At 41.0% G+C, this 57671-nt stretch carries 50 protein-coding genes (2 of these 50 only partly in view); 21 read left to right on the top strand and 29 right to left on the bottom strand.

Features of this window, described 5'->3' with window-relative positions:
- Together FZF08_RS18240 and FZF08_RS18245 are read left to right on the top strand one after the other, a co-directional pair.
- Nucleotides 1-2446, top strand: partial view of an efflux RND transporter permease subunit gene (locus FZF08_RS18240; protein ID WP_159471342.1) — the 3' portion only. It extends 791 nt beyond the left edge of the window; only the last 2446 of its 3237 coding nucleotides appear in the window; its start codon lies off the left edge, out of view; the stop codon is at nucleotides 2444-2446.
- A gap of 16 nt (nucleotides 2447-2462) precedes the next feature.
- Nucleotides 2463-3602 carry an efflux RND transporter periplasmic adaptor subunit gene (locus tag FZF08_RS18245; RefSeq protein ID WP_200837125.1) on the top strand — a complete coding sequence of 380 codons (1140 nt, stop codon included), beginning with the start codon at nucleotides 2463-2465 and terminating at the stop codon, nucleotides 3600-3602.
- Between the two features lie 65 nt (nucleotides 3603-3667).
- Here the strand turns inward: FZF08_RS18245 and FZF08_RS18250 are convergent, their stop codons facing one another.
- Nucleotides 3668-4240, bottom strand: coding sequence for a DUF1543 domain-containing protein (locus tag FZF08_RS18250; RefSeq protein ID WP_159471344.1), 573 nt, complete (start codon nucleotides 4238-4240; stop codon nucleotides 3668-3670).
- Between the two features lie 189 nt (nucleotides 4241-4429).
- Between FZF08_RS18250 and FZF08_RS18255 the strand changes: the two genes are divergently transcribed.
- Complete coding sequence (locus tag FZF08_RS18255) at nucleotides 4430-5743, top strand: voltage-gated chloride channel family protein (RefSeq protein WP_159471346.1); 1314 nt, start codon at nucleotides 4430-4432, stop codon at nucleotides 5741-5743.
- A gap of 9 nt (nucleotides 5744-5752) precedes the next feature.
- Here FZF08_RS18255 and FZF08_RS18260 read toward each other — a convergent pair whose 3' ends face one another.
- Nucleotides 5753-6049 (bottom strand): GNAT family N-acetyltransferase, encoded by a 297-nt coding sequence (locus FZF08_RS18260; protein ID WP_159471348.1) that lies wholly within the window; start codon nucleotides 6047-6049, stop codon nucleotides 5753-5755.
- Between the two features lie 290 nt (nucleotides 6050-6339).
- Between FZF08_RS18260 and FZF08_RS18265 the strand changes: the two genes are divergently transcribed.
- The 4 genes from FZF08_RS18265 (at nucleotide 6340) to FZF08_RS18275 (ending at nucleotide 7872) form a co-directional block, all read left to right on the top strand.
- Entirely contained in the window at nucleotides 6340-6504 is a 165-nt protein-coding gene (locus FZF08_RS18265; protein ID WP_159471350.1) for a lmo0937 family membrane protein, read from the top strand.
- Between the two features lie 163 nt (nucleotides 6505-6667).
- The gene (locus FZF08_RS18270) at nucleotides 6668-7216 is read left to right on the top strand and encodes a hypothetical protein (RefSeq protein WP_159471352.1); all 549 of its coding nucleotides are present in this window, start codon (nucleotides 6668-6670) and stop codon (nucleotides 7214-7216) included.
- A gap of 48 nt (nucleotides 7217-7264) precedes the next feature.
- Nucleotides 7265-7390: a hypothetical protein gene (locus tag FZF08_RS32065; protein WP_255463646.1), complete on the top strand. Its 126-nt coding sequence runs from the start codon at nucleotides 7265-7267 to the stop codon at nucleotides 7388-7390.
- A 197-nt stretch (nucleotides 7391-7587) separates the two neighbouring features.
- Nucleotides 7588-7872, top strand: a complete 285-nt coding sequence (locus tag FZF08_RS18275) for a hypothetical protein (RefSeq protein WP_159471354.1) — start codon at nucleotides 7588-7590, stop codon at nucleotides 7870-7872.
- A 13-nt stretch (nucleotides 7873-7885) separates the two neighbouring features.
- Here the strand turns inward: FZF08_RS18275 and FZF08_RS18280 are convergent, their stop codons facing one another.
- Nucleotides 7886-8566 carry an arylesterase gene (locus FZF08_RS18280; RefSeq protein ID WP_159471356.1) on the bottom strand — a complete coding sequence of 227 codons (681 nt, stop codon included), beginning with the start codon at nucleotides 8564-8566 and terminating at the stop codon, nucleotides 7886-7888.
- A 201-nt stretch (nucleotides 8567-8767) separates the two neighbouring features.
- Here FZF08_RS18280 and FZF08_RS18285 point away from each other — a divergent pair, with 201 nt between their 5' ends.
- Nucleotides 8768-9457: an ABC transporter ATP-binding protein gene (locus FZF08_RS18285; protein ID WP_159471369.1), complete on the top strand. Its 690-nt coding sequence runs from the start codon at nucleotides 8768-8770 to the stop codon at nucleotides 9455-9457.
- Between the two features lie 43 nt (nucleotides 9458-9500).
- Nucleotides 9501-12071, top strand: coding sequence for an ABC transporter permease (locus tag FZF08_RS18290; RefSeq protein WP_229216591.1), 2571 nt, complete (start codon nucleotides 9501-9503; stop codon nucleotides 12069-12071).
- An 82-nt stretch (nucleotides 12072-12153) separates the two neighbouring features.
- Here FZF08_RS18290 and FZF08_RS18295 read toward each other — a convergent pair whose 3' ends face one another.
- Nucleotides 12154-12720 (bottom strand): Crp/Fnr family transcriptional regulator, encoded by a 567-nt coding sequence (locus FZF08_RS18295; RefSeq protein ID WP_159471371.1) that lies wholly within the window; start codon nucleotides 12718-12720, stop codon nucleotides 12154-12156.
- Nucleotides 12721-13340: 620 nt separating this feature from the next.
- On the opposite strand from FZF08_RS18295, the gene FZF08_RS18300 reads away from it, so the two are divergent.
- Together FZF08_RS18300 and FZF08_RS18305 are read left to right on the top strand one after the other, a co-directional pair.
- Nucleotides 13341-14246 carry an alpha/beta fold hydrolase gene (locus FZF08_RS18300; RefSeq protein ID WP_159471373.1) on the top strand — a complete coding sequence of 302 codons (906 nt, stop codon included), beginning with the start codon at nucleotides 13341-13343 and terminating at the stop codon, nucleotides 14244-14246.
- 236 nt (nucleotides 14247-14482) lie between these two features.
- Nucleotides 14483-16297, top strand: a complete 1815-nt coding sequence (locus FZF08_RS18305; protein WP_159471375.1) for a glycogen/starch synthase — start codon at nucleotides 14483-14485, stop codon at nucleotides 16295-16297.
- Nucleotides 16298-16376: 79 nt separating this feature from the next.
- On the opposite strand, the gene FZF08_RS18310 is transcribed toward FZF08_RS18305, so the two are convergent.
- From FZF08_RS18310 to FZF08_RS18420, 22 genes are all read right to left on the bottom strand, one after another.
- Nucleotides 16377-17561 carry a PP2C family protein-serine/threonine phosphatase gene (locus tag FZF08_RS18310; protein WP_159471377.1) on the bottom strand — a complete coding sequence of 395 codons (1185 nt, stop codon included), beginning with the start codon at nucleotides 17559-17561 and terminating at the stop codon, nucleotides 16377-16379.
- A 45-nt stretch (nucleotides 17562-17606) separates the two neighbouring features.
- Complete coding sequence (locus FZF08_RS18315) at nucleotides 17607-18494, bottom strand: sensor histidine kinase (RefSeq protein WP_159471379.1); 888 nt, start codon at nucleotides 18492-18494, stop codon at nucleotides 17607-17609.
- A gap of 40 nt (nucleotides 18495-18534) precedes the next feature.
- Nucleotides 18535-22242, bottom strand: coding sequence for a sensor histidine kinase (locus FZF08_RS18320; protein ID WP_159471381.1), 3708 nt, complete (start codon nucleotides 22240-22242; stop codon nucleotides 18535-18537).
- Nucleotides 22239-24851 (bottom strand): hypothetical protein, encoded by a 2613-nt coding sequence (locus tag FZF08_RS18325; protein ID WP_159471383.1) that lies wholly within the window; start codon nucleotides 24849-24851, stop codon nucleotides 22239-22241. Before FZF08_RS18325 ends, FZF08_RS18320 begins: the two co-directional genes overlap by 4 nt.
- An 11-nt stretch (nucleotides 24852-24862) precedes the next feature.
- Nucleotides 24863-25684 (bottom strand): class I SAM-dependent methyltransferase, encoded by an 822-nt coding sequence (locus FZF08_RS18330; RefSeq protein WP_159471384.1) that lies wholly within the window; start codon nucleotides 25682-25684, stop codon nucleotides 24863-24865.
- Between the two features lie 19 nt (nucleotides 25685-25703).
- Complete coding sequence (locus tag FZF08_RS18335; RefSeq protein WP_159471385.1) at nucleotides 25704-28382, bottom strand: TonB-dependent siderophore receptor; 2679 nt, start codon at nucleotides 28380-28382, stop codon at nucleotides 25704-25706.
- Between the two features lie 18 nt (nucleotides 28383-28400).
- Nucleotides 28401-31547: a hypothetical protein gene (locus FZF08_RS18340; protein ID WP_159471386.1), complete on the bottom strand. Its 3147-nt coding sequence runs from the start codon at nucleotides 31545-31547 to the stop codon at nucleotides 28401-28403.
- Nucleotides 31548-31561: 14 nt separating this feature from the next.
- Nucleotides 31562-31981, bottom strand: coding sequence for an ATP-binding protein (locus tag FZF08_RS18345; protein WP_159471387.1), 420 nt, complete (start codon nucleotides 31979-31981; stop codon nucleotides 31562-31564).
- Nucleotides 31982-31992: 11 nt separating this feature from the next.
- Nucleotides 31993-32313 carry an anti-sigma factor antagonist gene (locus FZF08_RS18350; RefSeq protein ID WP_159471388.1) on the bottom strand — a complete coding sequence of 107 codons (321 nt, stop codon included), beginning with the start codon at nucleotides 32311-32313 and terminating at the stop codon, nucleotides 31993-31995.
- Nucleotides 32314-32417: 104 nt separating this feature from the next.
- Nucleotides 32418-34538, bottom strand: coding sequence for a glycogen debranching protein GlgX (gene glgX / locus FZF08_RS18355; RefSeq protein ID WP_159471389.1), 2121 nt, complete (start codon nucleotides 34536-34538; stop codon nucleotides 32418-32420).
- Nucleotides 34539-34541: 3 nt separating this feature from the next.
- A complete protein-coding gene (locus FZF08_RS18360) occupies nucleotides 34542-34880 on the bottom strand; it encodes an STAS domain-containing protein (protein ID WP_159471390.1) in 339 nt (112 codons plus the stop codon).
- Between the two features lie 27 nt (nucleotides 34881-34907).
- Nucleotides 34908-36731, bottom strand: a complete 1824-nt coding sequence (locus FZF08_RS18365) for an AGE family epimerase/isomerase (protein WP_159471391.1) — start codon at nucleotides 36729-36731, stop codon at nucleotides 34908-34910.
- Between the two features lie 64 nt (nucleotides 36732-36795).
- Nucleotides 36796-37218 (bottom strand): VOC family protein, encoded by a 423-nt coding sequence (locus FZF08_RS18370; RefSeq protein WP_159471393.1) that lies wholly within the window; start codon nucleotides 37216-37218, stop codon nucleotides 36796-36798.
- 4 nt (nucleotides 37219-37222) lie between these two features.
- Complete coding sequence (locus FZF08_RS18375; RefSeq protein ID WP_159471395.1) at nucleotides 37223-37801, bottom strand: DJ-1/PfpI family protein; 579 nt, start codon at nucleotides 37799-37801, stop codon at nucleotides 37223-37225.
- A gap of 26 nt (nucleotides 37802-37827) precedes the next feature.
- Nucleotides 37828-38220, bottom strand: a complete 393-nt coding sequence (locus FZF08_RS18380) for a nuclear transport factor 2 family protein (protein ID WP_159471397.1) — start codon at nucleotides 38218-38220, stop codon at nucleotides 37828-37830.
- 98 nt (nucleotides 38221-38318) lie between these two features.
- A complete protein-coding gene (locus FZF08_RS18390) occupies nucleotides 38319-38741 on the bottom strand; it encodes a hypothetical protein (RefSeq protein WP_137339918.1) in 423 nt (140 codons plus the stop codon).
- 33 nt (nucleotides 38742-38774) lie between these two features.
- The gene (locus FZF08_RS18395) at nucleotides 38775-40307 is read right to left on the bottom strand and encodes a GMC family oxidoreductase (protein WP_159471399.1); all 1533 of its coding nucleotides are present in this window, start codon (nucleotides 40305-40307) and stop codon (nucleotides 38775-38777) included.
- A gap of 30 nt (nucleotides 40308-40337) precedes the next feature.
- Nucleotides 40338-42044 (bottom strand): thiamine pyrophosphate-binding protein, encoded by a 1707-nt coding sequence (locus FZF08_RS18400; RefSeq protein WP_159471401.1) that lies wholly within the window; start codon nucleotides 42042-42044, stop codon nucleotides 40338-40340.
- On the bottom strand, nucleotides 42034-42861 hold the full coding sequence (locus tag FZF08_RS18405) for a type 1 glutamine amidotransferase domain-containing protein (RefSeq protein WP_159471403.1): 828 nt from the start codon (nucleotides 42859-42861) through the stop codon (nucleotides 42034-42036). The genes FZF08_RS18400 and FZF08_RS18405 overlap by 11 nt, the downstream gene beginning before the upstream one ends.
- Before the next feature lie 116 nt (nucleotides 42862-42977).
- Nucleotides 42978-43418 (bottom strand): ester cyclase, encoded by a 441-nt coding sequence (locus FZF08_RS18410; protein ID WP_159471406.1) that lies wholly within the window; start codon nucleotides 43416-43418, stop codon nucleotides 42978-42980.
- Between the two features lie 70 nt (nucleotides 43419-43488).
- Nucleotides 43489-43902 (bottom strand): ester cyclase, encoded by a 414-nt coding sequence (locus tag FZF08_RS18415; protein ID WP_159471408.1) that lies wholly within the window; start codon nucleotides 43900-43902, stop codon nucleotides 43489-43491.
- Between the two features lie 35 nt (nucleotides 43903-43937).
- Entirely contained in the window at nucleotides 43938-44801 is an 864-nt protein-coding gene (locus FZF08_RS18420; RefSeq protein WP_159471410.1) for an ester cyclase, read from the bottom strand.
- A 588-nt stretch (nucleotides 44802-45389) separates the two neighbouring features.
- Between FZF08_RS18420 and FZF08_RS18425 the strand changes: the two genes are divergently transcribed.
- From FZF08_RS18425 to FZF08_RS18450, 6 genes are all read left to right on the top strand, one after another.
- Nucleotides 45390-46391: a bestrophin family protein gene (locus FZF08_RS18425; protein ID WP_159471412.1), complete on the top strand. Its 1002-nt coding sequence runs from the start codon at nucleotides 45390-45392 to the stop codon at nucleotides 46389-46391.
- A 318-nt stretch (nucleotides 46392-46709) separates the two neighbouring features.
- Nucleotides 46710-47615, top strand: coding sequence for a GAF domain-containing protein (locus tag FZF08_RS18430; protein WP_159471414.1), 906 nt, complete (start codon nucleotides 46710-46712; stop codon nucleotides 47613-47615).
- An 84-nt stretch (nucleotides 47616-47699) separates the two neighbouring features.
- On the top strand, nucleotides 47700-48680 hold the full coding sequence (locus tag FZF08_RS18435; protein WP_159471416.1) for a hypothetical protein: 981 nt from the start codon (nucleotides 47700-47702) through the stop codon (nucleotides 48678-48680).
- A 1-nt stretch (nucleotide 48681) separates the two neighbouring features.
- Entirely contained in the window at nucleotides 48682-49722 is a 1041-nt protein-coding gene (locus FZF08_RS18440) for a sensor histidine kinase (RefSeq protein ID WP_159471418.1), read from the top strand.
- Nucleotides 49719-50492: a LytTR family DNA-binding domain-containing protein gene (locus FZF08_RS18445; protein WP_159471420.1), complete on the top strand. Its 774-nt coding sequence runs from the start codon at nucleotides 49719-49721 to the stop codon at nucleotides 50490-50492. Before FZF08_RS18440 ends, FZF08_RS18445 begins: the two co-directional genes overlap by 4 nt.
- 425 nt (nucleotides 50493-50917) lie before the next feature.
- Nucleotides 50918-51133 carry a hypothetical protein gene (locus tag FZF08_RS18450; protein ID WP_159471422.1) on the top strand — a complete coding sequence of 72 codons (216 nt, stop codon included), beginning with the start codon at nucleotides 50918-50920 and terminating at the stop codon, nucleotides 51131-51133.
- A gap of 36 nt (nucleotides 51134-51169) precedes the next feature.
- Here the strand turns inward: FZF08_RS18450 and FZF08_RS18455 are convergent, their stop codons facing one another.
- Nucleotides 51170-51451 (bottom strand): hypothetical protein, encoded by a 282-nt coding sequence (locus FZF08_RS18455; protein ID WP_159471424.1) that lies wholly within the window; start codon nucleotides 51449-51451, stop codon nucleotides 51170-51172.
- Nucleotides 51452-51525: 74 nt separating this feature from the next.
- Between FZF08_RS18455 and FZF08_RS18460 the strand changes: the two genes are divergently transcribed.
- From FZF08_RS18460 to FZF08_RS18475, 4 genes are all read left to right on the top strand, one after another.
- Nucleotides 51526-51753 (top strand): hypothetical protein, encoded by a 228-nt coding sequence (locus FZF08_RS18460; protein WP_159471426.1) that lies wholly within the window; start codon nucleotides 51526-51528, stop codon nucleotides 51751-51753.
- A gap of 270 nt (nucleotides 51754-52023) precedes the next feature.
- Nucleotides 52024-52743, top strand: a complete 720-nt coding sequence (locus FZF08_RS18465) for a hypothetical protein (protein ID WP_159471428.1) — start codon at nucleotides 52024-52026, stop codon at nucleotides 52741-52743.
- A 33-nt stretch (nucleotides 52744-52776) separates the two neighbouring features.
- Entirely contained in the window at nucleotides 52777-53376 is a 600-nt protein-coding gene (locus tag FZF08_RS18470) for an NAD(P)H-dependent oxidoreductase (protein WP_159471431.1), read from the top strand.
- Entirely contained in the window at nucleotides 53373-55268 is a 1896-nt protein-coding gene (locus FZF08_RS18475) for a monovalent cation:proton antiporter-2 (CPA2) family protein (protein ID WP_159471433.1), read from the top strand. Before FZF08_RS18470 ends, FZF08_RS18475 begins: the two co-directional genes overlap by 4 nt.
- 121 nt (nucleotides 55269-55389) lie before the next feature.
- On the opposite strand, the gene FZF08_RS18480 is transcribed toward FZF08_RS18475, so the two are convergent.
- Both FZF08_RS18480 and FZF08_RS18485 read right to left on the bottom strand, forming a co-directional pair.
- The gene (locus tag FZF08_RS18480; protein WP_159471435.1) at nucleotides 55390-56901 is read right to left on the bottom strand and encodes a DUF1501 domain-containing protein; all 1512 of its coding nucleotides are present in this window, start codon (nucleotides 56899-56901) and stop codon (nucleotides 55390-55392) included.
- A 2-nt stretch (nucleotides 56902-56903) separates the two neighbouring features.
- Nucleotides 56904-57671, bottom strand: partial view of a DUF1553 domain-containing protein gene (locus FZF08_RS18485; RefSeq protein WP_229216592.1) — the final stretch only. Its footprint extends 2409 nt past the window's final position; the window shows 768 of its 3177 coding nt (coding positions 2410-3177); its start codon lies beyond the right edge, outside the window; its stop codon occupies nucleotides 56904-56906.

Genomic DNA, 57671 nt, shown 5'->3' on the forward strand with positions numbered 1-57671 from the left:
CGCCGACCTTACAGCGGGTTATGCCCTAGTCAACGGAAAAAGATCCGTTTATCTACCCATTACAAAATCTGCGGATGCTTCTACCTGGGAAGTGGTGCAGAATTTAAAAAAGGCTATTCCTCGTTTCCAGAGTATTTTACCGGAAGATGTAAAAATATCATATGAATTCGACCAGTCTGCCTATGTAATTAATGCGGTTGAAAGTTTAATTACGGAAGGAGCCATCGGAGCAATTTTAACGGGAATTATGGTACTGATCTTTCTGGGTGACCCGCGCGGCGCCTTGATCGTGATCATGACGATTCCTACCTCTATTATAGCGGGTGTATTATTTTTGAAATTATTTGGTCAGACCATCAATATCATGACGCTGAGCGGACTTTCCCTGGCCATTGGTATCCTGGTGGATGAATCGACTGTGACCATAGAAAATATTCACCAGCATCTCGATCTCGGAAAACCCAAGGCGCTCGCAATTTGGGATGCTTGCAAAGAAATAGCTTTCCCGAAACTCCTTATCCTTCTTTGTATTCTGGCAGTTTTTGCGCCGGCTTTTACAATGACCGGTATTCCGGGAGCTCTTTTCCTTCCATTAGCCCTTGCAATTGGATTTTCTATGCTTGTGTCATTTCTTCTTTCCCAGACCTTTGTTCCAATAATGGCCAACTGGCTGATGAAAGATCATTTACATAAAAAACCATCTACTAATTCAAGCATTAACGGCACTGAAACCGATACCTGGGATGAGAAAAAACAACTGGCAAACACTGAATATTTGAAGAGCAACAAAAAAATCAGCGGATTTGAAAAGTTCAAAAATGGATTTGTCCGCATGCTGGACAAATTATTCCCAAACAAAAAACTAGTTGTTCTTGCCTATATTGTGCTGATTACCGGTGCAGCCGGACTTCTGCTTTTCGATATCGGACGTGATGTTTTGCCCAAAGTGAATGGACGTCAGTTTCAGCTTCACATTCGCGTTGCAGATGGCACACGAATTGAACGTACAGAAGAAAAACTAATCAAAACGATCAGTGCTCTCGAATCGATTGTAGGAAAAGAGAATATTTCGATCACATCAGCATTTGTTGGAATGCACCCGGCGCAGTTTTCCGTGAACCCGATTTATTTGTTTACAAGCGGGCCTCATGATGCAATTCTTCAGGTGAGTTTGAAAGAGGATTATAAAGTAAATCTTGACGATTTAAAAGAAAATCTTAGAAACAAAATGAAGCAGGATTTGCCGGATGTTAAACTTTCTTTCGAGCCAATTGAACTAACGGATAAAATTCTTAGTCAGGGTTCGCCTACACCGGTGGAAGTGCGCATTATGAGTAAAAACAAAAAACAGAATGAAGAATATGCCAATAAAATCGTCGCTAAACTGCAACAGGTAAGTTTCCTTCGTGATGTACAGATTGCCCAGCCATTGCATTATCCTGCTGTAAAAATTGACATAGACAGAAAACGTGCGGCCCAATTAGGCGTAGATATGTCTGATGTTTCACGGTCGCTGACAGCGTCTACTTCATCTTCCCGGTATACTGAGAAAAACGTTTGGCTGGATGAAAAAATTGGTCTTAGTTATGCGGTTCAGGTTCAGGTCCCAGAAAATCAGATGAACAGTATTAACAGCATTGGCGAAATACCCATCCTGAAAAATTCTGCCCGTCCTGTACTAAGCGATGTAGCGACTATAAAACTGGATACAACCTATGGTGAAAATGATAATTTGGGCGCGATGCCGGTTATGTCTGTAACGGCCAATTTACATAAAACGGATCTTGGAACGGCATCAAAAGCTGTCAATGAAGCCATTGCTTCTCTGGGCGAACTTCCCCGCGGTTTGACGATTGAACCAATTGGCCTAAGCACTGTTCTTACAGAAACGCTTGACAGCCTTCAATCTGGACTTGGGGTTGCTATTGTGGTGATTTTCTTGATGCTGGCTGCCAATTTCCAGTCATTCAAAGTCTCGCTTGTGGTACTTACTACCGTCCCGGCCGTACTATTAGGAGCACTAGCCATGTTGACAATTACCGGATCTACCTTAAACTTGCAGTCTTATATGGGTATCATTATGTCGGTCGGGGTATCAATTTCCAATGCTGTACTTTTGGTAACCAATGCCGAGCAGCTCAGAAAACATAATGGCAATGCTTTACTTTCAGCAAAAGAAGCAGTAGAACTTCGTCTGCGTCCAATTTTAATGACCAGTGTCGCCATGATCGTGGGTATGATTCCGATGGCTGCGGGACTGGGCGAAGGCGGAGACCAGGCATCTCCTCTGGCAAGGGCAGTTATAGGAGGTTTGATTGCTTCCACCGTTGCTGCACTTGTTATTTTACCATTGGTTTTTGCCTGGGTACAGGAAAAAACATCAACTGCTTCGGTTTCCCTTGATCCGGAAGATAAGGAAAGTAAATTTTATGTGCCTGCTCATTAATCTAAAATATAACCTGATGCAACCAACAAATAAATATTCGATCATTAACGGACTGGTTTTCAGTATTATGATTACCACTGTTATTGGATGCAATTCCAAGGCAGAGGAAAAAGAGAAAGCTGAGAAAGCGGGGAAAGTTGCTGCCGCTCCAACCGCCACGGTAACTTTTCCTCTTGAAAAAGAAGATCTGTCAACGGCTTTTCATACGCCGGGTGAACTCATTTCCTATCACGAAGTGGACCTGTATGCAAGGGAAACAAGTTTTGTAAAAAAACTCTATGCAGATGTTGGTTCGGAAGTAAAAGCGGGTCAATTACTGGTTTCAATGGAAGCGCCAGAATTGAATTCGCGCCTGGCCGGAGCTGAATCAAGAGCAAAAGCACAAGAAGCTGCATACATTGCCAGTAAAGCTAATTATTCACGTTTAGTGGAAACCAGCAAAACGCCGGGAACAATTTCCCAAAATGATCTGGATCAGGCTCTGGCACGTATGGATGCGGATTATGCACAGCTTCAATCAGCGAAAGCAAGTCAGAAAGAAGTGGGTGCCAGCAAAAATTACCTGGAAATAAGAGCGCCTTTCGCGGGTATCATCACGGCAAAAAATGTGAGTCCGGGTGCCTACGTCGGCCCAGCCGGAAAAGGATCTGAATTCCCCTTGTTCACTTTGCAGGAACAAAGGAAAATGCGTCTGGTGGTATCTATTCCGGAAGCCTATGTCGGTTATGTTACCAACAAGACTGAAATCAGTTTTTCTGTAAAAGCATATCCAAACCAGAAATTCAAAGCCAAAGTAAAACGCCTTGCCGGTGCACTTGACAGCAGACTTCGTTCGGAAAGAATTGAAATGGATGTTTTCAATGATGACAAAAAATTATTCCCAGGCATGGTTGCAGAAGTGGAAATTCCACTTTCATCCGACATACCTTCTTTTGTAGTTCCAAAAACTGCCCTTGTCAATTCTATGGAAAGAGTGTTTGTTGTAAAAGTTGTAGACAACAAAGCATTATGGGTTGATGTTAAAAAAGGAAGAGAGATGGATAGTACCGTAGAAATTTTCAGTGGAGATCTTCAGATAAAAGATCAGCTGGTAAAAAAAGCAAGTGAAGAGGTAAGAAATGGTTCTGTACTGCATACCAAACTTGCATCTTTGTAAAAGACCTACTTCAAAGAAATCCCCTGAAAGCAACTATTTTCAGGGGATTTCTTTTTTTTACTGTTTCAAAATTCATGTTGTATCTTTTCAAAAGGAAAAAATCCAAGATTAATTTCGTCTTCCGGTCCTTCCTCTTTTGAAATAGTCAGGTGAAATTTTTCTTTGAAAGCAGGTGCCAATATTTCCTGAACCTGAAAAATATCATCTACATCAACACCATATTTATCGTCCACATGTGAAGGTGCGCCTTCGAATCCGGTATGCTTGAAAAACGCAGTTTGCTTTGACAGCGCGATGGCCTCCATTTGATTTTCTGCCACAACGAGCGTTTTGTAATGAAATTCATCAAATTCGCCTCGCTTGTAACCTCCAAGATTGATGAAAAACAATTTCAGATCTTCCTCTTGACTGGAAAATAACTCCCGTTCAGTAATTTCAACTTTATAACCATTTATATAATTAACTTCCCGGAAAGCGTCCAGATGGATTTTACCTTTTGCTTCCCGCCAGCTTTTTTTTATTTCCGGAATTAAATCTTTCACTGATCTTCCTATCCCAAAAAATATATCATGCTGTTCGGTAAAGCGGCCTGGTGGGCGACAACCCAGCAAAATCATGTAAAGTTTTAATTTGCTCATTTGTTTATATTTTCAATTGATCAGCAGAAAATCAAATGACGACATCTAACCGATTTTTAATTCATAAAATAAAAACAAATTAGCCGGATTTTTTATCTTTGTTGTGTTAAGGAAATGGTGTCTTCCTATTTGAACCGCCCTAAAAAAGCTGATGGCGCCTGGTTACGTTTATTTTAAGCCAGGATAATTATGCCTTTTTCAGATCAAAAATCACAATTCAGAGCTTCAAAAAGTTACCTTTATTTTTCCAAAGTCAATCAAAAATTCCCTTCTTCCGGATATGTTATCAGGTGGATGTTTATCTGTTCCATTCTTGGAATCTGCGTGGGATCCGTATCTGCCTTTTTTCTTGTCTCTCTCCAATGGGCGACTGAAGTTCGCGAATCGCACCTTTGGCTGATTGCCTTACTTCCTGTCGCCGGATTTTCCATCGGGTTGTTATATCATTATTTTGGCAAAGAAGTTGAAGGCGGGAATAATTTACTGATTGATACCATTCATAATCCAAAAGACTGGATTCCTTTCAAAATGGCTCCATTTGTACTCATTGGAACCATCACAACTCATATTTTCGGAGGTTCAGCAGGCCGTGAGGGCACAGCTTTACAAATGTCCGGGGCTATCGGAGAGCAGTTGAGCCGGATTTTTAAATTTAATCCCGAGGACAGAAAAGTACTTTTAATCGCAGCTGTAAGTGCTGGTTTTGGCTCCGTTTTTGGTACACCACTGGCAGGAGCAATATTTGGTATGGAAGTATTTCTAATCGGGAGATTACGGTATGATGCTATTTTTCCGGCATTTCTTTCGGCCATTCTCGCAAGCATGGTAACGGATGCCTGGCAGGTTTCCCATACACATTATCACATCGATTTTATTCCAAAAATTACTGCCGTCAACATTCTTTTCAGCATTCTCGCCGGATTATTTTTCGGGATAGTTTCTGCCTTTTTTAGTAAAACAATTCATATAACCGGCAAATTATTTAAAACGCACATTGCATATCCTCCGCTCCGGCCATTAGTCGGAGGGATTATTGTGGCTATTGGCGTTTGGACGCTTGGCACTACAAAATACATTGGACTGGGAATTCCGACGATCCTGGAATCCTTTGAACAAAGTCTCCCGGCTTATGATTTTTTACTAAAAATCGTTTTTACAATTATTACTTTGGCCGCCGGATTTAAAGGCGGAGAAGTCACACCCTTATTTTTTATAGGAGCCACACTGGGCAATGCACTCTCCTATTTCATTCCATTGCCTATCGGTTTATTGGCAGGAATGGGCTTTGTTGCCGTTTTTGCCGGTGCCACCAATACACCGCTCGCCTGCATTTTTATGGCAATAGAATTATTCGGTGCCGAATGCGGAGTATATGTCGCCATCGCCTGCGTGGTATCCTACCTTTTTTCAGGCAATACCAGCATTTATAATGCACAAGTTATTGGAGAACCAAAAAATTCACGTTTTAGTCAAAATGAAGGAAAGAAAATTAGTGAGCTTTAATAAGCTCACTTAATAATTGGCAACGAGTCTTTTCCATTCGGGATGCCTTTCAAGATAATCAAGGACATAAGAACATCTTGGAACAATCTTCCTGTTTTCAGATTCAATATATTCCAAAGTTTTTGTAACCATGGCTGAGGCCACACCTCTTCCTTCCAGCTCCGGAGCAACTTCGGTATGAATCAGATACACATGGTCGTATTTAATTACGTAATCAATGAAAGATCTGTGATTATCTACTATAAATTCAAAATTGTGTTTCTCCCTATTATCTACCAAACGGACATCGTCATATTTTCCACGCATGTTTTATACTTTAAAATTTAATTCAGGGCAATTTAATTGATCAGTGCACTTTATACAAAGGTTTGCTTCTTTCAGTTTTAATTATTTTGTTTCCTTGCTACCGAGACTAATCTCGTATCACGGCTAGTTTTGAGTGTTTTTTTCTACAACTAACATAAAAACAAATATTCCTGGATGGAATAAAATATAAATACGGGGAATAATTACGCTTAATATATCTAAAACTCTACTGGCATCTATTTTTAACAAACCTTACTAAACATTTTAACATAAACTAATTTACTACCACCATGGGAAATCTTCTTTATACAATAGCCGTCATTCTGGTTATTTTATGGTTAATCGGTTATTTTGGCTTTGCCAGTTTTGGAATGGGAGGCATCATTCATATTCTTTTGGTAATTGCCGTTGTTGCCGTGATTTTAAGATTGATACGTGGAGACAGGGTTGTGTGAAATTAATACTTCATCAATGATATTTTACTCAGGATTTCTAATCGGAATCCTGAGTTTTTTTTGCTTTTTGTATACTATAAAAACCTATGACTGATGTGATCCCTTGGCACAATTGTTATGAAAAAGGAATTACCGGTTCAAATAAGTTAACCTATCTATGACAATGGAAAATTCAGATTATAACCCCATCCAGGATACAGTAACCACTGTTTTCAAAACAAAAGAAGGAGCTCAAAAAGCTTATGACGAATTAACTTCTCATGGTTACAAGGCGGATGAAATTAGCGTACTTATTTCCGGAGAAACGCGAACGCTTCATTTTTCAAATGATTCGAAGGAAAAAAGCGATGAGCATACAGAACATAAAACGTTTGAAAAAGCAGGTATTGGAACTGCCATTGGTGGAACTGCCGGAGCAGTTGCGGGAGCTATTGCAGCCATTGGTACTGCTGTAATTATCCCGGGCCTGGGTATTGCCATAGCAGGACCGATTCTGGCATCGATGACCGGCGCAGGTGCAGGCGGCATTGCAGGTGGAATCATTGGTGCACTTGTTGGTTCAGGGATTCCCAAACATCACGCTGAACATTACGAAAAAAGTCTGAAAGATGGAGGGATAATCATTGGCTTCAAACCAAAAACAGTTGAAGACCGGATGGAAATTATCACCGCCTGGAATAGCTTGGGAGGAAGGCAGGTTCATGAAGATTAAAACGGAAATATTTATATTATAATCCAATAAAAAAGCGCATTCCTTTCTATGGAAAAATACATCAGGTGCCGCCTCGAAAATGGATATTTCATCTTTGATACCATAGAAAAATATCCGGAAGATATTGCAAATGATATTCTTGAAGAATTATTAATCAGGATCTTGAAGCGATAACGTACAAAATTGCAGACGACAATTGGTTTCAGGTAACCGGACGGATACGTGAACAATATGTAAAATTGATTCTGGACGACGATGGAAAGGATCAGGTTTTGGTCAAAATGAATACTATCAAAAGAATTCTGGAATACAGGATAAAGGAATTAGTATAGGAAAATCCGGGTTAAGAATATTGATCAATAGTTATTTAAATGACACACGAAAAGATATTTAAACGTAAGGACGGAAGCCGGGTAAAAGTATCAGTCTGGTTATATGTTCACCTTAATAAATCAAATTGGGGATACTCCATATTTCTTCGCGAAGCAGATTCCGACCGTTGGATCGATCCTTTCAGCGATACCGAATACATAACCCGGGTTGTAAAGCCGAAATTCAAAAACACGACAAAACACGATTCTTTTGACAACTATATTTCGAAAAAGGAAATTATGGAAGCCAAACTTGAACTTTGGGAAATCATTAAACCTGTCTGATTTCCCAAAGTTTTTACAAAATATCTTTAAGCGATTTCCAGACCGTTTCCGCCACGATTTTATGGCCTTCCACACTGGGGTGAATTCCATCCTGCTGGTTTAATTTAGCTTCTCCCCCAACACCCTGCAAAAGAAATGGTATCAGCGTAAGTTTGTTCGAAGCTGCAATATCAGTATATACATTTCTAAACTCCGTCGTATATTTTTTACCCATACTTGGTGGCATTTGCATGCCTGCCAACACAAGTTTTGCATCAGGATATTTTGCTTTTACTTTGTCAAGAATGGATTGTAAATTCTTCTTTGTCTCACTTACCGGAATCCCTCTTAATCCGTCATTTCCTCCAAGTTCAAGTATAAAAACGTCAACCGGCTGTTTTAAAATCCAGTCGACCCGGCTGTTTCCGCCCGCTGTGGTTTCCCCGCTTACTCCACCATTTACAACTTTGTAATCCAATCCCAATGAATCGATTCTTTTTTGGGTCAGACTGGCAAAACTTTTTGAAGGATCATCCAGGCCGTATCCCGCGGTAAGGCTGTTCCCAAAAAACAAAATAGTTTTTTTTCCCTTTTTAACTGTTACTTCTTTTCCGGATTTGGCAGATTCCGTTGGTTCAGTTTTTTTAGCTCCGTTACAAGCGGCCAATATTAGAATTAAAACAAATAATCGTGCTGTTAAAAATAGATTGTTCATGAGTCAGGTACTATCGGTTTAAGCTTTTTTTATTTTGGTTTAAATACAATTTAATACCGCATATCTTTACAATTGGCTGCAATCAACATGTAAAAATATACTTTTAATACTTTATATTTCCTGTCAGGTTCCAGGTTTGATTAATTGATACAAAGATCACGCCGCCAAGGTTGCAGAAAAACCCTAATAACGAAAAATTTAATGAATACGATACTGAATCTGGATCAGGTAAGTAAAATCTATCAAAGCGGCAGCAGATCACTGACAGTGCTTGATAATATCAGTTTTTCTGTTGAAGCTGGCTCAACAATGTCCATTGTAGGACCATCAGGAAGTGGCAAAACTACACTTTTAGGCTTGTGCGCCGGTCTGGATCGGTCAACTTCCGGTAAAGTGGAATTGCATGAAACACGTCTTGACGGATTAAGTGAAGACCAACTGGCGGCGGTTCGGAATAAATATGTAGGTTTTATATTCCAGAACTTTCAGCTGATGCCCACATTGACGGCTTTGGAAAATGTAATGGTACCACTTGAACTTCGCGGAGAAAAAAATATAAAACCAAGAGCGCTGGATTTGCTTGATAAAGTAGGACTCGCGGATAGAGGCCACCACTATCCTGCCCAGCTTAGCGGGGGGGAACAGCAGCGTGTTTCTCTGGCAAGGGCTTTTTCAAATAAACCACAAATTTTATTTGCGGACGAGCCAACCGGAAATCTTGATGCCGAAACAAGCGAAAAGGTGGTTAAATTACTTTTTGATTTGAACAAAGAAGCAGGAACGACGCTTGTTGTGGTAACACACGACCTGGAACTTGCCGCCAAAACACAACGAATCATAAAAATAAAAGGAGGGAAAATTATTTCAGATACACCTGCTCTGATTGTCTGAAACCTAAGTTTTTCTTTTCCTTTTATAGTGAATTTGATATAAAATGATCCCATCCGAAACATCACCTGAAGATACAAAACAAGGCTTAAACTTTCCCTGGCTGTTACAAATGGCCTGGCGCGACAGCAGACGAAATCGTTCCAGGTTGCTTTTGTTCGTATCATCGATCGTATTAGGCATTGCTGCGCTGGTTGCCATCTATTCTCTGGGCGATAATCTCAGACAAAATATTGACAGCCAGGCTGCTACACTTTTGGGTGCTGACCTTCAACTGTCAGGAAATAAACCGGTTACCGGAAAAACAAAAAAACTGATTGATTCTTTGGGTGTAAAACGTTCTCAAGAAAGAAGTTTTGCTTCGATGATTTTATTTCCAAAAAACAATGGAAATCGCTTAGCACAGGTTAAGGCACTGGAAGGTGATTTTCCTTTTTATGGTGACCTGGAAACTTCTCCGGTGAGCGCAGGAAAAACATTTAGAAATAGCAGGGAGGCATTGGTGGATCAAACGTTGATGCTGCAATATGAAGCAAAAGTGGGCGATTCCATCAAGGTCGGCGAGGTGACTTTTGCAATTGCGGGAATATTATTGAAAGCACCAGGACAAACGGGCCTGACAAGCTCGGTTGCGCCTTCGGTTTATATTCCAATGAAGTATCTGGACCAAACCGGTCTGATGCAAAAAGGGAGCAGGATCGCCTATCGTGATTACATCAAATTTGCTCCAAAAACAGATGTCGAAAAATTGGTAAAATCATTAGAATCCCGATTTGACGCCGCTGATCTTGACCATAAAACGGTTCAGAGCCAGAAAGAAGATACCGGAAGATCTTTTAAAGATCTTACCCAGTTTCTTGCTTTGGTTGGTTTTATAGCCTTGCTTCTCGGCTGTATTGGTGTTGCCAGCGCGGTTCATATTTACATCAGAGAAAAAATAAGCTCGATTGCGATTCTGCGTTGCCTGGGCGTAAAAGGGTATCAGGCATTTTTGATTTATCTTATCCAAATTGCCGGAATAGGGCTTTTTGGATCCATTTTGGGTGCTATTCTGGGAAGTGTCATTCAACAGTTCCTACCGATTGTAATCAAAGATTTTCTTCCTTTTGAACTTACAACAGGTTTATCGTGGCCCGCTATCGGACAAGGAATTGGTATTGGATTAATCATTTCAATACTTTTTGCGATGCCGCCTTTGGTATCGATCCGGAAAATTTCTCCGCTTAATGTTCTTCGTAATACAGCAGATAACGGAAAATCACAAAGAGATCCAATAACCTGGATTATCTACATTTTGATCGTCGGCTTCATTTTCGGATTCTCCTATCTTCAGACACATAACTGGATCCAGGCACTTTCCTTTACAGGTGGAATTTTAGGGTCTTTTCTTATTCTGACAGGTATGGCTTACCTGCTTATGTGGCTGGTTCGCCGGTTTTTTCCGATATCATGGAGCTATCTGTGGCGCCAGGGGCTGGCAAATCTTTTCCGTCCAAATAATCAGACTATCATTCTGATTGTTGCGATTGGACTTGGTACTTTATTTATCTGCACCCTGTTTTTCATTCAGACAATTCTTTTGAACCGTGTAAAATTATCATCGAGCGGAAATAAACCCAATATCGTTTTGTTTGATATTCAGTCGAGCCAGAAAGATGCAGTAATTGCGCTTGCCAAACAGGAAGGTCTTCCGGTTAACGAAACGGTGGCTATCGTCAATATACGTCTTGAACAAGTAAATTCGCGTACTGCTGCAACGGCTGAAAGCGATACTTCCAAAGAACAATCACGCCGTATTTTTGGAAGAGAATATCGTGTCACCTTCCGCGACTCTCTTACTGCATCTGAAAAAATCGTGCAGGGTGAATGGATTGGAAAATACAAGGATAATTCCTCATTAATTCCGGTGTCGGTGGAAGAAGGTTTTGCCAAACGAGGTAATATCGCCTTGGGAGATACGCTGGTTTTTAACGTCCAGGGTACGATCATGCAAACGTACGTAGCGAGTATGCGAGACGTAAACTGGGCGGAAGTCCAGACTAATTTCCTAGTCGTTTTTCCAACGGGCGTTCTCGAAGACGCGCCACAGTTTCATGTACTTTTAACGCATGTCCCCTCGGCTCAGGTTTCTGCCAAATTTCAGCAGGCATTAGTACAGCGCTTTCCAAATATTTCTATCATCGATCTTGCGCTGGTATTAAAAGTGATTGATGATCTTTTCAATAAAATTGGTTTTGTAATCCGGTTTATGGCCGGTTTTAGTATACTAACCGGAATTGTAGTTTTAATTTCATCTGTATTGATAAGCAAATATCAGCGGTTACAAGAAAGTGTTTTGCTGAGAACATTGGGGGCAAGCAGAAAACAAATATTTGCTATCACTGCTCTGGAATATTTTTTCCTTGGCGCTATGGCATCATTGACCGGAATTTTACTCGCGCTTATCAGCAGTTGGGCACTTGCGAAATTTACATTTGAAACAGAATTCAAACCAGAACTTTTGCATGTGCTCTTATTATTGTTACTGGTAACGTCACTTACAGTGATCATTGGATTGATTAACAGCCGTGGCATTTTGTCAAAATCGCCGTTGGAGGTTTTACGTCAGGATGTTTAATCTTACGTTTTGTAGGAGTATTTAAATTATATATTAGCCTTATGTTCGGAAGATCGCAGTAGGTCGTATATCCCGATCGGTATTATTGCGCCGCGTTGTGAATTTCAGTAAGTGTTTCCATACTTATACCGAGATAAGACGCGATATGAATCAATGGAATTCTTTCAAGAATTTGCGGCTGGATTTTGCACATATATTGGTACCGTTCTCTGGCCGTATGCAGCTTAAAAAGTTGAGCTTGCTCCTCCTGTCGTCCCAATATTTCTTCCATCAATCTTCTTCCCATCGTATCCACTTCAACGGACCGGCTGAATAACTCGTAAAGTTGCTCTTTATCAAAAACGATTACATCCATATCTTCCTCAGCCAGAATAAAATACTCCGAGCCGGTTCCGAGTTTCATACTTCTTATATTGGTAGCAAATTCTTTTTCAAAATAAAAATTTGTGTTAATCGTTTTTCCGCCGTAATTGTAGTAAGCTCTGCAATAACCATTTTCGATATAATAAAGAGCATTACTTACCTCCCCGGCATTCAATAAATATTCACCCTTTTTGACTTCACGGATTTTAAGAACCTTTTTCAAGGAACTCCATCCCTGCTCAGACAGATTGATGATGCTTTTTATATAGATGTAAAGATTTTCCAAGTATTGAAAATTTAAGTAAAAATCCAACTTATATTTTTATAAAGCACACTTCTACTATTCAAAATATAGTATTACTTAACATCTTGATTCTAATATACAATTTTTTATTATTTTATTTATTCTTTAAAGACAATCAACAGGGAACTCGTTAAAGGTTGAATTATAATGGTACTAACAATTGTAATTTACTATTCTTACATTTTATAGACTTGAAGAATAAATTAATCTAAACGACACAGACAGGAACGCTAAAACAATAAAAAAGCCATTCACTATCAGAATTTTACAATATATTCTTTAAACGAAATAACCAGTACTAAGGAATGACCCTTATCTTTTACTGAAATTTCAAAATAATGGACTACGCTATTCAAATAATTATTTCTGTCCGAAGCAATCAGCTTCGACACGCCACTACTAACGGATATCGAAAATCGGATTAAATTTTCAGATTTATAAGGCTTTTCTATTCTGTATTTTTTGATCAAAACAAAGGTGAGATTCTGCTTCTCAGGAAGTACTGGGAACGATTATTTTACAATGCGCAGGACAGACCGGATCAGAATGATCTGGTAACTGGTTGCTTCATCAAACTATCAATCTAAATAATTAAAATCGTTATGACTTTCATAGAATCAACTTCCGGAAATTCAGATAAACCCGTAAAATTATTTATCCAGGATATCGGGCAGGGAAAACCTGTCGTGTTCATTGCAGGATGGCCATTGAGCAGCGAAATGTGGGAATATCAGCTGAATGTTTTACCCAAACATTTTCTTCGTTGTATCGCTTATGACCGTCGTGGCTTTGGGAAATCAGATAAGCCATGGGAAGGTTATGATTACGACACATTGGCCGGTGATCTGAATGCGGTATTGGAAGAACTAGACCTGCATGAAGTAACACTTGTTGGTTTTTCTATGGGTGGAGGCGAGGTAGCCCGTTATATGTCAAAATATGGCGATAAACGAATTTCAAAAGTTGTTTTCATAAGTTCTGTTGTGCCGTTTATGTTGAAAACTGAAAGTAATCCTGACGGACTTCCAAAAGAAATGTTTGACGAATTTGTCGCTGCTTCCGAAGATGACCGCCCTAAATTTTTAGCAGAATTTGCCAAAGGATTTTATGGAAACTCATTTCTAAATCCTAACGTGAGTGATGAAATAATGACCTGGCATAATATATTGGCTCTGCAAGCATCCGGCCGCGCTACGAGCAAATGCATACGCGCTTTCAGCGAAACAGATTTCCGGGACGATCTTAAAGTCATCAACGTACCAACGCTGATTATCCATGGTGATGCGGATAAAACTGTCCCGATTGACGTGAGTGGAAAAAAGACTTCAGAATTGATGCCTGCCGCTGAATATATTGTTTACGAGAATGCGCCGCACGGACTTTTCATTACGGAAAAAGAACGATTGAATGATGATCTAATTCGATTTATAGCCGGGAAACCGCTCCATATTGAGGTTGCAGAACAAGCTATTAATGCGGTTCAAAATGGTGCTAATCTCATTATTTAAATCCTAAAAAACTGCTCTTTAAAAGCTTCCGGATTTGATTATCCGGAAGCTTTTTTTGTCTCAATCTCACTTTAAGACGTTTCAAACCTGATTTTTTCTGCTTAAACTTTTATATAAGAATTCCATTTCTTATTGTAATTATTTTCGTTTGAAAATCTTTTAAAGATTAACCTGTTTTTTCAATACACACATTTTGCCCTCTTTGAAAACTCAACTTTTTTCTATCCTCCATCGTTTTGAAACTTAACACTATTTTATTTGAAGTTGCATGGGAAATCTGTAATCAAGTTGGCGGAATTTATACTTTTATTAAGTCCAAAATTCCCGCTGTGATGGACGTCAGGGAAGACAATTATTATCTGATCGGCCCATATTTCCCAGATACTTCCAAGCTGGATTTTAAATCCGTTGTAGTCACCGGCGAATGTCCTGTAGGAAAAACCATATTGCTTATGCGCGACATGGGCTATGAAATCCATCTGGGTTACTGGCTTTTGGAATCATCTAGACCGCTGGTTATTTTGTTCAATCCTGATAGCCATCTGCCTAATCTCAACCAGGTAAAAGCCAAACTATGGAATGATCATCAAATTTCGTCACTGCGTGCAGATGTGCTAACAGACAAAGTGCTGGCTTTCGGAGAAATTATCAGGATTTTTTTCACGACACTTCGAAATTTTTCTAACGATGATCAGGATTTAATTGCACACTTTCATGAATGGATGTCTGCGAGCTGTCTTCCGCAGCTTCATGACGATAAAATCAAGATCGCTACTGTTTTTACTGCACACGCCACCGTATTTGGACGATATCTCGCACCGAATGAATATGATTATTATAATAAATTGTCCACTTACGATCTTGACGAAAAAGCAGCCCATTACAATATTGAAGCACAAACGGGAATAGAAAAAGCTGCTGCACAACATGCTAATGTACTCACAACAGTAAGTGCGCAATGTGCAAAGGAGTGCGAATTATTTCTTGGCCGTTACCCGGATTCCATCCTACCGAATGGATTAAATTTCAAACAGAAATTTCCCCATGAAAGCTTTTCCCAGCATCAAAAATATCGTAGTATGATTGATGAATTTGTAAAAGGATTGTTTTTCCCGAGCTATCATTTCAATACAGAAAAGACCTTGTATTTTTTTACATCCGGCAGGTACGAATACAGAAACAAAGGTTTTGATATAACGCTGAAAGCGATTGAACAATTTAAAGAAAAATTGCAGGAAATGGATTCCGACATTACAGTGATTCTTTTCATTGTGTCTCCCAGACCGCATTATTCCGTAAAAGCAAATGCAATGGAAGCAAGATCCCGTTATCAGCATATGCAGAAGTTATGCCGAAAAATCAGTTCCAAGCTCGGCCCTCGCATATATGCGTCAGTCACGCACGACGGCGGCTCAACACTACCAGATATTAACAAGCTATTGGATGATGAATTGTTGCAGGATTGGAAAAAGACAGTAGCCGGATTTAAACAAAAACAATTACCTGCTGTTGCCACGCATCATCTGATACATGAGGATGAAATCACCGATTTTTGCCGTGCAGCAGGTTTTGATAATAGTAAAAATTCTGCCGTAAAAGTGGTTTATCATAATGATTTTATTGAAAGAGCTACCTCCCTATTGGGTATCGACTATGCTGAATTTATTTCAGGCTGCCATTTAGGAATTTTTCCTGATCTCTATCAGCCCTGGGGATACGCGCCGATGGAATCCGTTGTCCTGGGAACACCCACAATTATTAGTAATCATTCCGGATTTGGTCAATTCATACAGGATAATGTCCCTGATTATGAGGATAAAGATATATATATGCTTGACCGGAAATTTCAGTCGGATGAAGCGGCTGTGTATCAGCTTTCCGAAATGCTGTATGATTTCACAATAAATTTTGTCAATAATCAATTTATTCCAAGAAGCAGCGTAAAAGATACCGCGATTGAAAACTTATGCTGGTCAGAAATTCAGCCACGTTATGAAGAAAATTATAATATGGCCATGATGCGAAGCCAGCCGGCTACTGGTTTGTATTGAAATAAAATTCCACGAATTTTCACCATTTTACATTGGTGAAAATTCGTGGAATTTTGGCAAAAATAATTAGATAACGGAATTATTCTCCATTCATAACCCTCAGCGACAACATCGTAATATCATCAAACTGAATAGCAGGACCAATAAATTGCACCAAACTGGACAGTGTAACTTCATTCATTTCTTTGGCCGATTTTTGGATTGAACCCTCACCAGTTGTGAAAAAATCCTGTAAATGGGGCAGTCCAAAACGTGCACCGCTCATGTTGTTTGCATCCGTAACACCGTCTGTATAAAGTACAAATTTATCTCCCGGATTAAGTGTCAGGAATCTGGACTCATATTCATATTCGGGATCAAAACACAAAGCCATGCCTTCCTGTTTCTTAACCAGCTCAGTCGTTCCGTCGGCACGCTGGATGATCGGTGGCTCATGGCCCGCATCAACATATTCAACCTCACCTGTTTTCGTATTTAAAATACAAATAAAGGCTGTAACGAACATAAACATTGAATTATCCTCGCATAAAAATTCATTTAAAATCTTCACCTTCTGCACCAGGCTATCACCATTTTTGTTGGAAAACTGGCTTTTGAAAATAGCTTTGGTAATGGCCATAAAAAGTGCTGCCGGAATTCCCTTGTCGGATACATCGCCTATCATAAAAAATAAGCGATCTTCATCCATCATGAAATAATCATACAAATCCCCTCCTACCACCTTGGCTGGCTGTAAAAACGCATGAAGATCAATGCCTGCTTTTCCGATATTTGCAGGAACTGTTTTTGGAAGCATGGAAAGCTGGATTTCCTTCGCCACGCTCAGGTCGTTTTGTATTGCAATCAACTGCTCCCTGCCCTTTTCAAGACTTGTCAGCATTTCAATGTGCTCCACCGTTTTGCTGATCGTTATTTCAAGATCTTCAAAATTCACTGGTTTTGTAACAAAGTCAAAAGCACCGCGGTTCATCGCAGTGCGGATGTTGTCCATATCGCCATATGCCGAAACCATGATGGATTTCAGTAGTGGATTTTGCTTCTCGTTAATCTTGGACAGAAAGGTCAAGCCGTCCATTCCGGGCATATTGATATCTGATAAAATCAGCGAAACGTCACCCACTTCCTCCAACTTTTCGAGTGCTTCTATACCATTATTGGCGAAAACAAATTCATATTTTTTGTCTCTGATCTGTTTTCTGAAAAGCTGAAGAATCAGCATTTCCATATCCTGCTCGTCGTCTACACTTAATATTCGGATTGCCATTATTGTGAAGTTTTTTTATGAGTATTTTTAAAATATCCGGGTTTATTATGCCGGAATTATGATTAGAAATTCCGTTCTCTCGTTTAATTCAGAAGCAACCTCAATAGTACCCTGATGTGTTTCCACAATGGTGCTATATGTCAGCGAAAGTCCGAGGCCTGTGCCTTTTCCATGCGGTTTTGTTGTAAAAAATGGCTGGAACAATTTTGAAACAATATCAGCCGGGATACCAATTCCATTATCCTCAAACCGGACTTCTATTCTGTCATTACGTTTTTTTGATGTGATTTTGATGAACGGATCATACTTCTCTATTTGTCTTTTAGCGCGCTCGTTCACTGCATAACAGGCATTGTTGACCAGATTTAATATCACCCGACCGAAGTCACCACGTGATAATTTCACTTCCTTAATCAAAGGATCCAGATCATATTTCAAGGTCACATTAAATTCTTTGTCTTCTGAGCGGGCACCCTGATAAGCCAGTTTGCTAAATTCTTCCAGCAACTGATTCAGATCGGTTGGTTCCAGATATGCGCCATCTGTCCGGGTCTGCAAAAGCATACCTTGAATGATCCGCTCTATCCTTTTTCCGTTTTCGTTAATTTTTACAAGATTTTTAGATAGTGCGTCTAGCAAATCCTTTTGATCCGCCTTGTCGTCTTCACTAACTTCCTCTGCCGGTTTATCTAAAAGTTCTGCAAGTTCTTCCACCAGTCCCTGAGATAATCTTGAAAAATTATTGACAAAACTAACGGGGTTTTTTATCTCATGGAGTATACCCGCACTTAACTGACCTATATCAGCCAGCTTACTCAATTCAGATATTTTCTGCTGATACGCTTCAATTTCTTTATTCAATTCCTCAATCCCGGTATGGAGACTTGTTGCCGTAGGCGGAGAGTCTGCATGATTGTCTTTTTGCTGCTCCATATTAGGTATTGTTAAGTGTAAGTAGGTTCGATAAAGTGCATTATTGAATAACCGGCAATAGAATTTCTACTATTGTATATTCTCCGTCTTTGGAATTTATTGACATTTCTCCTTTGTGGAATTGAACAATATCTTTGCTCATATACAGACCCAAACCTGTTCCTCTGGACGTGGGTTTTGTAGTAAAAAATGGACTGAAAATCTGCTCAACTTCTTTTGCCGGAATTCCTTTTCCATTATCCCGAAACTGAATCCGGATTCCATCTCTGGCTTTTATCGTTGTGATGGAAATTTCCGGAACATAGTTTTTTTCTATTTTACTCTTTTCAAAAACTGCATAACAGGCATTACTGATAAGATTTTGTAAAACTTCCGAGAACTCATATGGCAAGAGACTCACTTTTACAGGTACTTTGTAGAGATCAAAATCCAGATGAAGTTCGCAGCCTTTGTAGTCGACCAGCACTTCTGCAAGTGCTGTTTTTGCTTTTGTTTCAAGAAAAACATTAAGCTCAGTAACCAGGAACTCCGTTGATTTTCCTTTCAGAAGTTTCTGCATATCTTTTACTATACGGGTTGTACTCGCTCCATGTTCGTAAATTTTTTCGAGATTTTTTTTAAGCATTACTACTCCACTTCCAAGATCATCCTGATCATCTTCGGTAAATCCATCCTGATATTTTTCAGTAACTTCTTCAATTTCCTGCAATAAGGATTTCGATGATTGGGAAAAATTATTGATATAGTTGAGCGGATTTAAAATCCTGTCTACGATTCCTTTTGTCAACTGACCCACTGACGCGAGTTTTTCCTGTCTGATCAATTCCTGCTGCGTCGATTTAAGATTTGAAAGCGTATTTTCAAGATTTTCGAGAATACTTGTTTTGATATAAGCACCGATCAAATGCTCTTTCAGATTGCGGACCATATTGAAATCACGGGGACCAAAAGCATGGCTATGTTCCATATTCTCCATCGTGATAAAACTTTTTACTTCGGTTTCCACCCGAATAACAATGGTAATGAGAGACTTAGGAGAAAACATAGTATCGATCGAACTGTCCAGATTTTCATATACAAAATCATTTTTGACAAAAATATCTTCAAAAACTTCTGTGGCTGAATCAATGTAACGATGCGCCGCCTGTTCGTAAGAAAGAGATACATCCTCCAAGGAAGCAATGGCCACTTTCCCGGCAAGTGCTATAAACTGGTAATTTTTTGTCGATTTGTTAAAAATCAGACCCGACGCACTGTCTACATTTTGAAATAAACAAAGCCGGTCAAGCACCATTTGAAATAATTTTTCGGTATTAACTTCACTGTTTATGGACTTTACAAATTCATCGATCCTTTCAAGCTGATCATTGGTCGCCGTAAGCTCTTCGGATTGTTTTTCAAGCTCCTCTTTTTGCTGAACCACTTCTTCCGTCCGCTCGTTTATCAGCGATTCCAGATTTTGTGTTTTGTTTGCAACAAATTCAATCCGTTTTTGTCTGATAATCAAACTTCCACCAATCATGGCTGCCAGATAAATCAGCATCGCCCACCAACGCTGATAAACCGGCGAAAGAATTGTGAAATCGAAAGAAGCTTCGTTGCTCTGGTTGTTATAAATGTTTTGAGCTTTCACCCGGAATTTATAATTCCCGGCGGGTAAATTGGTATATTCTTTCAGATATTTGGATGTCCAGGGCGACCAGGTTTTATCAAAATTTTCGAGGTAATATTGGAACAAAAGATTGTCGTCCGGAATCAGGCTTGCACCTGAAAATTCAAAGCTTATATCATTAAACTTATAGTCCAGTTTTGTGCTGTTTTCCCCCGGCTTGGTCGCTTCCTTAAATCCGTTGAAAAGTACGGTATCCCCTTTTGCAGTAATTTTCCGGATAAAAGCGGAGTAAGGAAGCGAATAAGAAATGTTCTGATTCCGGTCAAAACGGATCATTCCGTCCGCCCCGCCAAACCATACAATATTGTTGGCATCAGGGTAAATCACGTTGAAAGTCCTGTCTGCCAGCGGAAGAAAAGGTACGGTTACTTCTTTGTACCGATGATTTGCCTGCTTTTCATATAATGTTATAAATTTCTCATCCCCGTTGGTCGTCCAGATATCTCCCCTCGCATCCTGGCTTATCAAACTTTTCCAAACAGCTGATTTGTCTCTATAAAAAGCGGTAAAAGGCTCAAACCGCTCCGTGGTTCTTTCATATTGAAAAACACCTTTAATATTACTCACCAGCAACCCTGACGGACCAACCGAAATCCGGTTCAACAAACGTGTTGGCAAACCTTTTCCAGTGCTATAATCGATAACCTTTTGTGTGTCCTGATTAAATTTAAAAATCCCATTGGTCTGCGATTCCAGCCACAAATTGCCATCCTGATCTTCCGCCATTTTGAAAATCTGGCCATTAATACCCGGTATATTTTTTATGCGGCCACCCTTGGAAAGATCCATTTCCGCCAGACCGTTTTCCAATCCGAAATAAAGTTTTGACTTTAATTTTTTGGATTGATAAATACAAAAAGTAAAATCATCCGAAATCGGTGTTGCTTTATTCCCTTTTGAAATGCTGTAAACGCCACGGCTGGTGGCTGCATAAAGAATTCCATTGGCGCCTGTCAACGACCAAACTGCAACTTTAATGGATGGAAATGACAGGAATTTCCCATTGTCCAGATAGTATAACCCGCTACTGGTGGCCGTGAAAAGTTTTCCATCGAAACGAAAAATATCATTGATCTGACCTCTAAGATTCTCATTTTCGGAATAATAAGAAATCGGTGAAGTGATTGCCATTTGGGCAATACCATTATTCAAAGCCATCCAAAGACCACCCATTCTGTCCTGGATCCAAAAATTGACCCGTTCTCCAACAAAACGATCGTTTTCTCTGACACGACTGTTGATTTCTCCGTTTTCAGGATGTATGGAAAGAAAATTTCCACCCGAAGCAAAGATTCCCAGCGTATTGTCATTCATGACTTTTCCGCTAAAAATTTCCTTCCCGTTCAGATATTCATTTGCCTGAGATTGAAGTCTGCTTATAGCTCCATTTACGAAAGTAAAAATTCCCTGATGACTTGTGGTAATAAATGTTTTTCCATTCAAAAACAGGACAGAATTTACGTCTTGCACATTTTCAGTATCTTTTGCTAATGGCAACCGGAAGAAATTTCCATGATCAAAACGGGTCAAACCAACGCCGGTTTTGAAAATGTAAATAATATTATTTGCCAAAAACGCCGAAGTAATCGTTTCCTTTATTTTCCAGTTTTTCAGCGTTTTTCCCTTCCATAGAAAAATTTTATTCTTTGCTATGAAATAAATACCGTCGGCGTTTTGGAAAATACTGATTATTGCTCCAAAATCTCTTTCTGAATTACTAATACTGACAAAATTAAAGGAACCCGATTTGTCAGGTGACAGATAACCAAACTCATCGTTTCCACCCACTATAACCTGCTGCGCGCTATCCAGATAAAGTGCTGAAACTTTTGTAATATTCTTCGTTGGGATGGTTTTCCAAAATACGCCATCGTATTCCAGAACGCCGGCAAAATTACCGAAATACAGAACACCTTGTTTGTTTTGCACAATGGCAAAATTTTGTCCGTGTGCTTTATAATCTTTTGGAGAATAAAGCTTTATTAACGGTGCGGGCATTTCCTGCAAATTGCTTTGAGCGGTCAAAGGCAAAGCCTGAATAACGAGAAAAGCAACAATATATAAGAAGTATTTCATAAGGCCGGATTTGAAAAAGATTTAAAAACACTGCTTTCCAACCGGTTTCCAATCTTGCAATGGAAATCATCTTTTTTCCAGATCATGGTATGACCAAGTGTCGTAAAAGCCTGAAAATCTGTTACCAGTAAAATTTCCATAGCGGTTTCAGATAATATTTCCGAGGATGAAACCGCTGTTGCACAGAGTATGAATGTGGTTTCTTCAGACGGATAGTCTTCCAGCTGTTTAACAGCCGCAATTTTTGTAGTCACATTTAATCTGGAAAAATCTTTATTGATAATGTCGTATAATCTTTCCTGTACAGACATTCTTTGCTGTGGATACAAATTCTTAAATCTGAGTATTTTTTCTGATATTGATATATCTTCAAAAAGAGGTATAACCTGTGGCTTATGCTCTGGCGGAATAGCGATGTTCAGGATTTCTAAAAGATAACTTTTCGTATTTTCGTTTCTGGAACTAATTGATTTTTGAACTTCAAAAAGCCTGTTATCTTTTGTTAGTAAAGTCAGGATATTAAGCAGTTTCAAAATAGACCGGTTGTATTCTCTGACCAGTTCCGGCCCCAAACTGCTGTCCACCGGAAGCGTGCTGAACAAATCTCGTTGTGCGGCAATAACCCAAATGATAAATCCGATATGCAAACGCACCTCTGTAACCAGATTTGACCTTTCAATCAGGTTGACTCCGTAACCCATAGCAGCCAATGATTCATACACTTTATCCTTGACACATTGCACAGGATCATTTAATTTTTGACGTAAGGAACGTATCGCCTTATCTCCGCCAATAGTGAAAATAATTTCCACGCAGCTCAATTGAACATCAACATCCTCCCTGGAAAGATCGAAATACTCATCCAGCGCCGGAATGATGCGATCTCCCGTTTTGACTATCGCCAACCGCGTTTCCCTGAAATACTTTTTGCTACACAGATTTTCAAATAAATAATTCCAAAGTTCCGGATTTCCGTTTTCTCCGGATGCGATGATGGCTGCTTTTTTAATAATTGTATTAGTACTTTGAAGATGTGGGATAAGGTATTTAAAGGACAAAAATCTTTTGGATCTGCCAAGCATCACAATCCCTTCCAACACCTCCGGGAGACTTTCGGATAAAGATTTACTAACTATTGATTCAAAAGAAATCCTGCCGTCATCTTCTAAATTCTTCTGTGTCAATTTTGAATTCTGTTCCAATGCATTTGCCTTTGTAACATTTGCCGCAGGTAATGAAAAAAGGCTTGAAAGCATATTTTGGTATTCGGTTTGCATCCGGAAAGAGGCAATTGCCCAGCCAATAAGAATGATGAGAAAGGCACACATCACGTAGATCGGCGCACCCAGATTAACACTGACAAGCAACAGTAAAATAACGCCTGCTGAAATGTACCCCAACGGTTTTGCATAAATTTCAACTTTGTTTTGCAATGCCATACTTTCCTGTTTTTCAAGCGGTTGATACAGAATTTGGAAGGATGTATCACTAAAAGATTTTTTGACCGAAATACACAAAAACCGGCTTAATAAAATGAAAAAGAAGACAGAAAGATCAAAGGAGCTGATGGTAATGGCAAATACAAAAACGAGTACCAGCGCAACAGGAAGCAGGATTATTCCGGAAATCAAACCAAAAGTTCGAATTGTGAAACGGTAAAAAAACACTTTTACCAGCAATTCAATAATGGCAGAAATAAAGAAAAATTGTCCCAGAAAAACAGTAAGCTGATCTTTGGCAGGAAACTGGTTTTTAACTTCAACTGAAAAAATAAATTCTGCAAAATAAACACCTAAAACCGGCACCATACCCAAAAGAAAAACCAGGTGTTTATAGTTCTTTTTTGTAGGAGAATCGTCCGCTGAACTTGCGAAAAAATCCGGTTTTGCAAATTTGATTTCATTTAGTGTCCATACTTTTCTTATCTCAGTTTCGCCGTCAACTTGTGTTTCTTTAACCGGTTGCACTGCACTTTCCTTAGGTTTTGTAGATAATTTAGTATCGTATTTTTTGATGATCACCATCATGATCCCAAGGGAAACCAGTAGCGCTCCCAAGCTGATATAAAGCAATTCTTCGGTGTGCAGAACTTTTGCACTAAGCAGCACATTCACAGCGAAATAGCTTACAATCGAAGCCACCACATCACCCGTTGCAATTAGGCTAAAAATACGTTTCGCCTGTTCAAGATTAAATATTTTGGATGATGAAGTCCAAAAGGTAACGTTACTGACATACACGGAAATCCGGTTCCAGATGAACATAACCAGCGTAATGCCTTTCCATGAAAAAGTTTCATAGAAGTAAAGCATCACGGCCACGGAAATAAACTGAAAAACGATCAGTGCGACGGATAACTTTGTAAAATTGATTTTGGTTTGAAAAGAAACGTTGATCTTCCCAATGAAAAAAAGCAGGATACCTCCGGCAATGTAAGCCACCGGAAGCATTGCTTTTGAATAGTTTACCAGAAAGAGTGCATTGGCTACGATATAAAATATATAAATGGATATTCCGCTGAAAAAGGAATAGGCAAGTAAAAGCAAGACAGGTTGTTCCTCGTCTTTCTTTATATTAAAAGTAGTATGCAGCGACTGCCTGGTTATCATTTGTTTACGTATTAAATAGATGCTTTTTGAGCCAGATAAACGCCTTGTTTGAAGAACAGACTAACGTTGTCATCTTCAAAGGAAATTTGGGTCTTTTGAGAAAAACCGTGGCCTTCCATTTCTACCATTTCGAGCAGATAACTGTTTAGTTCCTTTAACTTTCCCATATCTCCCTGCAACTCTGAATACAGGCGGTATTTGCTATTAAAATTGTAGGTAAAGGCTTTTGCAAGTTCATATTTCTCAAATCTTGCATTTTCAAGCAGATAGTAAAATGCTTCCTGGGTGATGAAATTTCTGTTTTCCACCAGTGAATCATAGCCGGCCAGACTGTCTTTTTTACGGAACATATTTCTGTAAAAATGCACTGTCGAATCATCCAGAATCGTCTGCCACAAGATCAATTTTCCGCCTGGTTTCAGTATTCTGAAAATTTCGCTGATCATTTTCACCTGCTCACCTGCCGGTAATTCATGCAATACCATTTTGGTAATCACTTTATCGAAAAAATTATCCGGATAATCCATCGAAGCCGCACTATTCTGCTGGTAAGAAACCGATCTTACCTGACCAATAGAATCAAGAAGTTCAGACACTTCAATCTGTGCTCTTTGAAGTTGCACGATGCTGTATTCCAGAATATAATAATCAATTTCAAGCATTGGTTCTCTGCAAATAATTGCCTGGGTTACAGGCGCATATCCTGCTCCGCAATCCAGTATTACCTCACCATCCTGCGGATCGATGATCGCCACGAGATCATCAAACATATCATCACTGAAATTGGTAACACTTTCATAACGGATCACTCTTTCATCATAGGAATTTTTCATAGAAGTCGGGTTAAATTTGTTAAAAGTTAAGAATAAAGCGGAGCATCGAATTTATGCCCTTCTGAGGAGTTCGATAAGCCTGGTCTATGCCGTTTGCGCTTCGGATTCCCGGATCGGAATACTGGGCGTTCAAGACATTATTTACAATCAATTGGGTCTGAATTGCCGTTGTAAGCTTGTAAGTGACAGCGGCGTTGATCAGGCTAAAAGCTGGAAAGAAACCATTAGGCTGCGGATTTGCCGGAACAGAAGTGCCCTGGCCTACCCTTCTTTTTGATACATAATTGAATCTGAGGTTCACATTCAGCCTGTCATTTTTTAGAAAAACGCCATTGATACCGGCATTAAAATGATTGCGGGCAATATCACCAACGATCAGTTTTTTATTGGTAATGGCGTCCTGAACTATACCTCCGGCGATAGAATCTTTTTTGGCATTTGTATAAGTGTAATTACTGAAAAGACTAAAATTCCGGGAAATTTTATAATCAAAAACCGCCTGAACACCGGTGACGTATGACTTGCCCGTATTATTTTTTTGCAAGGTGTAACCATTGTTGTACGGCACTGAAATTTCTTCGATGATATCCTTATATATGGCATGATAAACACTCACATCCAGTCTGGCATTTTTCATCGGGCTGAAATTGAACGAGACTTCATAATTATTGGCCCCTTCCGGTTTTAGATTCGGGTTCGCAATCATCCTTGTAGGCGCAGATGTCGAATACCGGTCCCGGCTCGACGCATCCTGAAAAGCTCTGGCATAAATGGCTTTGATCACAAATTTTCCAGGGGTGTAAACGACCGCAACACGTGGATTGAACTGTGCTCCATAACCGCCGCTTCTGCGGATTTGGCTATAATCAAAACGTTCGCCCAAAGTCACACGCAGTGATTTGTGCACTTCGTAAGTGCCCTGCGCATAGGCTCCGATATTAATTTGTTCAAATAAATTTCCACCCGGAACATTATCAAAATCACTTTTTCCAAAATCCTGCGCGCTGATATAATAGTCATCCCGAAGCGTTGAATCAATTGTAATTTTTTTATAATCTCCCTGGATCACACTTTGTCGAACCTCTAACCCACCAACAATATCAAGCCTGGAATTGGGGTTATAAAGTACCTTTAACTCGTTCCGGTATTGTTGTGATTGCTGATAATAAAACTGGGTACGCCAGAATGGAGCTGTGTTTTTCAATAAACTTGCACCGGTCAATGCTTTATTTGAATAATTACGGATGGTCACAATCCGGGAATGATCATTAATTTGTGTGGTGCGGTATTGCGAAGTATTGATAATTATGAGCTTGTCCTTGATAATCTCTTTTTCATAAATAGCATAATAAAGTGCCTGTCTGGGCTCCCATAAATTTCCATTGTCGGAACCTGCACGGGAATTGTCATTTGAATAATTGATTGATCCCTGAACATTCTGCCATTTTTGAAAACCAAGTGTAAAATCACTGACTTTCAAACTTCCCTTAATATAAAAATGCTCCAACTTGTTAGAATAGCCGATTGGGCTACCATTCAGATTTCCCTGCAAAGCGGCTTTATCAAAATTCCGGGCCGCACTTGCTCCCAGATCCGTAAGATTTGCCGCCGTCACATTTCCGTTAATATCTTTGGCTACGGTATAATAGGCATTCCCATCCTGAATTTTATTTGCATTAACAAAAGCGGCCGCGCCCGTGGTGACGCTCATTATTTTTTTATAATCGATCTTGTCATAATCCGCAGGATTGAAACTGTATTCATCATATTTTGACAAATTCTGCTCGTTGGAATAATACGCTCTTGACGTTATTGAAAAGACAATATTTTTAAACTTTGCGGCCGCTGTAACATCGGCATATTTGGTTTTGTAAGCACCATAACCCATGTCCGCGGCAACACCTGTCTTTTTGTCTTTTTTGATAAAATCACCTGGTTGTTTAGTTATTACATTGACCACTCCCAAAAAGGCATTGGCACCATACATTGTGGAAGCCGGACCGTAAACAATTTCTATCCTGCTAACATTTGAAATTGGAAACTGGCGGTTCCAATACACAAAATTTCCCCAGAAATCATTTTCTTCAATCCCATTGATCATAAACAACGTTCTTTCCGTATTGCTTGAACGATAACCTCTCTGGTAAATATTGGAATACGTTGATCCATAAGTTCTTGACACGTCAAAACCTGGCAAATCACTGAATAATGCTTCAAGATCAATATACCCCCGCTGCTTAATTTCCTCACTTGTCAGAACCATTACGGTGGCTGGTGCTTTGTTGATATCTTCCAGTTTTTTGGAAACCGAACTTACACGAACGACTGTTTGCTGGGCATTTTTTAGCAGATTTACGATTGCGATAAACCGAACAGAAACCGACAAATCCAGGTCTGGCTCGTAGGCAGGATTCATCGTCAGCATTAACCTGATATTTTCCGTAGCCTTTTCAGTTGAATCAATCGCCAGATAAGTCATAGAAAGAATTTTATAGGCATTGATCTTTTCTGTATCACTGAAACCTTCTTTCAGACAAGGATCGAGCAAGCCAAAAACTTCCTGAAAATTCCCGTTATTATATTTTTTCTGCGCTTCGGCTATTTTAAATTCCCCGCAAATATCCTGTCCAAATACAGGCAGAAATGGCCCGGACAAGAATAATAACAGCAGAATTAAAATGTAAATATTCAATTTCATAACCACGCTGATTAGAGATTACTCCCTGATTGTTTTCTGATAATCAATGTCTTTTCCGATATAGGTATTCCATTCGTCGGTAGTAAAATTTCGCTTTACCATGGATAGAACTTTTGCATAAAGCAGATCGGTGTTAATATCCCAAACCCGAACAGATTTGTCGGCACCACAGGAAATGAGTTTGTTGCTATCGGCTGTGAAACACAGGTCCATTACCCAATTATCATTGTCGCGGATCACAACCGGCTGCTGTTGCAACAGTATATCTTTATAATTCCAAATGTGGATGGAGCCGTCAAAACTGCAACTGGCCATCTTTTTACCATTTGGTGAAAAAATGATACTGTTCACGGCCGACGTATGTCTTCCGGTAATAGAACTTCCTCTACCGTTAATGGCATTATTTTTAAGATTCCAGGCATAAATTGAACCGTAATTATTGCTGGTAATAAGTCTTTTTCCATCCGGACTAAAAGCCAGAGAAGAAACCTGGTTACCAAATTCCAGTCCGTTGTAAACAAGCGGATCTTTTTTCAAATCACTCAAATCAAAGGCCAGGATTTTACCTCCCGTAGAACCACACATTAGAACTTCACCGTCCGGACTGATAGCTGCGCACAAAAGTGCATGTCGGGAATGGACATTTTGAATTGAATCCAGTGCGTTTCCATTCACTTTCCAGGAACGAATACCACCTTCCGAGCTAATTGAAATGAGATTTGTATTGTTGTAAAGCAAGGTATTCACCGGTGCATTTTGAGCCCTTATCACTTTTGGAGGAGCTGTTGCCAGCGCATTATTCCACCCAAAAAGACGTCCGTCACTGCTTCCGGCAAAAACATTTTTCCCATCGGCAGAAAATAATACAGACCTCAAATCTTTGTTCACGCCTTTCGGGATCGGGAAACTTTCAGGCTTTTGCGACATATTGGCCAGCGACCAGATTTTCACCGTGCCGTCTTCACTGGCGGAAGCCAATTTTGTATGATCAGCATTGATTGAGATCGACCTGACGATGTCCGTATGTCTTCTTAAAACCGTTTTAGACTCAGCCAGTTTTGAAAGTGCGTTAAAAACATCAGGAGAATCCTTCGCATCCTTATCATTAAAACGATAAGCCTGCAAAGCCAAAAGTGCTGCGATATCATCCTTACTTTCAGGCATTTGATAGGATTGTATCGCAATAGACCGCGCCACTGCAAGTAACCTGAGCTGTTTTTCTTTGTCTGTTGCGGCATCCGCCTTTTCTCGTTGTCTGTTTGCAACCAGGACCAGCGTATCCACTTTTACCTTTTGTCTTAAAACTTCCAGTTTTTCGTTCTCTACAATTCTCTTCTGCTGTTGGGTTTCTTCCAAAGCTTTTTTGGCCACCTTTTCACTCTGATTTGCAAAAAGTGTTGCTTGTACGGCTTCTTTCTCTTTTTTAACAGCAATCTCTCTTTGCTGAAATGCAATCTGCTTTTGCTCGTCCGTTAACAGCCTCTGCTGTTCAGCAATCTCCTGTTGCTGCTCGGCAATTTTACTTTGGACAACAGCTTCTTTGGATTGTTCTTCCGCACGTTTCCGCTCCGTTTGGGCCACCTGTTCTTTAATGTCTGATTCTTTTAAAGCCTGCTTTGTCTCCGCCTGTAAATAAGTTAGATATAGCACAGCAACCGTTGCAACAATTGCCAATCCGATACCCATAATCGCCAGATACCGACTTTGAGTCAGCGCTTTTCTTTGTTTATCAGCCTGGCTTTTAACGGCAAACTCATATTCTTTTCTACTGTATTCCAGATAGTTAATCGCTCTTTCGAAGTATGGGTCGTATCTTTTTGCCCATTCAGCGGTTGGTTTATTTTCTTTTTGCCATTTTAACCCAAGCTGTAATTCGGGGTTGACCCACAAACCTGCTTTTCCATCATTATAAAGAAGGGCCGTTGTGCTTAGTTGTTTGTAAAGTTTTGCCGATTCAAGTTCCTCATCAATCCAGCGACTTAGCCGTTTCCAAAGATTCAGAATTCGCTCAGCGGTAAGATCAATAATGGTATCAGGGCTCAGAAATATTCCCTGGTGCGGCGAAAGAAAAGAAACGCCTCTTTCACGAAACGCATCTATCACATCAATTAATTGATATTCAGGAACGCCTGTAATTTTAACAAGATCTTTAAGTGGTGTTGGACGTAATGTTGGCGCATCATTTGCACCGAGTACGATTAGTGTTTTGAATAATTTTTCAGCGGCATTTTTCCTTCTGTCATCCAGCTTTTGATTATAGATTTCCTCTGCATGGACTGTAATCGAATTTTTCATCGTGCCAATTGCCTCATATTCAATTACAGAAATGGGCACGGTTGTCAACTGCGTAGCACTCCATTTGTTCCACGTACGAAGCAAAGCATGTTGCAGAATCGGCAAAGAATCAGGATTATTCTCAATTTCCAAAAGAAGAATTTTTACAAGTTCCGGCGTAATTTCTGCTCCCGAAGTCTCAATCGGTTTCACGATCACTTCCCGGACTTCCCGCTGTGTCATTTTTGGAAGCAGATAGTAACCCAGATTTATCGCTTCGGTCAATCCTTTAAAATCGGTACAATGATCCAGATAATCCGAACGCATCGTAATGGCCGCATAGGCGAGCGCATGTTCCGGGTTGATCAGGGTTAGAATTATTTCGATAAAAACAGACGCTTCGGCTCTTGTTTCCCGGTCACCGCCCACAGCCATCTCATACCGGAATACTTCTTCAAACTGATCGATAACCAGTAAAAGCTTGTTTCCGCCCAAAGCGGAAACAAGCTTCAAAACCAATTCTTCAGCACTATTCAGCGACAATTCGGTTTCAGATAATTCTTCCGGCACATCGGTAATTGCCATTTTTCTAAGCTGCGCGTACAAAGCACCAACCAGGTTACGCACAGGATGTGCGCCGGGCTTGAAAACCACCACTGTCCATGCCTCTTTTTCCTCAATGGATTTTTCCAAAGAAGGAATTAACCCCGCTTTTATCAGCGAAGATTTACCGCTACCCGAAGAGCCAATCAGCGCAAGAAAGCCACTTCCAAGCAGCTTTTGACGAAGCTCTCTGATATGACTGTCCCTGCCAAAAAATAAAGCATGGTCTTCATATTCGTAGCTTCTTAGCCCGGGAAAAGGATTGGACAGCGTGGTAATATCGACCATATTATTATTTACTTTTACGCTTTTTTCATTATAAATTTATTCCGATTCTTACCTGTCGAGAAATCGTAAGAAAAATCATCTACGCCATTGATTGTCAGAAAAATACCTAACCCTCCAATTTCTCTTTCTTCCAGAGGAACCGACAGATCGAGCTCATCCGGCAGTTCATTTTCCAATGGGTTAAATGGTTTGGCATCATCTTCCAGAATGACGATCAACTCGTTTTCCGTGATTTCACTCAGCAAACGGTATGTTCCTTCAATCTTCTCACTTTCATAACCATACAAGATGATATTCGTAGCGATTTCGTCGATCGCCACTTTTAGATTGTAAGTAGATTTCTTGGATAATCCAGCCTCTTGCGCAAGCTCTCCTATGCAGTCCCGCAATGGGTCCAGAGAATCTACATTACCCGGAAAACTTCTGGTTTCCATGCCCATAGGATCTATACAGGATATTGATCGACAATTGTTACACTGTGATGAAGGCCCGTTTTTTCGAGCGTATCAATGATTAATTCCTGTGGTTTTACAATAAAAATGTTAAGCCCAACGCCTATTTTTTGTTTTGAAAAAATAAGTACACGAAGTCCGGCTGATGACATAAAATCAAGTTTTTCCATGTCCAGTACCAGTGTCGTGATAGACCTGGTAGTCAGTTTTTCAATTTCCGTTTGGAAAACTCTTGCCGACAGGGAGTCAAGCTCTCCTACCAGTGTTAACGTTGCTACCGGTTCAGCGACAACAGAATCTATTTTGAAAGCCATGAGTATTTTTTGTTTTATAGTTTTTTAAAAGTTTTTAGCGATTAGCTGTTGGCGATTAGCTGGTTGATAGTCGAAACTACTCGCTAATACCTAAAAGCTAACATCTATTTACCAACAAGAATGATCGTCGACCTTCCGCCAACCAGGAATCTTCCTTGTTCGCTCAGGATTGGTTCTTTGCCGATTTCGAAAATATCCTCGCCCGACGGCATGCTTGTATTTACGGCCAGGTACCAGTTTCTTCCCGCCGATAATACCGGAAGTTCATAATAAAGAGCATCCCAATAGGTATTCATCGCGACATAAATCATGTCATCTTGGATCGTTCCGTTTTTGGCATGGGCACCGTCCAGCATAAACGCAAGGCATTTGCTGGAATCAGAATAATCTGGCTTCCAGGCTTGTGTTCCGTGGAAACTGATATCAGGAAATCCGCTGCCAACATAATCCCTGTGCTGGAAATGCGTCGCACTTCTCAGTACCGGATGCGCTCTTCTGAACCGCAGAATGTGGCGGGCAAAATTGTAGATATCGGCATTCTTTTTCAGTAATCCCCAGTCGGTCCAGTTCAGTTCGTTATCGTGACAATAGGTATTGTTGTTACCATATTTCGTGACGCCCATTTCATCTCCTGAAAGAATCATCGGAACGCCCTGACTAACCATCAGGATTGAAAGTGCATTTTTGATCTGACGATGACGAAGCTGATTAATGCCAGCATCTTCGGTTTCTCCTTCTACGCCGTGATTCCAGGAATCGTTATCATTTCCACCATCATTATTGTTTTCACCGTTGGCGATGTTGTGTTTTTCATTGTAAGCGAAAAGATCATACAAGGTAAACCCATCATGACAAGCAATGAAGTTGATACTGGCTGTTGGTCCGCGGTAGTAATAAAGATCAGGAGAACCCTGAACGAGCTGGGCCATTTTGCCAACTAATCCATCATCACCTTTCAAAAACTTACGGATACCATCACGGTATTTTCCATTCCATTCAGCCCAGCGACCATAAGCAGGAAATGATCCAACCTGATACAATCCTCCCGCATCCCAGGCCTCAGCAACCAGTTTGCATTTTGCCAGAATCGGGTCATGTGCCAGAGATTCCAAAAGTGGCGGATTGCTAAGCGGCGCACCGTTCTGGTCACGGCCAAGAATAGCCGCAAGATCAAAACGGAAACCGTCAATATGATAATCAGCAGCCCAGTAACGAAGGCAATCCAGTACCATATTCCGCACAACGGGGTTGTTACAATTCAACGTATTTCCTGTTCCGGAAAAGTTGAAATAATAACCTTCCGGCGTCAGCATGTAATATGTTTTGTTGTCAATTCCGCGGAAAGAAATCGTATGTCCACGGTGATCACCCTCGGCAGTATGGTTAAATACTACGTCCAGCATGACTTCTATACCATTTTTATGCAATTCCTTGATCAGCGTTTTCAACTCGTCAACCTGCATTCCAAACTTCCCGGTAGCCGCATATCCCGCTTTCGGCGAGAAGAAATTAACAGTACTATATCCCCAGAAATTGACAATCAAACCGCCGGTGACCGGATTTTCCTTACTGTTTTCCCACTCATCAAATTCATAGATCGGCATGAGTTCAACGCAGTTGATACCCAGTTCTTTCAGATAAGCGATTTTACTGCGAATGGCTGCAAACGTACCGGGATTTTTGACTTCCGCAGACGGGTGTTGTGTAAATCCCCTAACGTGCATTTCGTAGATCACAAGATCTTCAATCGGCGTTTCCAGCGGATGGTCATTTTCCCAGTCGAAATCTTCAAAAACAAGACGTGAACGGTAAGGATAAATGTCGTCCCAGTTTGGTTTTGCCAACCAGGTATCGCGTCCGCCGATGGCTTTCGCATACGGATCGCTCAGGATAATACTTTTGTCAAAACGATGGCCTTTTTCAGGATTGAAAGGACCGTCCATTCGATAACCGTATTCCAGTCTTTCATAATCAAGATCAAAAACGATCATTGAATATACATTTCCTGTACGGAATTCCTCAGGAAAACGGATTTCAGCAAAGGGTGCAGATTCCCCTCTTTCAAATAAAACCAGCGTGCAATCAATCGCCTCACTGGAATAAATACTGAAATTGATACCATTTGGAACCATTGTCGCACCAAACGGAAGCACATGACCTCTTCTGAATTTAATCCCTTCCTGTTCGTGGGTCGGATAATAATCTATGCGTATGTCTGTCGCCATGGCCTAATCCTGTTTTAAAAAGGAAAGTGCTTCATCCTGTTTTTCAACGATTTTGAAAAAGTTGATAAACCCCGTCATCGACATTACATCCTGAATTTCTTCCGAAACTCCTACCAAAACCACTTTTCCTTCTTTGGCTTTTACATTTCTGTAAAGCATCAAAAGTACCCGCAGCCCGGCGCTGGACATAAATTCAACTCCGGTCAGATCGATCGCGATGATGTTTGATTTTTCCGTTGCCAGTTTCGTACTCCGTTCAAATTCGGGAGCCGTTTTACTATCAATGTTGCCTTCTACTTCGACAACAGCGATGTCGTCGAAGTCTTTAATTGTAACTTTCATAGGAATTTCGTTAGTATGTTTTTACAACTACTTGGCAGGACTGATCTGTACTTTCACACGAACAGCTTTGTCAGATTCCGGCAAGGTAACTGTCAGCGCCTGCGCATCGAAATTTGTGTATGGAACATCGTCAATAAATACTTCGCTGATGTAGATACTTCCTTGTGGCAGAATATCCGGCGAAACGCGAAGGATATTATCTTTAAACCCACCCGGATACGGTTTGAAGTAGAAATAAGTCGGCTCTTTTGTAATCAGCAAATTGATATAAACCGCTGATAAATAACACAATTCAGTACTGTGATACGCACTCATCGAGTGACTTCCTTTGAAACGTTCCGTTCCTAAAAGGTAAGGCATACCGTTTGAGAATACGTTGAAATATACACCGCCATCGTCTGTATCAAGGAAAAACGCGTTGTAGAAAGCAGCAGATTCACGAGCGTATTTTTTGTAGTCTTCATCACCCAAAACACCGTACATGATCAGGTAAGCCAAAATCGCTTGTTCCTGCTGCCACCATGCTTTGCGGTCATGCCATACAAACTGGTGTTTTCCACCGGTTTTGGCTACACGTTCCACCACATCATACCATCCGCCACGTTGCTGATCCGAACCAGCTGATGGCATTAGTTCCGCGATTTTTTTCGCAAAAGCAAGGTATTCGTCTTTTGGTGTCAGAGACTGCTGACGGATTAGATTCCATGCAATTTTCAGGTTGTGCCCTACTACCGCACGATTTTGCTGCCATCCCCAGGTCTGGTCTTTACTCCAGTCTTCATGGAATTTTTCCTGAACGAATGGACTGTTTTCATAATCAGGGAAATATTTTGTGATCGTATCAAAGGTATATTCAAGGAAATCAGCATGTTTTTTCTCGCCTGTTGCCAAATACAAATTGATCAGATAAGCCGGTGCGTGATCACCAACCGAGTTCCAGTTTTTACGGGCACGGTTATGAGCCAATGACTCTTCGTGTGCATCCATAGAAATCGGGTCAAGGTGAGAGAAATAACCTTCGCCGTCATGATCTTTGAAATATTTTTCAAAAAGATCAATTGTTTTATCAATATCAAAACGGATTTTAGGATCTCCCGTGATGCGGTATGTCTGCGTTGGTCCTGCCAGTGCGTAGATCTGCTCGTACATAGGAAGCGAATCCAGATCATCACCAAATTCAGAAGTCAAAAGTTTTGTTTCCTTCTGGCCTTCCACTTTCAAGCCATGGTACCAATACACAAGATCGTCGTCCTGGTCAAAGAAGCGCATGTGGTCACGAAGGTATTCCGTTCCCAGTTCTGCACCTTCCAGAAATTCTTCTTTTCCTGTCAACAAATAAGCCGAAGCAAATCCGTAAACCATACGGGAAATTGTGTCTGTTTCCTGAAGATAATCTCCTTTTTTAGCACCACCCAGATGCAGCATCGTGCGGTAGTTCTTGTAATTAATTTCGTCTTGTGGATAGTTAAACTGCCATTTCAAATAACTCGTAGCGATAGAACTAATTTGCTCAATCCACCAGTTTTGTTCTTCATGACGATAAGCGGACGGCTCATTTCCCGGAAACACAAGCTGCTGCGCTTCAAAAGTTGCTGAATCCTGACCTGCATTTGGATAAAACGTACCGTAAGCAAAAACGTACTGTCCGCTGGTAGATAAGAAAGTATCGATTTCGCCCGGGTTCTGCCATCCTTCTGTAAGGTTACGCGTTCCGCGTGCATATGTCGAAGGAATCAGGTTTACCTTGAATTTCCTCTGGTCCGAAGTTTCTAAAAGAAACCAGCGTTCCTGTGGATTGAAGCCATACACATAGCCCGCGATGGTGTCTGAAAAGGTGAAGTCTATATTCATTTGAGTAGATAAAAAGGGTTATTGATTTAAATTTTCAGATGAGAATAATTCAATTCTATGTGGGTCAGAGAAGATCTTCCTGATCTTTATAACCTTGCGTAATTTCTATGATATTGCCTTCGGGATCTTTCAGCCAAACCGTTTTCCAACCGGGAATCACATCATCAAAATGAAGCGGCCCAAGTGTCACTACAGCGTCTGATCCCATTTCTTCCAGTTTTGCTTCCACATCTTCCACGCTGAAAGCAAAATGACGAAGACCTGGATAATGCGGACCGTCGGCTTCTGCCATAGGGCATGGACGGGTTTCTTCGGGAGGAAAAACTTCGAAGTAAAATCCATGATCGTTTTTAAGAAAAACAAGCTCGGCATCGTCTCCCAGACTGATCACCCTGGCTCTTCTAAAACCGAAATGTTTTGCGTAAAAAGCTTCGAATTTTGCGAGATTTTTTACCGTCACCGCCAAATGAAAAAAGGATGCTTCCATGGTTTCAGTATTTAGTCGATTCTGATAAAATCTCAATTATTTTCTTGGCAAATAAATGTGCGTGTCCTCCCGAACGACCCGTTACCAGATCTCCGTCCACCACCACATCTTCATTGGTATAAATTGCTCCATATGCTTTTGCATCACCGATCAGGTTGTTGTGACAAACCAGCTTTTTGCCTCTTACCAGTTCCGTTGCAGGCGCTGTCAGCCACAAACCGTGACAAATTATTCCTTTCAGGATGGTTTCTTCTGCAAAAGCACGTTTAAGAAATTCGGTTGCCGGCGGAATTTTTTCTACGTCTTCGGTATAGCGAAGTCGGTCTGAAACCATACCGGAAGGAACGATGATCGCGCTGTAACTGCGCAATTCTTCATCGCTCATATTTTCAAAGGATTCGTAACAATCCATCGGCACTTTGTACTCGTGACCGGTGAAGGTTATTTTGTCATTTCCCCAAAGCCGGGACAGAAAATGGATCTCGGCGCCTTCTTCCGGAAAGCGGTATTTGTAATAGAAAATTTCGTTTTCGAAGTAATCGGCTTCAAAGAGAATTCCGATTTTTTTTCCGGCAAGTTTCATGTCTTGTATGTTGAGGAGTGATAGAATTAGGCTAGAGTCCCGTCCGGGTGCTGCACCATGCCGGCAAAGTGAATAGCGATTTTTCCGTCTTTTAAAACCCAGCTATCTGCAAAACGCATTTCACTTTTGGCTCCGCCAGCCGTCATCGTAATCTGTTCTGTGATCATAAGCGTTTCCGGATTTTCTGTTTCAGCCCAAAAAACGATATCCGTTTCAAGACCGTCGATGCCCAAAATTCCCTGCATATGTTCTTTCACCTGCTCTCTTCCCTGATAAATTACCGGAGATTTCGAGAAGCTACTGATCAGCGTGGCGTCGTCTGTATATTGGTCCAAAAGCGCTTCGATATTCTTGTCAAGAATATGCTGGATATGCTCTTTGTACATTTTCCCCAATTTGGTATCCGGTACGTTTTTCATCGTTTCAATATTTTAAAAAAGTGGTTATTTCAGGATGAACATGGACCTGCCTTTTGTTGACAGATCCTGCTCTAACGTTGAGTAATGCGATGTTCTAATTACAGTGTTGCCGAACCTTCATGGTATTCCAGGCCGTCAACGATATATTTTGTGATGATCGCTTTGCCGTCCAGTCCCTTCACTTCCCAGGTTTGAAACGCATCACATTTGATTCTTTTGCTATAAGCTTCCGGCGCATTCCATACGCTGGCTTCCCATTGCACCACCACTTTTACAGTCGCAGTATTTCCGGTAATGACAGGTTCAACAACTTTTACCGTATGAACTTCGTCAAAGAAAATACGGATCACCCGTTGAAACCAGCCTTCAAATCCGGCATATCCATACACCGTAGCTTCCGGAAAAACCATTTCCAATTCTTTGTCGGCCAGGTGTGGTAAAACCTCAACCATTGGTACGTGCACGTCCAGTTTTTTATACCATTCGGTAGCTAATTCCTTTATCGATTCCTCAGTAAGCATTGCTTCTAAATTTTATGTTTGAATACTAGATTTCTAATCATTTAAATGATCTTCGAGGATCATATCCGCCGCTTTGGCACCGATAACGAAACTGGAAGCGACCGTATTTCCGCTGGTTACCGTTGGCATAACAGAAGCATCCGCTACGCGCAAACCATTCACTCCGTGCACTTTAAGCCTAGGATCAACCACTGCCAGTGGATCTTTTCCAATGCGGCAAGTTCCGGCAGGATGCCATAAGGTGGAGCTTTGTGACCGGATATAATCCGTAATATCAGCTTCTCCCGGAGCTACTTCTCCTCCACTCAGTTCCTGGAATGCAGTAGTTGCAGCCAGATTCCGAACAAGTTCTACTGCGTTTTTCAACACTTCAACATCAGCCTCTTTTTCAAGATAATGTGGATTGATAACAGCCGGTTCCAGCGGATCTTTTGATGACAAAGTCACTTCACCCCTACTTTCCGGCTGCACCAGAATGGGAAGAAAAATACAGATCGGCCCGCCAAAATCCGGTAATAACGGAGCCAACGGTCCTGGCAAACTTGGTGTAAAATTCAGCTGTAAATCCACCAGGCCACCGTCATTTTTTGTATTAACAAAAAGTACATTTCCTGTCAAAAGTGTCGTTTGCGGCATTTCAATTTTGGAACGAAAAATCATAGGAAGCTGCAAATGATCCTGAAGGTTTTTCCCAACGCCAGGCAGATCCGTTTCCACTTTAATATCCAAAGCTTCCAGTTCAGCAGCTGGCCCGATTCCTGATAATAAAAGTAATTTTGGTGAAGCCAACGCGCCAGCAGAAATGATAACTTCTTTCTTTGCAAAAGCCTGGCTCACCGCACCATTACTTATAAATTCAATCCCGGTTGCTGTCTTATTTTCGATGATTATTTTGGTAGTCTGGCAGCCTGTCAATACCATTAAATTTTCACGGGAAATGATGGGATCAAGAAAAGCAGAGGCTCCACTATCACGCTTATCATTTCCTGTAATATGGAATTGTAGCAATCCAGCACCATTTTCCTGACGGGAACCGTTGTAATCCCAGTTTGGCCCGTCGTAACCAAGTTCCATCGCCCCTTTCAAAAAATGTTCAGAGCGCATTACGTCATCCGGACAATCTCGAATTGATAATTCTCCGCCGGTCCCATGTAATTCCGAAGCCCCGTTTTCAAAATTTTCCAGTTTGATAAAGTAGGGCAAAAGATCCTCATAACTCCAGCCATCTGCACCTTGTGCTTTCCAAGCTTCGAAGTTTCCCGGATTTCCACGCACATACATCATGGCATTGATCGAAGAACTTCCACCCAACACTTTTCCCTGGTTAATCACAATCGAACGATCGGCTAATCCAGGCTGATTTGTCGTTTTCAGTGCCCAATCCAGATCAGAAAACCATAGACTTACAAAGCCGCCGGGGTCTTTGATGGCCAGATTTTGATCCGCGCCACCAGCTTCGACAAGCAAAACTTTGATGGCCGAATCAGCGCTCAGACGATTTGCCAGAACACTTCCTGCGGCACCTGCGCCCACGATAATGTAATCGTACTTCGAATCAGAATCCATAACTTTATGTAGAGGAGGGATTTAAGATTTTTATTGCGCACAGTTGGTTACTACCCAATCTGTCTTATAATTTCCTTCTAGAACCAAGTCGATCAAAAATGGCTTATCGTCAGCCAGCATTCGGTCAATCGCAGCAGGAATATCTTCTTCCTTTTCAACCCGAACTGAATCAACACCGAGTGATTGAGCCAATAAATCGAAGCGAATAGCCGGGTAAGAAAGATCAAAAGGCAGAGGCTGATTATGGCCCTGAATTTCTCTTTCTTTCCAGTAAACATCAATATTTAGTTGAAGCAGTTTGTAAGAACCGTTGTTACAGACAACAAACTTAGCACCGGTATTGTGACGTACCGCAGACCACAAGGCCTGAATGGTATACATGCTGCCACCATCTCCGGAAAATCCAATTACTGTTTTATCAGGATTCGCCATTTTCGCACCAATTGCACCCGGAAAACCCACGCCCAAAGAACCTCCGCGTGTTGCGAAATAATGTCCCGGAATTGTTGGTGGAATGTAGCGGGTTATCGGAGGAGAATTGGTTAAGGCTTCATCAAAAATGATTGCATCCGCCGGTAATTTCTCAGCTAGCACAGAAGCAAACTGCGACATATGAAGCGGCGATTTTCCAATCTGATCCAAATCTACCTGCTTTTCTTTCGCCAGTTTTTCAGACTTCAAATTTCCGATTTCTTCTACTCTTGCGGCGACAGCTGATTTCTGTTCGTCGGTAATTAGCTCTTCAATAGCATCCGCCAATTGTTTCAGGGAAAGTTTAGGATCGCTTACAATTCCAAGGTCAACACGATGATTTTTAGCGATTTCGTAAGCGTTTAAATCAATATGGATGACCTGCGCATCAGGAGCGTAAATATCATCCAATCCCGGAAAAACCTCCGGCATCATGTAGGTTCCAACAATCAGGTTCGCGTCCCCTTTTTGGGTAATCGGCAGACTAAATTCTCCAAACATATGGCCCGTAGATCCCTGATAAAGCGGATGTGTATTGTCCATTACCAAATCTCCAAATTCTACACCATATACCTCAGCACCAAGCAATTCTGCAACTTTTGTAAGTTCCGGCACAGCTCCTGAATAAGCTACTCCGTCGCCTACAAAAATCATAGGTTTTTTAGCAGCAAGCAATATTTCGGCTGTCTGTATAATGAGCTCATCAGCAGGTGCTACGCGGGTTGAAGGAATCGATGTCGGAAACACCGGCTCATCATTTATTTCATCCAGAATGTCCATCGGAAGGCAAACATAGACCGGTCCCATCGGTGGTGTAGAAGCAATTTTAATCGCTCTTCTCAACGTCCGCAAAACAGATTTTGAAGACGTTACCATCGTTGAAAATTTCGTCACCGGTGCCATCATACCTACCAGATCATTGGCCATTTGCGCGTCCATGTTCAGGTATTTCACACCTGCATCCGAACCGATCACCACCAATGGAGCATGTCCGCGTTTGGCCTGGTAAATTGCGCCCACCGCATTTCCGATTCCGGGCGAGCTGTGCAACTGAACCAAAGTTGGCTTCTGCGTTGCACGCGCATATCCGTCACCAGCCATGACCGCGATGGTTTCCTGAAGCGTCAGAATATATTTCATTTCCGGATATTCGGCCAGTGCATCTAGGAAACCTTGCTCCACTGTACCGGGATTTCCGAACATATGATCCATGCCGTCAGCCAGGAATTGTTCAATTATTTTCTGATTTCCGGTTTTACCAGCCATAACGAGTCAGACCTTTATCCAGTACGTTTACAAACTGATCGCCAAACTCAAATGAACATTGCAATGAGCGGGCTGTAATGAATGGATAATCAACAATTACAGATGTTTCTTTTCCAAAATTTCCATGGTATTTACCATCTGGCCCAACAGCATCGGAAAGAATATATTCCAAAACGTAAGGCGGTGGCCCCATGTTCAAATCAGTATGAAGGAATCCGGTTCCGTCATGATAATCATACTCGATGCAATGACCTGTTACGTGTTTTCCTTTGATGATCGAATCTCTTTCATTAAAATCGCGGGCGAAAACAAGCGGAGCCACACCGTAGCAAATTCCGGCAACCGGCATATTTTTCTTATAAAATCCAAGGATCAAATCGTGAACGCGCTGATTATTAACCATATCAATAATCGGTCCGCTACCGCCTACCAAAAGGACAGCGGCGTATTCTTCGGTGATTTTGTCCTGAGCAATTTTAAGATCGCTGTAATATTTTTCGAATGCTCTTAAAAAATCAGGTGTAGAAAAATAAGGTCGCTGCGGAATAACCTCAGACAGATTTTGTCTTGTTTCCAACCGGTTTGTGGCTTCAAAAGCGATCACTTTTTCTGCTGCAAGCGGTGTGGTTACACAAGTGCCAAGCGGAGGATCAACATACGTAGTGTCGTAACTTGGTGGCAAGGCCTCTGCTTTTTTTCCGTTAGGCGTAATAAATTCCACGGTGTATCCCGCAGCTTCCAATTTTTCAAGAGGGCCAACCAGCTCTATTCCCCAATAACCGTACTCGGAAAGAACTGCTAATATTTTCTTAGACATAAACACTGATGTTTGAAGTATGGGTTAACTAATTCAAGTCTTTTTCAGATTGAAAAACGACAGCATTTTTAATTAACGCTATAATGTATACGTAATCACAAGGCTGTATTATTTTTTCAATTTGCTCCCGGAGGTGGCGGCACCACACCCAGCTGCTGTAACAAACCAAGCTCATCAACATTAGCCCAGCGTTCAGCAATTTTGCCGTCAGCCAAACGAACTGTTGTTGTTCCCGTCATGGAAATGTGTTTTCCGCTTGGTGGCATCCCCATAATTCCCTGCGTATCCGTTCCGTTTAATCTCCATCTGTGAACTACTTTGTCGGCTGCGAAAATGGCATCTTCGATACTAATCGCTGCATCCGGCATTCCGCCACGAAACATACCAACGATGTGTTTGAAGCTTCCCGAACCTGGCTCGCTTACTGTTTTGCCTCCAACCTGAGAATGGTCGATCGCATCTTCTGATAACAAATCTTCACGAATAACACCTGTATTCCAGGCAGTTTCAAAAAATTCAACGCAGATTGCATTGTTTTGTTCGGCAGTATAAGACATGGTTTTTATTAATTAAAAGGGTTGTTGTGGTCTTTCTTAAATTGTTGGAGTACCAAGGAATGCGCAATTATTATTGAAGCACTTTTAGTTGTTGTAATAAACCCAGACTATCCTGAGCAACCCACATTTCAACGATCTTGTCGTTTTCGATACGGAAAATATCAATTCCAAGATCTGTTACTTTTATGCTCGTCGTTTCACGACCAAGAAATGTTCCGGTATTGGTAGCTTCATATGACCAGCGGCTAACGACTTTGTCGCCCTCAGCAAGTTCATCATGTAATGTGAAATGAACATCCGGAAATGCAATCAGCGCCGTTTCAAACCAGATTTTCAATGTTGCAGGTTTGTGCGCCTGACCTTGGGGAAAATGAAAAACAACGTTTTCAATCGCAATCTCATCCAACACTTCGGCTCTCTTTTCATTCCAAAGCTCGAACCAGTAGCGGCGTATAATCGCCTTGTTTTTTTCTAATTCAGACATAACAGTGAGGTTTTTAAGAAGAGGAGAATAACAAATCAGGATGGAATAGCGCCTAATTGCTGCATCAGTCCAAAGTCGTTTTCATTGACATGAACAGAAATTATTTTACCATTTTTGATTGTAAAAATATCGATTCCATAGTCGATCAAATGATGTCCTGACGCTGGAACTCCAAGGAATTCGCCTTCATGCGTTCCGGCAATACTCCAACGGGATGCCACTTTATTGCCTTCCGAAGTCTGGCGCATGACAGTGAACTTGATGTCCGGGAAAGCATTGTGCAGGTATTTAACAAAACCAGTGAAGGCTTCGTACCCTTTGATCGGCTCAGGCTGTGTAGGAATAATGAACGCAAATTCAGGATCAAGAATTTCTTCGATCACTTCCAGTTTACCTTGCGTCATGATTTCTTCAAAATAACGGGTTGCCAGATTTTTATTGGCAACAAGATCCGGTTCCACTTTTTTAGTGTCACTTGGCAATACACCAAGTTGCAGCATCAATCCAAGTGTATCCTCATGACCAATCGATTCGACAATTTTCCCATCCTTAATGGTGTGCCATGTCATTCCGTCAATTTCAAAGAAGTTACCACTTGCTTCCACATTACCTTTCACAGTCAAAAGCGGTATTCCGGAATGCGTACCTCCACCAATCCAGCGTGTAACAACCCAATCGTCCCCCGCTACCATTTCTTGTGGATTGATATAGAAATCCGGAAAAGCTCCGTGCAACATACCAACCAAACCCAGAAATCCGTCGGGACCATGGAAAGGTTCCGGATGTGTCGGCAGGGTGAAAACAAAATCTTCGGAAAGAATTTCATGCGCAGTTTCCGCATTCATTCCGTTCATGATCTGATAAAAATAACGACGTGCAAGTGACTTGTTCGCGTTCATTAGTATTGAAGTTTTTGAGGGTTAAAACGTTTAGTTCATTGTTACGCTACAAACAAAAATAGGAGCCGAATACCGTCTGCTACATAAGCTTTTGCGTAGATTCTGTTGTAAATATCCTGACTAAAATTTCCGGGCGGATACAAATCATTGCTGAAACTGACAAAAATATACCTGAACCTGTTGATTCGGTACTTCAAACCGTCAATATTCAAAATTGAATTTATGGCACTTTAACATTAACTTAATTTCAAGGAAAAAAGATAGCATTTCATTTGATTATAAGCCAATTAATGAAATAATATTTTACCAGAAACCATAATACCTATAATTATAACATATTAAAACTGCAATGTTTCATTAACCATAAGTATACTTTTACTAATAATACATTGTGTTATTAGGTAAAAGTCAAAAAATACTATCCATTTCTAAAAGTTAAAAAAATGGAATCAAAATTTCAGATTAAGAATCATCTGCTTCAAGTGGCATATTTTCAGCTTCGGGATCAAACCTCCCCGAAAACGGCAGTGAAATTAAAAACTTGTAACTCCAAACCCATTACAAGCCACATTATTAACGTTACGAAAAATGTATACCGCAAGAGAAATCAAGCTGAACCTTATTTTTAAGTTTTCATGGCGTTCCGTTTTGTTTTTCCTCATTTATTCAAGCAGTCTTTTTCTACTGAACTTTTATTTTGAAATACACATTGGTGTATCTTTTGTACCCATCGGACTTATCGGTACGGCAGTCGCTTTTTCGGTTGGATTTAAAAATAATGCATCCTATTCCAGACTTTGGGATTCCAGGCGTTCCTGGGGAGGGATGATTAATGCCAGCCGCAGTTTTGGAGCTTATATCACTTCTTTCATAACATCGACCGATCGTTCAACGGAGGAAACCGCCCAAATTAAGGAAGAAATCATATACCGTCACATTGCTTATCTCAACACAGTTCGAATTCAACTTCGCCGGAAAAGTGTTTGGGGAGATACTAGTACGGTTGCGCACAAAGTAGTAGGAAAAGACAACCATGCCCAGGTTTCGTCCGATGTTACAGGAATATTGCTTCAATTTTTGCCTGAAATCGAAGCCGAAAGTTACGCCAGAAAAAAAAATGTTGCCACCCAGATTATGAAAAAGCAAACGGCAAGGATAACACACCTGGCAGAACAGGGATGTATCTCAGAAACAGGGCATCGCCGTTTGATGGAACTGGCCCAGGAATTCTACAATCATCAGGGAGCCTGTGAGGCTATTAAAAGTTTTCCATTTCCAAGGCAATATGCCTATTACAGCAAATTATTCGTATGGTTATTTATCCTGATTTTACCCTTTGGACTATTAACAGAATTTGCCAAACTTAACGGAACGACAGTCTGGCTGGGAATTCCTCTTTATGTGGTGATTGCCTGGATTTTTCATACGATGGAAGTGGTTGGGGATACCAGTGAAAATCCGTTTGAAAATGCGATTAATGATGTCCCGATGACAGCGATTTGCCGGATTATTGAAATCGATTTAAGGGATATGCTGAATGAAGAAAACATCCCCGCACCAATAGATGCCATTGATAATATTTTAATGTAAAAAAATAAATTTGTTGACCCGATAGTCTGAAACGCCGTTTTTGGCGTATAACCGGAAAACTTGAAAAGTTTAAAAAAATCAAGATTTTCCTTTCTTTTTTCCGTAAATAAAATTTGAAAATTTAAGGACTCTACTATCTTTGTATTCCTTACACACGTCACTGACACCTTTCAGACAAATATATTAGCCATTTCGTTTTTATTGATTTCACCAGCGACAGTAATTGATCTGTCATTCTGCACACATTACATCGTAAAATATACATCTATCCGAAAAAGCTAAGGCTATTTGGAACACAACCCTTTACAAATTCACTCAATGGAACCCTTGCAATTACTGGTAGTATCATTAAAAGGAAAATCTCAAACCCTTATAGAAAACTCACTTTCCGAAGCAAATTACAGCTTTGAAATTACCCATGCAGATAGCAAGCAAAATGCGTTGCAAGCTTGTGGCGAGAACAAATTTGATATGTTGATTTCCAATTGCAAATTGTCTGACGGGCCGGTTACTGACTTGGTCAGCGTGCTTGGAGATTTGCTTCCCTGCCTGGTGATGGCGGAAGGAAAATGCCCTTTCACGGCCGAATCGATACTTTTTATTCCCGAAACCAATTATTACATAAGCTGTTCTGAATCCATTTCCTGGCTTACACATCTTGAAAATACCATGGCAATCTGGGAAAATGCTGCGAAAGAACGTATTGCTTTATTTGATCAAAATTATAACAATCTTTTTGAAACTGCGCTTTTGCGCTGTGCCGAAGAACTTTCCCCGGGAAATGAATCCACTGAAAACGCAGTACTAAATACGCTGGACCTGCTTCGCGAAGTGCTGGATATAAGCAGGGTTTATATTTGTCGCAAGTATGGATCGGCAAATCAAGCAACGGAAATCGTTCAGACACTTGAAGTTTGCGCGCCGGGTGTGGCCTCAAAAAATAGAAAAAATTCTAGTGTCAATTACCCCTACTATAAAAGCTGGGATAGCTCCTTTTCCGCACATAAACCGGTCCAGATTAAATATTCAGCTTTGGAGCCCGATCAAAAATCCTGGTGGCAAACGAGGGATATGCAGTCCTTTCTGGCCATTCCTATTTCTTACAACGAAACCTGGGACGGGTTCATCGGTTTTGAAGATAGCATGCATCCACGAGACTGGTCCAGTTCTGAAATCAGTTTTCTCAAATCAGTATCCGAATTGATTCATGAAAAACACATGTAACGTGTAGTTTCGCTATTTTCACATTGATCATCCCAGTGTTTTTATATAGTGGTTTTGAACCCGACCAACGTAAAGATTAACTTCATGGAACCCTTAAAATTACTAATCGTTTCGATTCGAAATGAATGGCAGAGCCTTATAGTCGAATCTCTGAAAGCGGCTGGCTATATCTATAAAATTAAAATTGCTCCTACCAAACAGCTCGCACTCCAGGCTTGTTACCACGACAAATTTGATCTTGTAATTTCCAATTGCATACTTCCCGACGGTCAAGTTTCCGACCTAGTAAGTGTCCTGGGAAATCAGATTCCATGCCTTGTCATGGCCGAAGGCGTATGTCCTGTTAATGCAGATAAAGCTTTGTCGATCCTGGCAACCAACTTTTATATTACCAGCGCCAACAAACTTTCCTGGCTTGAAGCTATGGAAACAACGTTGGCCAAGTGGCAGCAAAACGCGTTGGTCCGGCTAGCTCAAATTGATCAGAACAAGCAAAGTTTTCATGAGCGCGTTTTAGAAAGATGTCAGGAAGAATTAACGTCTCTCAATTATAAAAATGAAAAAGAGTGCTGCGTAATGAATACTCTAAGTCTTTTAACAGAAGCTTTGGGTGTAAGTCGCGCCTACATTTGCCAAAAAGTGAAGCTTCCTGATACCTTGTTGGGTATCGTCAAAACAAATGAATACCGGGCTCCCGGAGTTTATAATCAGGATAAAACGTATCTCCAGGATTCTTCTTCTGCCTGGTATCCCTATTTCAAACGCTGGGATAAACTTTTCGAAAACCGCCAGCCGATTGCAAATCTTTTGAAAGAATTACCAGAAGGTGAGCAGCGTATGTTTCAAAACCGGGACATACAATCTATTCTTGCCGTTCCTTTTTTCTACAAAAAACAATGGGCAGGATTTCTTGGCCTGGAAGATACTATGAACCATCGGGAATGGACAGTGGATGAAATTATGTTGATCCAGTCCATTTGTGACTTAATTCATGAAAAGCAAATCAACAAAGAAAAACCTATAAAATTTCAAGCGAATCCTTTACAAGTGACCCCGGCCGCATAGTATGAAAATTCTCTATGACAAAGGTGTTGCACTTGCCTGGCGTTTCTGTATTATCTGGAGCCTTTTTATCAGCGTTCCCTGGTTATTTCTAATTATTAATTCTTCTCCTTCTCCAACCGTGGAAGGATTTGGGTTAGCATATTTGGGTGTTCAACTCATATCAAATTTTTTGTTTTCCTGGATTTTTAGCAATCTGTATCTTTTCCACATTTGTAATATTCCGGGATGGTTCAACAGGCAAAAAACTTTTGTCAAAATAACTCTTTCGTTGATATTGTTTTTTGTATTAACGGAGGTGCTCTTTCAGTTGCAGCTTTTAACATTAAATTCTCAAAAAAATATTTTCTTTTTCAATGAGGTTACGTTCGGCTACAATATTCTGGTATTGTTGGCGATCCGGGTTTTTGGTGATTTTCTGGAAGTAGATCAAAGTAATTATCAGATCAATCTGGAAAATGAACAGCTTAAAAGAGAAAAGTTAAAAACGCAGCTCGATGCGCTCCGGCATCAGTTAAACCCGCATTTTTTGTTCAATGCATTAAATATTCTGAATATTTCAATCGCCAGTGATCCGGAAGAAGCGCAGAGAATTGTACATGATCTTTCTGATATTCTGCGTTATAACCTGAAAATACAAAACCAGAATGTTGTACAATTATCAGACGAGCTTGATATAGCGCGTTCATATCTGGCCTTACATAAAGCCCGGTTTGGAGATAAGTTGATGTACAAATTTGACAATGTTGAAACGAACCGCGAGTGGTATATCATCCCGCTTTCGTTACAAATCCTGATTGAAAATGCGATTAAACACAATGTCATTACCTCCAATCATATTCTCCACATTGAAGTTAAACTGGATGAAGCTGAAAAACAGTTGCTCGTCGTAAATTCTATCACCCGGAAAACCAATGTTGCAAGCAGTGGAATAGGTTTACAAAATCTGGATGCCCGCTACCGGCTGCAAACCGGAAAAGAAACTTCCCAGATACATGATGCGCAACAATTTTTAGTTAAAGTCCCATTAATCGAATCTCCATGACAAATATATTAATCATTGAAGACGAAGTTCCGGCAGCTAATTACCTGAAAGGACTTTTACAACAAATGGATCCGCAGGCAAATGTGGTGGGCATGTTGGAAAGTGTTGAAATGGCAATTTCGTGGTTGCAAAGTAACCCGTTGCCCGACCTCGTTTTTATGGATGTGCAATTAGGTGATGGCACTTGTTTTGAAATTTTCGAACAGGTATCAATCGGATGCCCTGTTATTTTCACAACGGCTCACGACCAGTATGCCATGCGTGCTTTCAAATTTAACAGCATTGATTATTTGTTAAAACCGATACGACCGGAACTTCTGCGGTTTAGTATGGACAAATATTATCAGCTCAATAAGGAAAATACAACGGCGAAAGTTAGGGTGTTGGAAGAAATTGTTCATTCGCAGATCCTTAATAAAAAGAATGCAAGAAGAAGTTTTTTGGTACCGTACCGTGATAAATTGATTCCGTTAAAAGCTCAGGATTTTGCCTGGCTTACAATCCAGAACGGAATTGTAACGGCAATGCTTCATGACGACCGGAGTTTTATTCTGGATAAATCATTGGAAGAACTTGAAAATCAACTTGATACTTCCAACTTTTTCCGGGCTAACCGCCAGTTTATTATATCCCGGGATTGTATCAAAGATATTGAATTGTATTTCAACGGAAGACTTTTGATGCGTGTTTATCCGGTTTCAACGAATTTGATTCTGGTGAGTAAGGAGCGCGTTCCGACATTTAAAAAGTGGTTTGAAGAGACACCCTAAGATATCGTTAAATCAGCCATACCTACGGCATTCGGCCCCGAATCACACCATCATTTTCCCCGGAATAAATTCCGGGGCTACCATGTCGGTCATGCCTACGGCATTGTTTGATAAAGTTCGATTTTGTGAGGAGACTGATTTATTTAAAAATTCATTCGACCAACCCATTTCCCGCCAAATCCAAATGCCGTAGGCATGATCGACATTGTAACGCGGGAATTCATTCCCGGGGAAAACAACCCCTTTCCCGCCAAGATCCAAATGCCGTAGGCATGACCAGCATTGTAACGCGGGAATTCATTCCCGGGGAAAACAACCCCTTTCCCGCCAAGATCCAAATGCCGTAGGCACGGCCGACATTGTAACGCGGGAATTCATTCCCGGGAAAACAACCCCTTTCCCGCCAAGATCCAAATGCCGTAGGCATGACCAACATTGTAACGCGGGAATTCATTCCCGGGAAAACAACCCATTTCCCGCCAAGATCCAAATGCCGTAGGCGCGGCCGACATTGTAACGCGGGAATTCATTCCCGGGGAAAACAACCTCTTTCCCGCCAAGATCCAAATGCCGTAGGCACGGCCGACATTGTAGCGGGGTTTCATTCCCGAGGAAAACAACCCATTCCCCGCCAAATCTAAATGCCATAGGCATGACCAACATTGTAACGCGGGAATTCATTCACGGGAAAACAACCCCTTTCCCGCCAAGATCCAAATGCCGTAGGCACGGCCGACATTGTAACGCGGGAATTCATTCCCGGGGAAAACAGCCCATTTCCCGCCAAATCCAAATGCCGTAGGCACGGCCGACATTGTAACGCGGGAATTCATTCCCGGGGAAAACAACCCCTTTCCCGCCAAGATCCAAATGCCGTAGGCATGATCGACATTGTAACGCGGGAATTCATTCCCGGGAAAACAACCCCTTTCCCGCCAAGATCCAAATGCCGTAGGCATGACCAACATTGTAACGCGGGAATTCATTCCCGGGAAAACAACCCCTTTCCCGCCAAGATCCAAATGCCGTAGGCATGATCGACATTGTAACGCGGGAATTCATTCCCGGGAAAACAACCCCTTTCCCGCCAAATCTAAATGCCATAGGCATGACCAACATTGTAACGCGGGAATTCATTCCCGGGAAAACAACCCCTTTCCCGCCAAGATCCAAATGCCGTAGGCATGACCAACATTGTAACGCGGGAATTCATTCCCGGGGAAATCCGGTCAACAAAACTCTTCCCGCCCAAATGCCGTAGGCATGACCAATATGGTAGCCCCGGAATTTATTCCGGGGAAAATGTTCGTCCAGGTATCGCCCGAATGCCGTAGGCATGGCCGACATTGTAACGCTGGAATTCATTCACAGGGATTCCCGGTGAACACGTTTCCCCTACGAAAATCTACACCCTTCAAAATTTCAGCTTAGCCCCCGATAATTTCAGTTTCAAAGTCAAAAAACTGATATTTTCATAGCAAATTAAAACCTTGCATCGTGAACCTTTCTTAAATCCGAAACCAGTTTTGCTATGCTTGATAAAGTAAAAGCTCATTATCCTAATGCCGTAAGTTCCTCAGATTTTATTTTAAATATTTACAAAAGAATGTCAGGTTATGGCCTGGCTCCGAATCAGATTTTACTCGCGCATTCGGTATGTTCTGACGATGTAAATAATATTGAATACCCGCAAGAAGGAAGGCAAATGCTTGGCCCCTTTAATCTTGGCGGACTAAATGGTTATCCTTTTACGGGACTAACCGGAATCACCGCATTTGCGCACCATGTTCCCGAAGACGGAGCTGCTATGATTTTTTACGCTCCTCACATTGGTATTAATGCAGAAGGCAATACCGGAAAAATTATTCGCGTGGGTCAAAATCAAGATTCAACGTGCTGCGGAGCAACAATTCTGGCACTTAACCGATTGAAAAATGATGAAATAAAATCCGGACAAAAACCAGCGGATGACTATCAGCAGCACTCTTTGCAGGAATTTTTATTTAATCAAAAAGACAGAGTTTTAAACGCAACAGATTCGGTCAAAGAGGCCACCGACATTATCTACGAAGAATCTGGGAAAATGATTAACCACATGATTGAGAGCACGGATTTTACAGGAAAATATATTTTTGTGGTAGGTGCCGTCATCGTTAATACAGACTGGCAATACGGCTCATTTGTAACTTTGCGCCGTTTTGAAGAATGGGATGTTCTTAACCGAAAAAAGATAAAAGATTTATATTTTTAAGATCCGAACGCTGTCCACATTTTAGAAAGTACTATGTCCAATCGTTTACTGATTTTATTTGCCCATCCTCTTTTTGAAAAATCAAGAGTAAACAAAACGTTGGTTTCGCATTACCCGTCCGGTGTGACTTTTCACGACTTATACGAGCACTATCCGGATTTTAATATTGATATAGAAAAGGAAAAACAGCTGCTAACAGAACATGATATCATCATCTGGCAGCATCCGATTTATTGGTATAGCTGCCCGGCGCTTTTAAAACAATGGATTGATCTGGTACTTGAAGCGGGCTGGGCCTACGGGCCTGGTGGAGTTGCACTTAAAGGAAAATCTGTTTTCCAGGTGATCACAACCGGAGCACCGGAGCATTCTTATCATGAAGAAGCCAATAACCGATTTACGATCCGTCAGTTTCTCGCGCCCTTTGACCAGACAGCAACATTGTGTAAAATGAATTATCTGCCCCCTTTTGTCACGCACGGGTCACACCGGATCCTTAAAGATCAGGTTGACGAACAATCCATTGCCTATCAATTCCTTCTGAATTACCTGGCTACTAACGAGCTTGATATTGAGGTCTTAAAAAAATACAACTACCTGAATGACTGGGTAAAAGAAAACCTATTATTATGAGCAGCGATTTTCTTTCTCAGGCCTTGGTATATCTGGGCGCAGCGGTTATCGGCGTTCCTATTGCAAAAAAAATCGGCATGAGTTCTGTGCTTGGCTATCTGCTATCAGGCATAATCATCGGCCCTTTCGTTCTTGGATTTATAGGAAAAGAAGGACAGGATATTATGCACGTTGCCGAATTTGGCGTGGTTATGATGTTATTTATTATCGGGCTGGAACTGGAACCGGAAGCTTTTTGGAAAATGCGCAAAGCCATTGCAGGTTTTGGCTTGTCTCAACTTTTTGGCACGACTTTTCTTCTTTTTCTGGTATTTATAATAATGGGCTGGCAATGGACTACGGCAGTTTCTGCCGGTCTTACGCTAACGATGTCATCCACAGCCATTGTTTTACAAACGCTAAAAGAAAAAGGATTATCCCATACTACGGCCGGCCAGGCATCTTTCTCGGTTTTACTATTTCAGGATATCGCCGTCATCCCGATTCTGGCCATTTTACCGTTGCTGGCAACCACAGCAGTGGTTGCCGACGAAGCACATCCGTCTTTATTAAACGGACTTCCTGCATGGGTACAAACAATTCTGGTTATTGCTGCCGTAGGTTCTATTTATGGCATTGGCACTTATCTTGTCGTTCCGTTACTTCGGATTATTGCCAAAACCGGCCTTCGCGAAATGTTTACAGCTTCATCTCTTTTATTAGTAGTGGCGGTTGCTTTTTTGATGGAAATGGTCGGTCTAAGTCCGGCGTTGGGCACTTTTGTTGCGGGTGTGGTTTTGGCGAACAGTGAATTCCGGCACGAACTTGAAAGTGATATTGATCCATTCAAAGGACTTTTGCTTGGATTATTTTTTATGGGTGTTGGGGCATCGATTAATTTCCAACTTATTCAGGAAGCTCCGTCACAAATTGCTACGCTGGTTTTACTTGTTTTGTTTATCAAATTCATTATCCTTTTTGGCATTGGAAAAATATACAAACTGAACAACGACCAGAATTTCCTCTTCGCACTTGGGCTAAGTCAGGTTGGAGAATTTGCATTTGTATTGCTTTCTTTCACAGGTCAGCTTAATATTATTGATGAAGAATGGATTGGAAAACTGACGGCGATCACCGCGATCAGTATGATGACTACCCCGCTCCTTCTTTTAGTCCATGAAAAATTCATTCATCCACATTTTGGTATTAAAGAAAAACCGGTTGAAAAACCTGGTGATACCATTGAAGAACATCATGACGTGATCGTTGCAGGTTTTGGTCATTTTGGAAGTACTATTGGAAGATTGCTCCGGGCAAATGGTATTGAAGCAACCATACTGGACAATAACCCGGATCAGGTGGAATTGCTCAGAAGAATGGGTTTTAAGGTTTATTATGGCGATGCAACCCGTATTGACATGTTAAAATCTGCCGGTATCGAAAGCGCGAAAATACTTATCGCTGCAATAGACTCCCCTGAAATAAACAGTAATCTTGTTCATACGGTAAGAAAACATTTCCCACACATAAAAATTCTCGCCCGCGCCCGCAACCGTTTTGATGCACATGAATTGATAGAAACCGGTGTCACAAATGTTTACCGTGAGACGCTTTATACCGCAGTTCAACTTGCCGTGGACGCTTTGGGAGAACTTGGTTTCAGAAAACATACGGCCACACGGCAGGGACAAAAATTTATCAAATTTGATGAAAAAGCACTGGCGAAATTATCGGCTTCCCGGCATGATCTGAAACAATATGCGCTCAACTCAAAAGAGGAAATTGCAATTCAGGAAAAATTACTACAAAATGATTTGCTACTCAGTTTTTCGGATAATGATCATTCGTGGGACAGCAATTTTGTCAAAGAAAAGATTCTTGGGAAAGATCCTGAAACTGCTTCAAAAAAATAATGAGGAATTACATTTAAATATTATCAGCGGGATTATTGCGGTGCGCTGCACCTTAGGCAACATCCTTGGTTTAGGTCGTTCTACAAGTATTTCGGTGCCTCCGCACCTTAAAATAAAAAAGTTAACTCAAAATATCTTTCACAACATTTCCATGCACGTCAGTAAGCCGAAATCTTCGGCCTTGATATTTATAGGTTAATCTTTCATGATCCACGCCCATCAGATGCATTAAAGTCGCCTGAAAATCATGTACATGCACAGGATCTTTGACAATGTTATAACTAAAATCATCCGTTTCGCCATAGCTGATTCCCGGTTTTACACCTGCGCCTGCCATCCACATCGTAAAACAACGCGGGTGGTGATCACGGCCATAATCATCCGCTGTTAATTTTCCCTGGGAGTAAACGGTTCGGCCAAATTCTCCTCCCCAAATCACCAGTGTATCTTCCAGCAGACCTCTTCTTTTCAAGTCAATAATCAAGGCTCCCGTTGCCTGATCCGTGTTTTTACACTGATGCGCAATACCTTTTGGCAGGCCGCCATGGTTATCCCATCCCTGATGATAAAGCTGAACGAATTTCACATCTTTTTCTAACAACTTCCTGGCCAAAATACAGTTTGCAGCATAGGAGCCCGGATCACGGCTATCCGGTCCGTAGAGTTCAAAAACTTCGTCGGGTTCATCGTCTGTGTTCATCACTTCCGGCACAGAAGTCTGCATACGATACGCCATTTCATATTGTGCAATTCTCGCATCTACTTCCGGATCACCATAATCCTGGTTTTGAATCTGGTTTAGTTTGGATAAGTATTCCAGCATTTCTTTCCGGTCCGCACCGTCATATCCATCGGGATTGTTTAAAAATAAAACCGGATCTTTCCCCGACCTGAACTGGACGCCCTGATGTTTGGATGGCAAAAAACCATTTCCCCACAAACGCGCATACAAAGGCTGATCTTTCGATCCGTTTTTCGAAACCAAAACAATAAAAGTTGGAAGATTCTGATTATCAGACCCAAGCCCATAACTCACCCACGAACCAATCGACGGTCTTCCGGGCAACTGGTTTCCTGTTTGAAAAAAAGTAATGGCCGGATCATGATTAATTGCCTCTGAATTTATGGATTTTATAATACAAAGTTCATCCACCACTTTGGCCGTATAAGGCATCAATTCACTGATCCATGTCCCGCTTTTTCCATGTTGGTTGAATTTATAAATCGAAGGCACCATTGGTAATGCACTTTGATTTGCACTCATCCCTGTAAGCCTCTGTCCTTTCCTAACCGAATCCGGTAGGTTTTGCCCCGCCAGATCTACCAGTTTGGGTTTATAATCAAAAGTTTCAAATTGAGAAGGCCCGCCGCTCATGAAGAGGTATACCACCCGTTTGGCTTTTGGGGCTATATGAGGTAATGCTTTTAATATTTCTTCTTCAAAATTCGACGGATTTTCTGACATTTTCGGAGGCGTTCCAAAAAGTTTTTCAGCGCCAAACAAGGAACCTACGGCAAGAGCGCCAAGGCCAAGAGATGTCTTCGTCAGGAACTGGCGTCGGTCAAGCTTTTTATTTAACTTATCAAATTCAGGAGAATTTAATCTGAATTCTTCGTGATGATGATCTGACATAATTATCGCTTGGTTAAAGATGCATCCGAATTAAGTATGGTACTTGCCACCACGGAATTTGCGGCAACCTTTGCAGATTCAATATTTTTGTTGATCTGATATTGTCCCGCATGAAGCCAACCGACCGCTTTTTTCGGATCACGTTTAAATCTTTTGTATTCCGATTCATACATTTTCTTTAACAAACTAACTTCTTGTGGCTGCGGAAAATGTCCTGTAAGTTTTCTATATGTAATAATTAAAGCACGTTGAGAATCCGGCTCCACCGTCATTTGCTCGCCCAAAACTTTTGCTGATTCAACAAATGTCGGATCATTCAACGTGACCAGCGCTTGTAAAGGCGTATTCGTTTTTTGTCTTCTCACTACACAAAAACTTCTGGAACCTGCGTCAAAAGTAGCCAGTGTCGGATTGGGCACTGATCTTTTTACGATCACATAAAGGCTTCTCCGGTAAACTGCATTTCCAGAATCTGCCTGATAAGTTGTATTATTAATTTCCCACAAACCTTCCGGCTGATACGGTTTAACACTCTTCCCACCGATTTTTTTATTTATCAAACCACTGGCCATTAAGGCATTATCACGGATCATTTCAGCAGTCATTCGTCCGGATGGCCCGTGAGCCAGCAAGCGATTTTCAGGATCTTTTTCCTGCATCTCTTTCGTTGAACGGGAATCCTGACGATAAGCAGCAGACATGACGATCATTTTATTAAGCTTTTTCACATCCCAACCAGATTCCCGGAAAGTGATCGCCAGATAATCCAA

It is taken from the genome of Dyadobacter sp. 3J3 (assembly GCF_009801115.1).
Classification (GTDB): Bacteria; Bacteroidota; Bacteroidia; order Cytophagales; family Spirosomataceae; genus Dyadobacter.

Bases quoted from the DNA above. Each gene is read 5' to 3' on its own strand.
- FZF08_RS18245 (WP_200837125.1), top strand. From the start codon at position 2,463: ATGCAACCAACAAATAAATATTCGATCATTAACGGACTGGTTTTCAGT.
- FZF08_RS18250 (WP_159471344.1), bottom strand. From the start codon at position 4,240: ATGAGCAAATTAAAACTTTACATGATTTTGCTGGGTTGTCGCCCACCA.
- FZF08_RS18255 (WP_159471346.1), top strand. From the start codon at position 4,430: ATGCCTTTTTCAGATCAAAAATCACAATTCAGAGCTTCAAAAAGTTAC.
- FZF08_RS18260 (WP_159471348.1), bottom strand. From the start codon at position 6,049: ATGCGTGGAAAATATGACGATGTCCGTTTGGTAGATAATAGGGAGAAA.
- FZF08_RS18265 (WP_159471350.1), top strand. From the start codon at position 6,340: ATGGGAAATCTTCTTTATACAATAGCCGTCATTCTGGTTATTTTATGG.
- FZF08_RS18270 (WP_159471352.1), top strand. From the start codon at position 6,668: ATGGAAAATTCAGATTATAACCCCATCCAGGATACAGTAACCACTGTT.
- FZF08_RS32065 (WP_255463646.1), top strand. From the start codon at position 7,265: ATGGAAAAATACATCAGGTGCCGCCTCGAAAATGGATATTTCATCTTT.
- FZF08_RS18275 (WP_159471354.1), top strand. From the start codon at position 7,588: ATGACACACGAAAAGATATTTAAACGTAAGGACGGAAGCCGGGTAAAA.
- FZF08_RS18280 (WP_159471356.1), bottom strand. From the start codon at position 8,566: ATGAACAATCTATTTTTAACAGCACGATTATTTGTTTTAATTCTAATA.
- FZF08_RS18285 (WP_159471369.1), top strand. From the start codon at position 8,768: ATGAATACGATACTGAATCTGGATCAGGTAAGTAAAATCTATCAAAGC.
- FZF08_RS18290 (WP_229216591.1), top strand. From the start codon at position 9,501: ATGATCCCATCCGAAACATCACCTGAAGATACAAAACAAGGCTTAAAC.
- FZF08_RS18300 (WP_159471373.1), top strand. From the start codon at position 13,341: ATGACTTTCATAGAATCAACTTCCGGAAATTCAGATAAACCCGTAAAA.
- FZF08_RS18310 (WP_159471377.1), bottom strand. From the start codon at position 17,561: ATGGCAATCCGAATATTAAGTGTAGACGACGAGCAGGATATGGAAATG.
- FZF08_RS18315 (WP_159471379.1), bottom strand. From the start codon at position 18,494: ATGGAGCAGCAAAAAGACAATCATGCAGACTCTCCGCCTACGGCAACA.
- FZF08_RS18320 (WP_159471381.1), bottom strand. From the start codon at position 22,242: ATGAAATACTTCTTATATATTGTTGCTTTTCTCGTTATTCAGGCTTTG.
- FZF08_RS18325 (WP_159471383.1), bottom strand. From the start codon at position 24,851: ATGATAACCAGGCAGTCGCTGCATACTACTTTTAATATAAAGAAAGAC.
- FZF08_RS18330 (WP_159471384.1), bottom strand. From the start codon at position 25,684: ATGAAAAATTCCTATGATGAAAGAGTGATCCGTTATGAAAGTGTTACC.
- FZF08_RS18335 (WP_159471385.1), bottom strand. From the start codon at position 28,382: ATGAAATTGAATATTTACATTTTAATTCTGCTGTTATTATTCTTGTCC.
- FZF08_RS18340 (WP_159471386.1), bottom strand. From the start codon at position 31,547: ATGGTCGATATTACCACGCTGTCCAATCCTTTTCCCGGGCTAAGAAGC.
- FZF08_RS18345 (WP_159471387.1), bottom strand. From the start codon at position 31,981: ATGGAAACCAGAAGTTTTCCGGGTAATGTAGATTCTCTGGACCCATTG.
- FZF08_RS18350 (WP_159471388.1), bottom strand. From the start codon at position 32,313: ATGGCTTTCAAAATAGATTCTGTTGTCGCTGAACCGGTAGCAACGTTA.
- glgX (WP_159471389.1), bottom strand. From the start codon at position 34,538: ATGGCGACAGACATACGCATAGATTATTATCCGACCCACGAACAGGAA.
- FZF08_RS18360 (WP_159471390.1), bottom strand. From the start codon at position 34,880: ATGAAAGTTACAATTAAAGACTTCGACGACATCGCTGTTGTCGAAGTA.
- FZF08_RS18365 (WP_159471391.1), bottom strand. From the start codon at position 36,731: ATGAATATAGACTTCACCTTTTCAGACACCATCGCGGGCTATGTGTAT.
- FZF08_RS18370 (WP_159471393.1), bottom strand. From the start codon at position 37,218: ATGGAAGCATCCTTTTTTCATTTGGCGGTGACGGTAAAAAATCTCGCA.
- FZF08_RS18375 (WP_159471395.1), bottom strand. From the start codon at position 37,801: ATGAAACTTGCCGGAAAAAAAATCGGAATTCTCTTTGAAGCCGATTAC.
- FZF08_RS18380 (WP_159471397.1), bottom strand. From the start codon at position 38,220: ATGAAAAACGTACCGGATACCAAATTGGGGAAAATGTACAAAGAGCAT.
- FZF08_RS18390 (WP_137339918.1), bottom strand. From the start codon at position 38,741: ATGCTTACTGAGGAATCGATAAAGGAATTAGCTACCGAATGGTATAAA.
- FZF08_RS18395 (WP_159471399.1), bottom strand. From the start codon at position 40,307: ATGGATTCTGATTCGAAGTACGATTACATTATCGTGGGCGCAGGTGCC.
- FZF08_RS18400 (WP_159471401.1), bottom strand. From the start codon at position 42,044: ATGGCTGGTAAAACCGGAAATCAGAAAATAATTGAACAATTCCTGGCT.
- FZF08_RS18405 (WP_159471403.1), bottom strand. From the start codon at position 42,861: ATGTCTAAGAAAATATTAGCAGTTCTTTCCGAGTACGGTTATTGGGGA.
- FZF08_RS18410 (WP_159471406.1), bottom strand. From the start codon at position 43,418: ATGTCTTATACTGCCGAACAAAACAATGCAATCTGCGTTGAATTTTTT.
- FZF08_RS18415 (WP_159471408.1), bottom strand. From the start codon at position 43,902: ATGTCTGAATTAGAAAAAAACAAGGCGATTATACGCCGCTACTGGTTC.
- FZF08_RS18420 (WP_159471410.1), bottom strand. From the start codon at position 44,801: ATGAACGCGAACAAGTCACTTGCACGTCGTTATTTTTATCAGATCATG.
- FZF08_RS18425 (WP_159471412.1), top strand. From the start codon at position 45,390: ATGTATACCGCAAGAGAAATCAAGCTGAACCTTATTTTTAAGTTTTCA.
- FZF08_RS18430 (WP_159471414.1), top strand. From the start codon at position 46,710: ATGGAACCCTTGCAATTACTGGTAGTATCATTAAAAGGAAAATCTCAA.
- FZF08_RS18435 (WP_159471416.1), top strand. From the start codon at position 47,700: ATGGAACCCTTAAAATTACTAATCGTTTCGATTCGAAATGAATGGCAG.
- FZF08_RS18440 (WP_159471418.1), top strand. From the start codon at position 48,682: ATGAAAATTCTCTATGACAAAGGTGTTGCACTTGCCTGGCGTTTCTGT.
- FZF08_RS18445 (WP_159471420.1), top strand. From the start codon at position 49,719: ATGACAAATATATTAATCATTGAAGACGAAGTTCCGGCAGCTAATTAC.
- FZF08_RS18450 (WP_159471422.1), top strand. From the start codon at position 50,918: ATGACCAACATTGTAACGCGGGAATTCATTCCCGGGAAAACAACCCAT.
- FZF08_RS18455 (WP_159471424.1), bottom strand. From the start codon at position 51,451: ATGCCTACGGCATTTGGATCTTGGCGGGAAAGGGGTTGTTTTCCCGGG.
- FZF08_RS18460 (WP_159471426.1), top strand. From the start codon at position 51,526: ATGATCGACATTGTAACGCGGGAATTCATTCCCGGGAAAACAACCCCT.
- FZF08_RS18465 (WP_159471428.1), top strand. From the start codon at position 52,024: ATGCTTGATAAAGTAAAAGCTCATTATCCTAATGCCGTAAGTTCCTCA.
- FZF08_RS18470 (WP_159471431.1), top strand. From the start codon at position 52,777: ATGTCCAATCGTTTACTGATTTTATTTGCCCATCCTCTTTTTGAAAAA.
- FZF08_RS18475 (WP_159471433.1), top strand. From the start codon at position 53,373: ATGAGCAGCGATTTTCTTTCTCAGGCCTTGGTATATCTGGGCGCAGCG.
- FZF08_RS18480 (WP_159471435.1), bottom strand. From the start codon at position 56,901: ATGTCAGATCATCATCACGAAGAATTCAGATTAAATTCTCCTGAATTT.